A 54,181-nucleotide genomic window follows, 5' to 3' on the forward strand; every position below is an offset into this window, starting at 1 on the left:
AACTGGTAAAACGAAAGAAGAATTTTTGGATGATGAAGTGACAGAATTTCCAGTCGTTAATAATGAGATTGTAGGGAAGAAATATCGATACAGTTATAATTCAACATTTGATAACTCAAAAGCTTGGTGGCTAAGTGGTTTGAAAAAATATGATCTACTTGATGGTACATCCCAACGTTATGAGTATGGTGAAGGGCGTGTTGGTAGCGAACCTCAATTTGCACTGAGAGATAATGCTAAAGAGGAAGACGATGGTTATTTAATAACACTAGTAACGGATATGAATGAAAATCGCTCTGAATGTCTCATTTTAGATGCACAGGATTTTTCAAGAGGTCCAGTAGCACGAATCATTTTACCAGAACGAATCCCTGTAGGGGCACATGCTTGTTGGGTAGCAGCTGACCGAATTAAGGGAGAAAGAGTTTAATAGATTCCTAAAAGAAGCTGGGAAAAAAGCGAGTTTCCACTCATGTCCCAGCCTGTAGTTGAATTGAAAATCAATTGAAAGTCTGCTTCTTAAAAAACTATGGATGGAGAGATAGAAATGGAAAAACTAATTATTACAGTTGCGCCAACTGGAACAAATACAACTCGAAAGGATACACCTTACGTACCTCTAACACCAAAAGAAATTGCGGATGAAGTTTACCTAGCATGGAAGGCGGGTGCAGCAATCGCACACTTGCATGTTCGGGAAGCTGATGGATCTCCTTCAATGGATGTGAATTTATACCGTGAAACCGTTGAGAGAGTGAAAGATAAATGTGGTGACGAACTCATTATCAGTTTAACATCAGCTGGTAAGCATGGTTTGTCTGATGAAGAAAGATTAGCATTTTGTGAGTTGTCTCCAGACTTTGCATCATTAGATACAGGCTCATTGAATCTACGGAATATCGTTTTTATGAACTCCCCACAGTTTTTAAGGAAATTAGCTTCAGAAATGCAAAAATACAATATTAAACCAGAAATTGAAGTTTTCCATCCAGGAATGATTACAAATGCTATGAAACTTGTTAACGAAGGATTAATTACAGGGGATTTACATTTCCAAATCGTCCTTGGTGCTGATGGCGGAATGCCTGCAACACCTAAAAGTCTTCTTTATTTCTTAGATGCATTACCACCGGGAGCAAGTTGGGGTTGCGTAGCATTTGAAAATCAATTTTCAATGAACACTTTAACGATTGGACTTGGTGGAGATGTTCGAGTAGGTATGGAAGATCACGTTTATATTCGTCCAGGTGTACTTGCGAAAACAAATGCTGAATTTGTCGAACGTATTAAAAACGTTTCTTATGAGTTCGGACGTGATGTTGCGACAGCAGCTGAAGCGAGAAAAATTATGAAACTTGAGCAAAAACAAGGATCGATTATTTAGTAATATCAGTTTAGAGGAAGTAATAACACGGTAAAAAAATATACGAAAAGAACTTATGTGGAAATAGAATTTCAAAATTGGAAATGAAATGAGGTTATCCTTATTGACAATTGATGTAAATAACCTGGTACTAATTCCTGGCTTGAACAATACGAAAGAAATTTGGGACGCAGTAATTGAGGAATTACCAACATCTTATAACTATTATCCAATCACTGTGCCAGCGATTAGCAATATGGATGAATTAACAGATACAGTATTAAATGAACTTCCTGAAAAATTCCATCTGGTAGGTTTTTCTTTCGGTGGCTTTTTAGCACTTTCAATGCTTGAAAAAGCACCTGAACGAATTACAGGACTGTGTTTAATCGGTACAAGTGCGGAAGGTGAATCCGAGGAAGGTAGAAAACTCAGAAAACAATCGATTTCTCGAGCATTATTGGAATATGAAGAAATGGTATCTGCTGGGGTAGGGCGTACTTTTCACCCTAATAGTTTAGAAAATCTTGATATTCAAGAAGTAAGAAAACAAATGGTGAAAGACTATGGTGCAGAACGATATATTGCACACACAACAGCGTTAATGGAACGTGTAGACCGTCATCATGTCATTAAACAAAATGATATTCCTTATTTGTTTGTGGCGAGTGAAAGAGACGTTGTGATACCATTGGAAAAAACGAAAGAAATGACTAAATTTGCTAACAACGCACGTTTTGAAACAGTAGACCAAAGTGGTCATTTAATTCCACTTGAACAACCTAAGGAATTAGCAAAAATAATTACTTCTTGGCTAGAATAAGTGGAAGATTGATTACGTGTAAACTGCACAAATTATAGCCGGAGTCGAGGATCATTTTATTTCTTTCTCGTCACGGCTTTTTCTCTATAGAAAGTGTACAAATGCATTTTAGCAGATTGGTAACAGTTTATTAAGAAGGAGCTTTGAACAATCTGCTTACATAGAATTTGATTTTACTTTTATAAAACTTTGCTATTCTAAAAATCATAGTGAGTAAGAATATGAGTTTGGAATATATTTTCCTATAACTGTATTTAATTAACCAGTTTGTATATAATTCAATTATTATTCTAATTCAATTTATTGGTAAGGTTAAATTAATTGAAATATGGAAAGAGGTGCACCAAATGGTAATTCGGAATACAGAAAAGAAAGCAAGCTTAGTACCCGCATTGGATTCTTCTTTGAAAATATTGGAATTATTAGCAAAGCAAGAATATCATTCAGCTACTCTTACGGAAATTTCAAGTGCTACTTCGATTAATACAAGTACTTGCTTACGAATTTTGAGAACGTTGGAAGAAAAAAGCTATGTTGTATTTGAGCCGGGGGCGAAAACTTATTCGCTAGGAGCTCCGCTAATTGCACTTGGCAATAGAGCGAAAGAAGTAAATGATTATATTCAAGTTGCAAGCGTTTATTTAAAGGAACTTGTGAAAACGGGATTTACTTTTGTTCTAGTGAAGCGAATCCGTGAAACGAGTTTAATGTATGTGGCAAAAGAAGAACCATCATTAAAAGTACGATTGACGGTTTCAATGGGAGACTCTTTCCCAATAACAGCGGGAGCTCTTGGGAAATGTTTTTATGCATTTTTACCTGATAAGGAAGCGGAAGAAGTACTTAAAAAACTAATTGTAGATAATCAACTACCTCAATACACAAAAAATTCACTTTTGACATTGGAAGAGTTGAAGAATCAAACTCAAAAAATTCGTGGAGAACTTATTGCAGAAAGTCACGAAGAATATTCTCTTGGAATTTCAGCATTTGCATGTCCAATTTTTGATAGCAATGGTGAAATTGTGTTAGGCCTTGGTACATATATACCAAAGTCTATAATCGGAGAGATCAACGTAGAAGATCTTAAAAGTATTATGAAAAAAGTTGCTCAAGAAATTACAGAAGCCATTTCTACACTTGTATAACCAAATATTAGATAGAAAGTTTTGCCCAGTGCCGGGGTAGAACTTTTTTTAATAATAACGAGATTACCAAATACAGTCTGTTATTTTTGTATCAAAAAACTGGAAGTAAATTAGTTATTTCTGTATATAAAAATGGATTTCATATATGAAATTGTGGTAAACTGAATGTAAAGAAATCTCAACTTCATTTCTCAAATTACTAGTAACAGGACATTTACTGAATTGCCTTAATCAAACAAAAGATTTATATGCATAAGAATATTTGCAAGCAATTATAGAGTAATAAAGGAGCGAAGTATTATGAAAGAAACAGAGAAGAAAGAATGTGAGCTTGTAGAAGGGAAATATATTCGAAGAAATATTGAATTTAATGCAGAGGGGACGATTCTTCGTGGATGGTTCTATTTACCAAATACGAATGAATTGAGATTTCCTACTATAATAATGGCACATGGATTCGGTTCTTTGAAGGAGATGCACTTGGATCGTTTTGCGCAAACTTTTGCAGTAAATGGCTTTGCTTCAATTTTATTTGATTATAGTAATTTTGGAGATAGTGATGGGCAACCTCGAGGGGAAATTAATCCTTGGAGACAAATAGAAGAATACAAACATGCCATTACATTTGCCACGACATTAGCTGAAGTTGATACAGAAAAAATTGGGGTTTGGGGAACGAGCTACAGTGGAGGACATGTGCTTGTTGTTGGTGCATCAGATCATCGTGTGAAGTGTGTGGTATCACAAGTTCCGACTATCAGTGGTAGTGAAAGTTCTTTACGCAGAGTTCCTGCTGAAAAAGTCGAAACTCTTTACGAGGAATTTAGACAGGATCGAGTTAATCGAATGCTTGGGAAGCAACCGATAAAAAGGACTCTAGTCTCAAATAATATTGAGGATAATCCAGTATATGGAACCGCTGAAGCATTAGAATGGTATTTGACATCTGGGGAAAAATCTCCAAATTGGACAAATGAAGTGACGTTACGTTCCATTGAATATTCGCGAACTTACAATCCAGGTACATTTATTTCCCTTGTAAGTCCGAAACCACTGTTATTATTGGTGGGAACTGATGATAACGTAACACCAACGGATCTCGCTTTAAATGCCTATGAAGCAGCTCTGGAACCGAAGAAGTTAGTACTAATTCAGGGTGGTCATTTTGATCCGTATATAAAGAAATTCGATATTGCCAGCAAGGAAGCGATTGAGTGGTTTACAAAGCACTTACAGTAAAATAATATTGATTTGACATTAGTGAAACAATTAGTATTTAAATTTACAAGGGCATTATATCCAAGATGGATTAATGCTCTTTTTGATTGAAGTTATTAAAATAATAATCTTCTTTTTATGGATTTCCATTATGAATAGCAAGTATTAATAATGTAATTAAGGTTTTATAAAGGTGAACAATAGAACCTAGGAAATGTGCACGATAATCCACTTAGTCATTGTGTAATTAGATATTAAGCTTAGCTTCGGGACCATCAACTGTTTGGTTAAACCTTTTTCTCTTACGTGGCTTCTTAAGGTTTAACTGAGCAGTTAAGATACCTACTAGGATAAGAATTGCTCCTAAATCCCCTTTGACTGGGGGGGCGGCTACGAAAATATAAGCAAATAATGCTGCAAAAACTGATTCTAATGGGGAAATTAGACTTGTGTGCGTTGGAGTGGTACGTTTTTGTGCTGTTTTCTTAATTTGTAACTGTCTCTGTTTCACCAAACCTATTTTTTCTAAAAAATATTGAAATTAATACAACACTGCAAACTTTTCGAACACGTATAGAATATAGCTTCAATTTAAAAATAACTAACAATCTTTTAGGATAAAAAAATCAAATAATCGAATACTACCAATTGAGTTTATATTTCGGAGGTGTGCGAGTAAGAGAGGATTTAGTTTTTTCAGAAGTTCAATATAAATACAAAATAGGAGGTTTTTATTTATGGAAAAGAAAAGGTTTGCGGTGTGTTTGTTAGTGTTCATGATGATGCTATCGATCCCTACAGGAGTTTTTGCTTCAAAGAATATGGGAGCAAAAAAGGACATTGTCGAAACAGCGGTAGAAGCAGGGGAATTCAAAACGTTGGCTGCTGCTCTAGAGAAAGCAGGTTTGGTTGAAACGCTGAAAGGCGAAGGGCCTTTTACTGTATTCGCTCCGACCGATGCAGCGTTTGATAAACTTTTAAATGACTTAGGCGTCACAGCTGAAGAATTATTAGCTCGAAAAGACTTAAAGGATATTTTGTTGTACCATGTTGTACCGGGGAAGGTACTGTCTAGTGATTTGAAAGATGGGATGAAGGTGAAAACGTTGGCTGGGAAAGAAGTAACTATTTCGCTAAACCCTGTTCAGGTCAATGAATCAAATGTTGTTAAGCCAGACATCGAAGCTACAAATGGTGTGATCCACGTCATTGATGCAGTGTTAGTGCCATAAGTAATTGGTGCAATTCCCCACTGGAGTAGCGCTTTAACTTAATGAAGAAGTCAGTATAATTATTACAGGACTTTATTTTAGAAACACTCCTAAATGTTGATATCAATGTTTAGGAGTGTTTATTTGTATGAATTTTTAAATTGATGAGTTTGCATAACAAAACAAAGTACTTTCTGTCGAAGGTCAAATTGACAAAAACATGTGGGAAAGGCTGAATCATCTCCTTACTCACATGTTTTTAATAATACGTAAACATTGTTTCCTTGTTATAATACATAGTGTATATGTCTTGTGATAATAGATAGGAGGTACGAGCCATGTCAAAATTGTTGAAGTTTGTAAAACTACTGAATAATCCCACAGTGAAAAAGGCGATTATAGAAAAAGGTGTACCGATCATCAAAAAGGAAATTGAAAAGAGAAAAAATAAAACGAAGTAAAGGAATGCAGGTTGTCTTTTTGTTCGATGGAAAGTTAACCAATCAGAAACTTTCTGGAAAATATTATTGAAACGCAAACTTAAATTAACATATCTCAACTTGAAAAATGGATTGTCCTATAATGGGACAATCCACTTTCTTTTTAATCATTCAATTTAATTCAAGCGTTTCATTAATGTCTATCGATTGAGAACTTTGCCCGGTCATACGTTTATAGAAATAGGCAATCTTCTTTACTAGATTTCCTGATTCCCAATATTCTGCTGCTTCTACTTTTACTTTTATTAAGATCACGTTAGGATCATCATATGAAGTTTGCATAATTTTATCATATACTTTGCTCCATAATTCCTTTTTCTTGCCCAAATCTTCAACGATTTCTGCTTTTCCACGGACGGAAACATAAGATTTCCCTGCATATGCTACATTGACATGTTGATCGTGTAGTATTTCATCATATTTATCCGTATCTTTTTTAGTGAAGAACCATAAGTCACCATCAAACTCTACTTCTTGTGTTTTCATAGGACGAGAAACAAGGCCTTCTTCAGTAGCAGTAGTCAACATAGCTATGTCTATATCTTTAATTAATTCTCTTAATGTTTCAATTTCCTCTTGATTCATCATGTTAGACAAATTATCACCTCTTTTAAATTTATAATTCCCTCTATAAAACCATTTATTCAGGTGTATCGGATTACTAAATTTAATCAAAATTGGAATTCCAAAAAATAACTAGAAAGGCAATCAACTGCGATTTAAATATTTTTTCATTATAACTTTTTAGACTCTTATAAAAGAGGTAACACTGATAAAAAGTATTACTGGTTATGAAAAATATTTAAGAGGAGTTAGAGGATTCAGATGCTGCTCACAAACACTAATGTATTACAAAAAGAGATGACTGCTAACCAATTAAAATATATCGCGATTATTCTAATGTTTTTTGATCACCTTTTTGCAATTTTTCTTGATCAGAGTAGTTTAGAAGGTGCGCTTTCACGTATACCTGGAAGAATTGTAGCGCCAATCATGTGTTATTTAATTGCTGAGGGATATTTTTATACATCGAATGTGAACAAGTACATTAAGAGGTTATTGATTTTTTCAGCTATTTCCCATTTTCCATACGTCATCTACTTTGGTATACCATGGTGGAAAGGAACGAGTGTCTTTTGGTCATTAGCTTTAGGGTTAATCGCATTAGCGGTGGCGAAGAACAACAAATATCCACTTTACGTAAAAGTTCTTGCCGTGATTGCATGTTGCATACTAGCTGTTCCTGCTGATTGGTATTATATTGGGGTCTTATGGATTCTGTTCTTTGGACTATTTAGGGGAGATATACGAAAGCAGTTGATAAGCTTTGCAATTATAGGTATCTTCCTTCATGTTATCCATTCGATCTATGATTATGGTTGGTTATGGGTAAATCAATTAGGAATGTTTTTAGCTGTACCATTACTATTAATGTATAAAGGAAAACAAGGTAGAAAATCCAAAATTTTAAAATGGGGATTCTATATCTTTTATCCGTTACATCTATTAATATTATATTATATCTATATAATAATTACTGGTTGACGGAGGAGGATATATGACAAGAATATTTAGTCGAAAAGATACTATATTGTTTCCACTTCTGTTGGCATTGTTTTTACTACTATCAGCCTGTTCAACTTCTAATGACAAAGTAGATCTAGAGGAAGATTTAAAAAGTGTTTCTGCAAGTCCTCAAGAAACGATCCCGACGATTGATCAAAATTCCACTCCAATACCTAAACCTTACGTAGGAGATTTGGAATTGCCAGTCATCGGTGCAACAGGATTTACTTCCGTTCAGTTAGAGTTAAAGGACGCTGCCAGTCAAGATTCTGAAACAGTTCAACTACTTGAAGCAGGAACTGGTTTCGAAATTTTACAAGAGGATGGCGACTGGTGGTTAATACAAAATGAAAATTCAATTGGATGGGTATTGCATAAGTATTGCTTTATCAATTTACCTGATGTAATCCCATCCATCATTTATGATAATACAAATACTTATTCTGCCAAATATGTGTCTTCAGCAAAATCAATTCCAAATATTACAGGGGAAACACTTTACCAAGGTAAAACTTTCAATAATAGACTCGGAAAAGAAGAATTTATTGTCCCTGTTTTATATTCAATGTCTAAAAAAATCAATCTTGCTCAAGAATACGCATTAGCAGATGGGAACTCTTTGCTTATCTACGAAGGATATCGCCCCTATTCGGCACAACAAGCTATAGTAAATGAATTAACTAAATTAGCTACGGTTGACTTTGAGGTTGGTGCTGGGATAAGTACGTCTCCTTGGTCGATCAATTGGTTTATTGCAACTAGCGTGTCTAATCATCAGGTTGGATATGCAATTGATGTAAGTTTAGCAAAAGTCAACTCAAAAGAGGAGATTGTAATTGGAGATTATGCTAGCATCGAAATCACAGATTATATAGAGTATACGATGCCTACACCAATTCACGAACTGAGCTTGGCATCAGCAACATTCCAAACACCTGTGTCTGCAATGTCGCCAACAGCTTGGAAAAATGTTAAATTAGCTGACAAAATGAACGAAGCAGCCATCAATTTACAAACTTACAATACAAAAGCAGGACTCACACCTTTAGCTTCAGAGTGGTGGCATTTTAATGATTTAGATGCGTTGAATGAAGTGAAGGACAATAGTAGTGATGGAGGGTATATTTTATCGGAAATCTATAGTGTAATACCTCCTTCCAATAACAAATATTAAGAATAAATCAAGTAACGAATGAGGCTGGGACAAAAGATAACTTTTAACCAAAAGCCAGTATTAAGTATGATAAAAATCTGCTATTTCTATATTAGAAAGTCGGTCGTTGGAGAGGCATGCGAAGACTCCTGCAGGACGTAGAAGCAGTCATGAGACCCCGGAGAGCTTTAGCTCCCGGAGGCTCATGGCTTCCCTGCGGAAAGCGAAGCATGCATCGGAAACGAACGTCACTATATCAAAAAGGTACAATCCAAATTGAATGATGGATTGTATCTTTTCACTTATGACCCAGCCTCTGTTAATAATAATTATAAAATCAAAAACTAATTAAGACGTAAAGCATAAAATTCTTTTTGGAATTTTTATGCTTTATTTTATTTTAGGAAACTCAATTCTAGTTGGAGTATCTACTAATTAGATTCCAAAGGTTAAGTGCAGTTTTTTTGAGTGAAATTTAACAGATAGAATTTAGGATTTCGTGTTGTCGTTTAACATTACAAGGAAGTGTGTGGCTGTTTTCTATAATATAAAAACGAATAAAAAAAATAAAGTAGTTAATATTAATTAATAGATGATATCTATGACAACCCAATAGAGTTGGTCATATGTAGTAAATTATATTATCAACTATCAGATACTAATAAGAAGTTAAAAGAGAGAGAAACTATGTGGTTTTTAAAGAAAAAAAATCCCTACACTTCATTACCAAGTCAACCGGTCGAATCAAAACAAAAAGATGTTTTAAAAACTAGTCTTCAACAAAATATACAAACACTAAAAGATACCCTTGGAAAAAGTTCAGATATAATCATTCGTGAAATTAGAATTGGAAAAGAAGGTACCATTAAAGCCGGTATTATATATACTGATGGATTAACCGATACACCTTCACTTCAAAACTTTATTTTGGAAACTCTCATGCTAGATATCAAGGAGATTGATTTACAGAAAAAAATTTCTCCTGAGCAAAACCTTATTAGTGTATTAAAAGATGTTGCTTTGACAGTTGGAGAAATTAAAGAAGTAAGTACTTTTGACGTTATTCTAACTAGTCTATTGTCTGGAGATACGATTATTTTAATCGACGGATATGCTCAAGGTTTAATTATTTCTAATAGACAATGGGCCGAGCGAGGGGTAACTGAACCAACTGCTCAAACCGTAGTTAGAGGACCACGAGAAGGTTTTACCGAAAATTTGCGTGTAAATACTGCTCTAATCCGGCGAAAACTGAAGGATCCGAATCTTTGGATTGAATCAAAAATTATTGGAACACGTACGAAAACCAACGTTGCCATAGTTTATATTAATGACATTGCAAATGACAAAATAGTGAAAGAAGTCATATTACGTTTGGATAAAATAAACATTGATGGAATTCTCGAAAGTGGGAATATAGAGGAGTTAATCCAAGATTCGACATATACACCCTTTTCTACTATTTATAACACGGAACGTCCAGATGTAGTAGCTGCAGCACTTCTTGAGGGACGTATAGCTATATTAGTAGATGGAACACCGTTTGTATTACTCGTTCCAGCATTATTTGTTCAGTTTTTCCAATCACCTGAAGACTACTATGAGCGTACGATTGTTGGGAGCCTTATTCGAATACTTCGGTTTATAGCATTCTCAATCTCTTTACTTGCACCAGCATTATTTATTGCAATTACAACATTTCATCAATCAATGCTACCACCAGCACTACTCATTAGTCTGGCAGCCCAGCGAGAAGGAGTTCCATTTCCAGCATTTGTTGAAGCGCTCATAATGGAAGTCACCTTTGAAATTTTAAGGGAAGCGGGTATAAGAATGCCACGTTCCATTGGAACTGCTATTTCAATTGTAGGTGCATTTGTTATAGGCACGGCAGCAGTAGAAGCAGGATTAATTTCAGCTATGATAGTAATCATCGTTTCAATAACCGCCATCACTAGTTTTGTATCTCCTTCTTACGAAATGGCAATTGCAGTTAGGGTACTTCGCTTTGTATTTATGGCGTTAGCTGCTTCGTTTGGATTATTTGGAATTATGGTTGGTATAATTGCCCTTGTTTTACATTTATGTAGTTTACGTTCTTTTGGCATACCTTATATGTCCCCTATAGCTCCATTTAATATTTCTGATCAAAAGGATACGTTTATTGTTCTACCTATAAGGAAAATGTTAACTCGACCTCACTTCTTTAATCATAAAAATGCGACTAGGCAGCAAGATTCAACTGTAAAAAATAAGAAGGGGAGTTAGTGATGAAAAAGTGCATGTTTGCTATCCTAATTCTCAGTCTTTTTCTTACTGGATGTTGGGACCGACGAGAATTGAATCAACTCGCCATTACGCTAGCGATGGGAATTGAGAAAATTGAAGATAACTACCAAGTATCAGCTCAAGTGGTTGTACCTTCAGAAATGTCCATGAAAGGAAGTACAGGGAGTGCAAAGGTCACACTTTATACGGCCAGAGGGGACACAGTCTATGAAGCTGTGCGAAAAATGACAATGGACTCGCCTCGAAAAATATATCCTGGACATCTTCAAATGCTTGTGATTAGTGAAGATTTAGCTAAAGAAGGGATAGGTGAATCCTTAGATTTACTGTCAAGAGATTGGGAACTTCGACCGGATTTCTATGTCGTAGTGACAAAGAATACATCCCCTGCAGAAATACTGAATGTCTCGACAAATTTAGAAAGCATACCAGCCAATAAAATGTTTAACAGTCTTAATATGTCAGAAGTGGCATGGGCTGGGGCAAAAAGTATTACTTTAGATGAGCTTATAGCTGATCTTATAAGTGATGGGAAAGAAGCTGTAATTACAGGTGTTCAATTAATAGGAGACCCTAAAATAGGGTCAAGTAAAAACAATGTAGAAAAGATTTCACCTGCAGCTTCTATTCAATATGATAATTTAGCTGTGTTCAAAGGAGATAAAATGGTAGGCTGGTTAACTAAAGATGAAACCATAGGCTATAGTTATGTCACAAACTCAGTAAAAACAACTGTTAGACCAATCTCTTGTCCTAAGGACGGGAAAGTTAGTATAGAGGTCTTTAAGTCCAATTCAGTTATAAAGGGTTTTATAAATAAAGGGAACCCAGAAGTGAATATCAATATTAACTTGGAGGGAAACGTAGGATCTGTAGAATGTCATATTAATCTTAGCGAATTGGGAACAATTAGTGAGCTTGAAAAAATTTACGAAAAAGAATTGAAAGAAAACATTAACAACACTATAGTCACGTTACAAGAACAATATAAATCTGACGTATTTGGTTTTGGTGAGGCCATCCATCGGTCTAATCCAAAAGAGTGGAATAAGATTAAAGATAATTGGGATGAGGAATTCTCTAAGCTAAAATTTAATGTAAAAGTAGATTTGAAAATTGTTCGTACGGGTACGAAAAATAATTCCTTCTTAGAAAAGATAGAGGACTAAAATTATGATGAAAGTTATAGGAATACTTTTGATTGCAACTATTATTCTGATGATTGAGGTTCCACAACTAATGGAGAAAAAACACAAAAAAGAGTTGTTAGTTTTTTCAATCATACTTGCAATTGGAGTAGGATTAAGTATTGCACAAGCGTTGGGAAAAACTATTCCTAACCCAATGGACTTATTAAATTTGGTGTATAAACCGATTAATGACTTTTTTGTTGGTTGAAATAAATGATCTCTAAAGGAAGGGACGTCATGATATGAAATGATGCAAAATGTAAAAATAAATTCATATCAATTTCTAATTTTAGTCGTGTTATTTACGATTGGTACGAGTATCTTAATTGTCCCATCAGTTTTAGCTGCTGGAGCGAAACAAGATGCTTGGATTGTCGCAATATTAGGAACCTTAATGGGACTATTTGTTATTTGGCTACTTAGTATAATAGCACAATGGTTTCCTCATCTTACCATTATACAAATTAACGAAAAGATATTAGGGAAATGGTTAGGTAAAGCTGTATCTTTTTTGTTTGTATTCATGTCCTTTATCTATACTTCAAGTCTTTTGTCTTATTCAGGAACATTCCTCAACACACATATAATGCCAAATACTCCAATGGTAGCTCTTAATGTTCTTATGGCAATCATCATCGTAATGGGAGTCCATCTTGGATTAGAGACGATTGCTCGTTCTGCTGAAATATTTATCCTTTTTTTCTTCGTTCTTTTTTTCTTACTAGTACTACTTATTTCACCTGAAATCAAGTTTGAGAACGTACAACCAGTCTTTGAGGCAGGGACAAAAACAATTTTTCAATCGACTTTTCCTTTTATAGAAGTAACTTCAGTTAATGCTATCGTCTTATTAATGATTTTTCCTGTATTTGTTAACAATATTAAACAAGCTAAAAAATCTTTTTTTATTGGATACTTAATAGGCGGACTTGTTATCATTATCATTACTTTTTTGAGTGTTTCTGTATTAGGTTTTTATAATACTTCAACAAGGCTTTATCCAAGCTATGAATTGGCGAAACGAATAAATATTGGTAATTTTATACAACGTATTGAGGAGTTTATGGCTGGATTATGGATTATCACCCTTTATTTTAAGGCAACGATTTATTTTTATGCTTCCGTTTTTGGGCTTGCTCAGATATTAAATTTGAAAGGCTATCGCCCATTGATAATACCCTTAGGAATAATTTGCTTAGTACTTTCTCTTGTGGTTTATCCTAATGTCGTTTACCAACAAAATTGGAACCGGACAACAGGTATATACTTTTCGTTTACAATTGGAGTATTTTTACCACTTTTGCTGGTAATTGTATATGCTATTCGAAAAAAACAATTAAAAAAAGTACCTTAAGGTTGGGTCTTTCGAACTTCATAATCGTTACCTAGATGACTGTGGTTCGACTCCGGTCATCTTCATAGATTGCAACGAACATTGGCATTCATTCGTCCCCTAAAACCCCTTACTCAACATGTAAAAAGCAAGGGGAGTTGTTCATTTGATTTCATCCAACTGTAATATTCACCTTCACAGTCGATTGGTTACGCTCTATTTCATGGATTTGCCAATTATCAGATAGGAATTGTTTTATGCCAGCTAACTGATCCTCATTAATGTCTAAGTCGAGAAGTCCATTTTCGATTTGATGATATTTACTTTCATCAATTTGGAATTTTAATTTTAGAAGGTTTTTAAGTCCATTCATTGTAACGAATTTGATTTTATAACCATCTTCAATAATGGATTTAAATAGTTCCTCATCTTCAGCAATTTCTACTAGTCTTTCAAAATTTAGTTTTGGTAAAATTTCCTTCCAAGCATTCTGATCTTTATTGAGCGTTTTTTGTATTAATTCATCATTTGAAATCCCATTACTACGAACTGTTTCAATTAAATATGCATCCATTAAACTGATACGATTTAATGTCACGTAAATTCCCCCTGTCAGATTCTATTGTTAATTAATAGTAGGTTACTAGGATTTTAACAGAATAATTAGGAAGGGTAAATTTAAAAATATTATGATTAAATAATTTAATTTCGAATTACATATTCTGTTTGGAATAGAAATACCCAGTTATAGTAAATTGAGATTTAATAAATAAAAAAGAGGTGACTACTATTTTGGTAGTCATCTCTTTTTGTTTAAACTTCAGTAATGGATGGTGAATCTAACACGAAAATTATTTAATAACATTAAACTCTTCTAAAATTATTTCCTCTGTTTGTGGCATGGTTATACCTAAGTGCCAACAGCCCATTCCACCTAAACCATACTCATGGACTAGCCGGAATTTAGCAAGAAGACTGCGCGGATCTTCAAACCACACTTCATGTAATGTGCCTTCTTCGTCAACATAACGAAACCAAGGTGTAGCTGCTATTTCATCATAATGTATTTCACTTTCATAACGAGTATATAAATCGATTGCATGCTGTGTTGAATAAGCTGTACCCACTCTATCTTTTTCTTTTATTGTCCAATCGTAGGCGTACTGAGGGATCCCGAGCATTAGTTTCGATCTTGGAACAACAGAAACTGCATAATCTAAAGTCGCTCTCACTTTATCGATAGGTGAAATCGGACCCGATGGACCACCTGGCCAATGCCAATTATAAGTCATTAAAAATATTCGATCTACGTATTGACCGAGGGTTTTATAATCATAGGCGCTTGAGTAATCGGGTACATAATCTCCTTCCTTAGGAGGTACAGCGATCATTACTTCCATCCCTTTTGGGTGAAGTCTTTGGGTTAATTCTTTAACAAATTGGTTTAGATTTTCTCTATCTTCTGTTTGGACTAGTTCAAAATCGACGACGACTCCTTTGTAATCATGACTATCAAGAAGGAAATAAATATTTTCGATAAGTTTTTTCCTGATAGTTGAATTGCTGATTACTTGGTGCGTTAACTCTGTATCAAATCCTTTTTCGCTTAAATTAGTTAACGTAGCATAAGGAGGTAGATCCTTCTTCCAAGCCAAAGTATGTGCTTCATTCTCATTTACTTGAATAATGTTTCCTTGTGAATCAGGACGATATTCAAACACGAAAATACTTGAAAGTGAATTCTGAAAGTGATCTAACATCCAAGCGTTTCGGTCCTTGTCCTTTGGAACAAAATAAGTACCAGCCCAAATGTTTGTTTTTGCATGTCGGGGAATATCTAATTTCTGCCCAGGTATGATGATTCGACTTTTTAAATTATTGTGACTCATTAATTTTTGTTCACTTATTACATGTCGGTTCGCTATTTCCCAAATACTATCCTTCGGTTGAACTATATAAGTCGAACCAGGAATTAAAATAGCTTGACCAAGGACGAGTTGAGAGTTGTCCTTTAATCCATTTAATGTGGCAAGTTCAGCAAGATTAAGTCCATACTGGTCTGAAATTTTTGAGAGACTGTCACCATATTTAACCTTATGAATTACCTGTGCGTATGAAATCGCTGGGGTCGGAATTGCTATTAGCAATGTAAAACTGAAAACCAATAAGAACAAACACTTTTTAAACATTTGAACCACCTCACATATTACTCAACGATAGTATGAGTAGTTTTTTGCCTATAAACCTGAATTAACTTTATTTCATATACTATTTATTCAAGAGGTGATGAGATTTTAGGAGGATTGGATATGGATTTTTCAAAGCAATTCGACAAAATAAAAGACTCAGTGGTAAATATCTGTGTTCTCAATAATGCAGAAGAAAAGAAAATAATTTCATCCGGATCAGGTGTACTTATTGGAGACGGTACTAAAATAATAACTTGTTCCCACTGTATTAAGCCTAATCTTTTAAACATTGTCCGATTTTCAGGACAAAATAACGCTCAAAAATGCAAAATAATATTTAATGATTCCAAAATAGATATTGCAATTTTAGAAGTTGAAAAGTCACTAGGTAAAGGGGTTAGCATAAGAGATTCTTCTTCAGTAATGATTGGGCAGGAGGCATTTGTCGTTGGATTCCCATTAAATATTAAAAAAATAACTGCCCTTTCAGCAAATATCGCTGGATTTGAACCGTTGAATAATTTTCAGTTAATTAGAATTGATGCATCGATTAACCACGGTAATTCAGGTGGTCCGTTATTTAATGAGGATGGTGATTTAATAGGCATAGTGAATGCAAAACATGGACCGCTATCTTATATTTTGACAGAACTTCAACACGCTAAGGAAAAAGATATTGAATTAATGGGTAATGATAATCTTGTTAAACTTATTCTATTTTTGATTAGACAGATGCAAAGAAATTTAAATCTTGGCATTGGATATGCTATTCCTATGAATGCTGTAGGGGACAGTGTAGAATTTGTTAAATCGTTAATACAAAAGTAAATACACTTTCTTACACTCCGTCACCAATTATAAAAAAGATTTTTTTATATTAAAGAGTTGCTACCATTTTGGATGCCAACTCTTTTTGTTTTGTTATTATTCTAATTCTTAAATATTTCAACAATTACAAAAAGAATAAATTATGATGAATTCGATGATACTTTACGCTTCCTTCATATAGAATTAAACTGTATATTGTTTAAAGATGGCATTAATTGGGGTGGGAATATGAGGGGAATTATTATACTTATGATAGCTTTTTTAGGGATTAACTCATTCATAACTTTAGAAACATCAGCCGAAGAAAAAACATCTCCACCAGATTTGGTTAGTGAAGCAGCAATTGTTTTAGAATCTAATAGTGGACAAGTATTATATGAAAAAAATGCGAATCATGTAATGTATCCAGCGAGCTTAACGAAAATCGCAACGGCAATCTATGCGATTGAAAAGGGAAAATTAAATGATATTGTAACCATTAGTGCAGATGCAAGAAATGTAGATGGGACTAGGGTCTATTTAGAGGAAGGCGAAAAAGTTCCGTTAGAGAAGTTAATTCAAGGTTTATTAATTAACTCTGGGAATGACGCAGGTGTTGCTATTGCGGAACATTTAAGTGGTAGCATTGAACAATTTTCATTCGATATAAACAACTATTTAAGAAAAGTAGTCGGTGTGAGAGACACTCATTTTGTAAATCCACATGGTCTTTTTGATGCCGAACATACTACAACAGCAGAAGATTTAGCAAAAATTACGCAATATGCTATGAAGAATGAAACATTCCGAAATATTTTTGGAACGAAAGAATTTGAATGGCACGGAGAGGCTTGGGATACGACGCTAATTACACATCACAAGATCCTTAAAGGCGAATTTCCCTATGACAGCGTTACTGGCGGGAAAACGGGTTACGTAAATGAATCAGGATTTACATTAGCGACAACAGCTGAAAAAGAGAACTTAAGCTTAATCGTCATAACTTTGAATAGTACGTATGAAGTACAAACCTATAATGATACCCTCAAGCTTTTAGACTATAGTTTTGAGAATTATACAAACTCATACATAGAGAAAGGGACTACATTTACTGTTGGTGATGAAGAATATAAAAATCCTAAAACCCTAATTACTACAACCTCTATAAACGATAATATAGTTAGAAAAATTAATAAGGATGGAACATTAAACCTTGTCAATCAAGACGGAATGTTAATAGCTTCTTATCAGTTAGAGAAAATAAGTATCGGGGAAATCAACCATCCTGTTGAATTAGCGAATTCATCAAGCAATGAAGTTAATATGATGAAAATCGATACAAAAGTGATTAGTTTGATTATCGTATTGCTAGCATCCATTGCAATTGTGTTTCATTTGAATCGAAGATATGGAGTTTAATATGACTAAGAGACCAATTCAAGGTCTCTTTTTTATGCAAAAAAATTGTTGACACTCAACTTCATTGGCAGTAGAATAGCATTACAGATAATGATAATCATTATCAATTAGAAAAAAGGAGTACATAATTATTATGAAATTATCAAGTATATTTAAACCTATATTATTAAGTGCTACTCTAGCAATCGGTTTAGCTGGATGTGGCGCTACAAATCAAAATATATCAGCGACTGAGGATGGAAAAGCAGATGTAAAAGCTGGTAATCAAGAAGTTAATATTTACACTGCAAGACATTACGAAGCAGATGATGCAATCTATCAGAAATTTACAGAAGAAACAGGAATTAAAGTAAATGTAGTTAAAGGAGAAGCCGAAGAACTAATCGAAAGATTAAAACGCGAAGGTGAAAGTACACAAGCAGATTTATTTATTGCAGTAGATGGTGGTGTACTAGCAAATGCAAAACAAAATGATATCTTACAACCAGTTACATCGGATGTAATTAATGAAAATGTCCCTGAAAACTTACGTGATGTAGATAACAATTGGATTGGAATGGCAACACGTGCTCGAATTATTGCTTATTCAAAAGAAAAAGTATCTCCTGAAGAACTATCAACGTATGAAGATTTAACGAATGAAAAATGGAGAAATAGATTGTTAGTTCGTTCTTCAACAAGTTTATATAATCAATCTTTACTTGCCTCTTTTATTGAATTAAATGGTGAAGAACAAGCGGAACAATGGTCGGAAGGGATTGTTAATAATTTTGCTCGCCAACCTGATGGAGGGGACCGCGATCAAGCGAAAGCAATTGCAGCAGGTATCGGTGATGTTGCAATAATGAACACATATTATGTGGGCCTTCTAGCAAACTCTGAAGATCCAGAAGAAGTAAAAGTTGCTGAAAACATCGGAGTCTTTTTCCCGAACCAAGAAACAACAGGTACACATGTCAATATTAGTGGAATTGGTTTAACAAAACATAGTAAAAATAAAGATAATGCAATCAAGCTAATTGAGTACTTAACAAGTGTAGAAGCACAGGAATTTTTATCAGCTAATAATTATGAGTTCCCTGTAAATTCTAATGCTCAAAAACCAGAATTGTTAGAGAGCTGGGGAGAATTTAAAATGCAAGAATTGAATTTTGATACTTTAGGGGAGCATAATAAGAAAGCGATTGAAATTTTTAATAAAACAGGTTGGAAGTAATGAAAGTGAATTTGATGAAACGAAATCTAAAAAAAGAAATTAATAGTTGGTGGGTCATCAGTATAGTGGGGGCAGTAGTTATTCTACTGCCTATCCTTTTTATTTTCACGACAATCTTTCAAGAGCCTAATGAAAATTGGTTTCATATTCGTGAGTTCTTGCTAAAGAATTATGTATTAAATACTATTATACTAGTTGTACTTACAGGGTTCTTCACGGCTATTCTTGGTGTGAGCTTAGCTTGGCTTGTTTCAGCTTATGATTTTCCACTAAAAAAGTTTTTTCGCTGGGGTTTATTATTACCCCTATCAATCCCAACTTTTATCGCTACCTATACGTATCGAACAATGCTCGATTATACTGGAATCATTCAATCGACTTTAAGGAATGAATTCAACTATCAAATGAATCCAGAATTATTAACGGTTACTGGGATTAAGGGAGCAGTTTTTATCTTTACACTGTTTTTATTCCCTTATGTGTATTTGATAACAAGAGCCTTTTTGGATAGCCAAAGTTCATCATATATAGAGAATGCTAGATTGTTAGGACAAAAACCAGTTATAATTTTTTTCAAAGTAGTGCTACCACTAGCAAGACCAGCTATCATGGGCGGTACAATTTTAGTAATCTATGAAGTCATCGGTGATTATGGAGTTACAAGTCTGTTAGGAATTCATACTATTTCAACAGCAATCTTTCAGACATGGTTTGGTATGTATGATGTAAATTCTGCTATGCGACTTGCGGCTTGGCTCATGGTTGCAATTGTTGGCTTATTCTTTGTAGAAAGATTAATTAGACAGCGACGCCGTTATCATGTAAATAGTAAATCTAGACCGCTTGTTCCAATAAAACTGAATGGATTTGCTGGGATTATTGCCTTTTTATATTGTGGGGTTGTGTTCCTTTTAGGTTTCTTGATACCGTTTATACAGTTAATTGCTTGGGCGAAGTTGACGTTTCATAAAGTATGGGACTCCTCATTCTTTACATTGATTTATCAAACGTTCTATGTTGCTGTTATCTCTACAATTCTAATTATTAGCCTATCTGTAATAGTAGCCAATGTAAATCGGTCACATTCTAAATTTTCATTTTTGCTTTCGAAAATTGTTACTGCGGGTTACTCAATTCCTGGGCCCATTATTGCCATAGGTGTACTAGCTATCTTTATTACAATTGATCAATGGCTTGCACCTATATACTCTAGTATGGGGCTAGGTGAAGCGCCTCTTATCCTCAGCTTATCTTTAGTGATGTTAATTGTAGGATATTTTATTCGTTTTATGTCAACCGGATATAATGCAATCGAAGCTGGTTTTGAGAAAATTGGTACGAAATACACGGAAGCTTCAAAATTACTAGGGCATGGAATGACGAAGACGTTTATGAAAGTAGATTTCCCTTTAATAAAAGGGTCACTCTTTAGTGGCTTTATTTTAACATTTGTTGAAATATGTAAGGAGTTGCCATTGGCTTTGTTATTAAGACCTTTTAATTTTGAAACACTTGCAACGAAGACATATCAATATGCAAACGATGAGCAAATTCATGAGGCTTCCATTTCCTCACTATTAATTATTGGAATTAGTATTTTATCTGTAGTTATTATTCAAGGGTTAGGTAAGAAGGTGAAGTAATGAGTATTTTAGAGATTGAAGGACTTACGTTTTCATATTCCAAAAAAGAAGAACCAGTCTTGAATGATTTCTCAATGTCGATAGAAAAAGGTGAAGTTGTAGGTATCTTAGGACGTAGTGGTAGTGGTAAAAGTACATTGCTTCGCTTAATATCAGGCTTAGAAATGCCATCAAAAGGTACTATAAAGGTTGCAGGAACAACTGTTGTAAGTGACCGTATTTATCTTCACCCAGAGAATCGAGGAGTGGGGATGGTATTTCAAGACTATGCTCTTTTTCCACATATGACAGTTAAGAATAATATACTTTTCGGCTTATCCCGTTTGCCTCGTAACGAAAGAAATCAGCGTGTGGGTGAGATGTTGGAGCTTGTAAAATTAGAGAGCTTTGAGAATCGATATCCACACGAATTAAGTGGAGGACAACAGCAGAGGGTTGCGCTAGCAAGAGCACTTGCACCTAAGCCCAGCATATTGTTAATGGATGAACCTTTTAGCAACTTAGATGCTGATTTAAAAGAATCTATACGCGAAGAACTTGGGGTAATTCTAAATAAAGCCAACATGACATGTATTTTAGTTACTCATGATCGAAATGATGCGGAAGCAATATGTGATCGTAGTTTGATGCTTGGGTTAAATATAATAAATGAATAATAGAATATTGTCATTAATGAATTTCACAATTCTTTCATCATAGGAAAACATCTAATTAATAGTTAGGTGTTTTTTTGTACAGAACTATATTTCTCAGTTTAATTTATTCTAGTAACATATAAGTGGTGATTGGGATATTAGACAAAAAAACACCTCAAACATTGTTTATACAAATGTTGAGGTGTTTTTGGCTTTACTAGTGTCTTATCAAATATTTTTGCAAAGAGGTACAAGAATGGGCTATCTTGAGGTGGTGGATCAAGATAAGTTAAAGAAAATTAATTAGTAGCGATCTTTCATGAAAGATGCACCAACAATAATCAACAAAATGAATAGTACAACTAATAAAACAAATTCTTTTTTGTTGTCTCTGCGATCGAAACTACCGCCTACATTATCATAACCAGAATATCCAGACATAAATTCACCCCCTTGGTAATTAATAATTTATGTTGTTCTACTCTACCCAAAAGGTATAAGCGCGGATTTGTTAATAAATTTAATTAGCTAGTCGAAAAAAGTATGTAGTCACATACAATGCAAGCATGTAATAAAACGATAGAAAAAACCCCTTAGGATCCTAGGGGTTCAATAAGGCAAAATTCTGAGAAACACTTAATTTTAACAATTAGGTGTCTGAAATTACAAAAAAGCTTAGAATAAATAATTTTCTAAGCTCCTTTTATTTATAAATAAATAATTCACCTGTCAAGCAGTAAGAGGCTCTATGAATGGGCAAGAAATAGGGGACTCTTAAATAAACAGAAAGGAATCCATCATATAGACTTAAATTTTATGATGGTTTTTAAATTCTAATGGTTTAGTAGTAATCTTTCATAAATGAAGCCCCAACAATAATTAACAAGATGAATAGGACTACAATTAAAGCGAACTTGTTGTCATCTTTTCTGTCAAAATTACTTCCTTGATAGCCACTCATACCCATTACCTCCTTTCGATTTAGGTCTATAGTATTCAAAACTAAAAAATTTAACTGTGCGTTTTCCCATAGACTATTAGTTGAATATTCGCTTTTATTAATATTAATTAATCTAAAAAATCTCATTGGTGCCGTAGCATTTTTGGATAAGTTTCGCCGGAAACATTTTCTAATTAGCATTAAATAGATTTTGGTTTAGGTGGTCGATAATTTAACTATCTGCATAAATTCTTCATAATTATTATTTATACTATTTAAATGAGAGGGGAGAGCTCTAAGTTGAATAAAATCTCCACAAAATTAGCCGCTTGCTTTTTTATTGTTGTGTTTGTAATGGAAATATTTCTAATGACTTACCTCCATCAAAATATCATTCAAACAAGAGTAGAGGAAGAATTTTCAAGATTGCTATCTAACGGGGCTAATCACAGAGATGTACTCATTGAAAATTATTCAGATTCGACCATTGAACATATTGTCATGATGGAGAAAAATCAAGATCGAGAAGTGATTATTACTAATAACAAAGGTGAAATTATTAGAAGAACGTCGGGGAGTGTTTTAGAAGAATTTCATAATTTGATCATGAATTTGAATAACACAAATGACAGTATCGTTGTTTCAGATTGGAGAAATTCGTCCTATGTTGTAAGTGCACATCCCTATCGAGTGAATGATTATCTAATTGGTTATGTCGTCATGTTTCAAAGTACTAGCTCTATCAACCAAATGGTACATAATTTAAATATGCATTTTGCTATTACTGGTGCTACTGGTTTTATCGTTCTACTAATTTTATATGCAATAATATCTAAATTACTTACGAGACCATTAGTGAGAATGAAAGAAGCTACCGAAAAAATTAGTACTGGAGACTTTAACGTAAGCTTACCCTATTTAGGAAAAGATGAGCTTGGTGATCTATCTAGTTCTATTCAAAAGTTAGCGAAGGATTTAGAACACTTAAAAAATGAACGAAATGAATTCCTTGCATCTATTGCACACGAGTTAAGTACACCACTTACTTACTTAATAGGATATTCGAAAATTGCAATGAGAGAAGATTTATCAGACGATGATCGAGTTCATTACATTAAGATTATTGGTGAAGAATCGGAACGAATGAAAGAATTAGTGAAAAACTTACTCGATTTAGCGAAAATGGATGAAACAACATTCACTGTCTCAAAGGAGCACTTTTCTGTACGGCCATTTTTTGATAATGTATGTAAACTCGTTCAACCCTCATATGAAATGAAAAAAATTAATTTACACTTAAAATGTAATGAAGATTTCCAAGTGTATGCAGACCCAGTACGATTAGAGCAAATCATCTTAAACCTGTTAGACAATGCTCTCAAATATTCCGATGAACATTCAGAAGTGACTTTAGAAGTCCAGAAATTTGAAAATAAAACGATTATTTCAGTTATAGATAAAGGCATTGGAATTCCCTCAGATGAAATTGAATTGATTTTTGAAAAGTTATATAGAGTAGAAAAGTCACGCTCGCGGCAATTTGGAGGCTCTGGGATTGGACTTGCTGTTGTTCAAGAGCTAGTAGAAGCACATGGTGGAACGATTGAAGTGAAAAGTAAATTAGGCGAAGGCAGCGTATTTAAAGTAACAATATAAAGGTTGGATTAAATGACTACGATTCTTTTAGTTGACGACGAACATCGAATGTTAGATTTGATTGAATTATTTTTATCACCCTTAGGGATGAAGTGTATTAAAGAAACTAGTGGTAGAAATGCAATTGAAATAATTGAGGATGAAAAAGTGGATCTTGTTCTTTTAGATGTTATGATGCCTGAAATGGATGGATGGGAAGTTTGTAAAGCGATTCGAGAATTTTCAAATGTACCAATTGTCATGTTAACGGCGAGATCAGACAAAAGTGATTTGGTTAAGGGTTTAAACATCGGTGCAGATGATTATATTACTAAACCATTTGATGAAAAGGAATTAGTGGCTAGAGTAAATGCGATATTAAGACGTACTTCTAATGGTAAAGATCAATCTACGATTACTTACTTAGATTTTACTTTAAACTGTGAAACCTATTCCTTAAACTATCAGGATTCAACCTCACCACTGACTTTAAAAGAGTTCAATATTATTAAAGCATTGATCTCAAGACCAACGAAAACCTATACAAGAGAAGAATTATTAGAAATTGCATGGGATTTCGAAACAGATACCGATATTCGTACTGTTGACTCACACATACGGAATTTAAGAGAGAAACTTAGAAAAGCGAATTTTCCTACAGAAGAATTTTTAAAAACAGCTTGGGGAATTGGCTATAAGTGGAATTAAAACAAATACTAGACGAGGTGTTTAGAAATGAAATTAAAAATGTTAATGGTAACTTTATTTGCTGCAATATTTTTAGTAGCTTGTAATGGAGAAAACACAAATGAAGGAAGTAGTCCAAAAATAGAAGAATCAGTGGATATTAAGGAATTAGTTCAGGAATTCAGTGCGCGGAATATCACTGCGAAATCAGCTTCCATTTCATCTGAAAAATTAGTAGTGACAGAAAATGACGGTAAAGAAGTAACTTATGAATTACCAGAAGATGAGTTTTTTGTTTCAATTGCACCGTTTATTAACCAAACGCATCCATGTCAAATACATAGTTTAACTAGCTGCCAAGGTGAATTGGTAAACGAACAATTCGATGTATATATTGAAGATGCTGACGGTAATGTTGTGTTAGATAAAACAATACAAACGCAAGTTAATGGATTTATTGATTTGTGGTTACCACGCGATCAAACTTACAGCATTACAATTGAGCAAGATGGAAAAAAGGCAGAGTCTGAGTTTTCAACTTTTAAGAATGATGGTACATGCATTACAACAATACAATTGATATAAAAGCAAAAGAACCTTTATAGGTTCTTTTCTTGCACAAGCAATTATTGGTAAATTTTAGGTGTGTGATGAATGTATAGTATATTATCAGATATTAGTATAGCCATTACTGAACCAATTAAAATTTTCGTAAATTCATATGAGCATTCAGCTTTAATAGTAGCGATCCTCTTGGGGTTGATCGGAGCGTTTGCACCATACCACTTGACAGGACCCATTGTTTCTCAAACTTTTTAAATTATTTATAAAGAAGAACTTTAGATACACATACCACCTAAGGGTATACAGTATACTTTAATAGATAATTATAAACCTACATAAAAAGGAGAGTTGGATGGGTTATTACCAACTATTTATTTTAGGATCACTTTTGGTATTAACAATAATTGTGCTCATACAATCAAGAATGGCTAAACGAAATTTGTCTCCCATGGAAGGGATGATGATTTCGATGTATTTTAGTATGAATGTAAGTTTAACAGTTGGGGTCCTTTTTGGTTTTACCTATAAAGGGGATCTATATCTTTCTACATTATTATCGATATTTATTGGCATATTTGTAGGACTAGTGTGTGGAAGTAATTTTGGTATTCTAGCAGTCTTAGACGGTGTAATGGCTGGAATCATGGGTGGTATGATGGGAGCAATGTTAGGTGAGATGATCAAAAGCCAAGATCAAATTGTACCTTTAGTTAGAATTTTTATGTTTCTTTCCATTTCAACGATATACTTATTTGCGATACTTTCTAAGAGGACGAAATGTAAGGAAACAAAAAAAAAGTCTTGGTTTGTAAAGCCTCTCGTTCTCACAATTTTGATTTCTTTTTATTTTATTGGATGGGTTTCGTATGCAGAAAAACAATTCAACCCAGTATCAAATGATTCACATCATCACATTGGACAAAACTTCTAACAAATAATATGACCATCTATAAGGCTAGAAAGATTCTAAAAACAGCATAGAATAGTTAAAGTGCATACTATCAATACAAATTAGAAATGTAGGGTGAGAACTTGTGTATTAATAACGATTTTATCGAAAATCAGTCCTACCGAATTTATGAGGAAATAAGGAAAAGTTCATTGTTCAAAGTCGCGAGAGTTGAATTTCAAGAGGGATACTGTTGGGAACCTCAATTCGAACCAATCCAATTTAATAATAACGATCTAATTACAAAAATAATTTTAAAAGATGATAATAATAACTCCTTTACTATTAATCCCGATGACATCGGTTTAAAATTTGCAAAAGGAGAAATAAGTTATAAAGATTATCTACGATTCCAAAAAATAGACAACTTTAAATGGATAGGTTTTTCAATTCTCGGAGTTGGGATTTTGATTACTATGATGTTGACATTTTATATGTATTTCTTAAATTATTGATAGACGATTTTGAATTAGGGTATTGGTCCGCAAATGGAGGATCAATACTCTTTTTTATTTTCGAATTATTATCTCTGAATAATGAATAAATAGATTTATAAAAATTAATATTCTTATAAATTATCAGAAAATACCCTCGTAATTTGGTAAAATAAAGTAGAAAGTAGAATTCTAGTCTTAGGTTAATCATACTAAAAATCTACCTATAAGTACTGAAAAGGGTGTATACATATGACATTAAGACTAACTAACCCAAAAGCAAAAATCTGTGCGATGTGTCGCCATTGGAATGGGCAGGTTGGTGGCTTGACTGTGAAACCACGCAAAAATTCGCCAAATTTCTTTGAGCACGACCCTGAAGAAGCACAAACATGCTACAAAAATCACTTTGTAAAAAAGGCATGGAATTCCTGTTCAGAGTGGATGGGGAGATACTAGTAATAATTTGTAAAATACATAGTAAGGGAGAATAGTAAATGACATTACAACAAAACTTTATAGAAATAGAGAAACTGTTTGGCAAATATAATTTATCTACACAAGATGTACAAAAAGATATACAGCATATGAATGATTTCAAAGTAACAACGCCAATCATTGGTGGATTTAGTACAGGGAAATCATCCATGATTAATGCTTTTTTGGATCAAAGATTATTGCGAACAAATATTACTGCTGAAACGGCAGTACCTGCAGAAATAACGTATGGTGAACCAATCGTAAAAATAGTAAAAGACAATCAACAACAACTCATAACTTTGGAAGATTTATTGAATCAAGAATACTCAATCCATGATACTGATTTTATTCAGATTCAATTATTGAACAATGAGTTAGCAAAACTACCAACTATTCAGTTAGTAGATATGCCGGGTTTTGACTCAGGTATAAAAGCACATAACACTGCGATCGACCAATACTTGCCAAAGAGTTTAGCATATATATTAACTTTCGCAGCTGATGAACCAGTGGTGAAAGAAAGTATTGCAGATTTTTTAAAGGAACTGAAATTGTTTGAAGTACCGGTATATGTATGTATTACAAAAGCAGATAAGGTTTCTGAAGATGTCCTTGCGACAAATATCCAATCGATTCGCACAAGTATCGAAAAACTTTTAGGCGTGGCACCAAAAAAAGTGGTAGCTATTTGGTCAAAGAAAAACAAAAATACTGATGGGCTACAAGAAATTTTAGCTGATATTGAAGCAAACAGTCGAGAAATATTCCACAAGAAGTTTACTGCATTGCAACAGCAACATGCGAAAACAATCGAACAGTATATTACTGAAATGCTCAAGGGAACAGAGCTGTCTGTATCTGAACTAGATGAAAAAGAAGCAAAGCTTTTAAAAGATATAGAACATGTCCAAGTGAAAATTGAACGTGAACAAGAGCGATTTGAAAAGCAATTAGATGGCGCTATCTCAGCAATCCAAATGAAAATTGAACAAGAACTTCATAACAATAAAGAAGCATTGCAAACCCAATTAATGCGCGGTGGAGATATTCAATCCAAGCTCAATATTATTCTTCGTACTGCTGTTACAGCGGGTATTAAGGAAGAATTTGAGCCGAAATTGCAGCAACATATTCAAAAACTGACTCATGCAATTCAACTGGATATCCCAATTGATACATCAATTCAACTTGATGATTTTAAAATTCAAACAGATCACTTAATGAAAGAATTAGCTATTAAAGCATTGCCACTTATACTAGGTGCAATTGGGGTTGCACTGACGGGACCAATTGGGGGATTACTACTTGGAATAGGGACATTATTAGCAGAGTTGTTCTTCAAAAAGAAACGTGAGGACGAATTGAAGGCTGAGGCAGAACGTAAAGTGACAGGTGAAATTATTCCGTTTGTAGTACAAGAAGCTGGCGGGCTTGTCGGGCGAGAACTACAGCAATATACAACTACTATTCACGAAGCGATTCAAGAAGAAGTAGGAAAGCAACGAGATTTATTGCAAAAAGCATTGCAAGATGTAAGAAAACAAAAAGAAAATGAGCAATCGCAACAAGAGGATCTTAAAAAACAACTAAATGCTGATTTACAACGAGTAAGGGGGCTTCTGTATGACACTGTTGGCTCCGTATGACAGTCAATTAGCTAGTGATTTTCAGCTGTTAAAAAATATTACACGTGCAAATACAGATACGACACTTTCAGTAGACCTAACAAAACTCGAAAAAATGATTCAGGAAGAACTGCCTGAAAAAATCGAGCAGCTTGCACCACCAAACTTTCCTGAGTTGTACTTTGATTTTAAGGCGGAGTTTGAAAAACTGCGTGATTTTATTTTGTACGAGCCATTGATTGGAAAACATGTTGTAGCTCTTGGTGGTGGATTTAGTAGCGGGAAATCAACGTTTCTAAATACTTTACTTGGCACTAAGATTTTACCAGCTAAAATTGACCCTTCAACATCTGTTCCGACTTATATTGTTCATCATGAAAAAACAGCTGTACAAGGAATTAATGTATTTGATGCGAAGATGGATTTACAAGTAGATGATTTGAAAGCTATTGCACATGGCTTTGGTCGAATTGAAGACGATGATGAGACTATCCTTGAAGATGAAATTACACTTGGACACATTTTAAAAAATCTATTTTTACAGATTCCTGAGCAAACATTTCAAAATATTGCATTCTTAGATACACCGGGGTATTCGAAATCAGATATGACATCTTATTCAGCCAAAACGGATGAAAAAATCGCTCGCTCTCAATTGAACACGGCAGATTATATATTATGGTTTGTCCCTGCAGATGGAGGAACAATCACAGAGCAGGATATCGCCTTCATTAAAACGTTGTATGCTGAAATTCCGATTTGTTTTATCGTCAATAAGGCAGATAAAAAGACAGATGAGGATCTAGCTGAAATTATCGACAAAATTAAAAAACTACTAGATTTAAAGGGAATCCGTTACATAGATGTTCTTGCCTTCTCTCGTAGTAAAAAGCAGGAATACGATAAAGAGAAGATTATCAATCAATTAAACTCATGGAATGAAGCGGTTTACGAAGAATCGTTCGCCTATCATTTTAAAAAGTTATTTGTTGGCTGTAGAGAGTATTATGATGAGCAGATTACTGAAGAAAATCGTCGATTAAATCGCTTAAATAAAGCGCTAACACTTGCAACAGATGATATTCAAGATTATTTAACTTCACTTGTTGCTGAAATTAAAAATCGTCTACAAGTATTAAAAGATACTGGGCAAAAGCTTAAAAAACTTCAAGATGATTTCTTTAGTGAACTAAAACGTGTGGCCGATTATTTCGGAATTCAAATACCAGAGCCAGAAGAAATAGATCTACTCCAAGATAAAATTCAAGATGCGATGAAAATCATTAAAGAGTACAAAGAACAACACCAATTAAAACCAAAATACGATGTGGAAAGCATCCTACGCTCCACATTCACAAACGTAAAACCAGTCTTCTTCAACCAAAAAGGACAAGGGCGCTATAAGCAAGTATTGCAGAAGGTGTTGGAGGAACAGTTAGATATATCACCAGAAGAAGTAAAGTTTCATAGTTATTTTGATCGTAAAGCAAAATTGATAGATAAAGTGAAATCACTACAGCAAACAGACAAGCGGTTTTATAAAGACAACAAACAAAGTATGAAAGATAAAGCAATACATTTACTAGAGGAGAGTAACTAATGGTAACAACAACTGTCGAAAGGATCCGTGCTTTTTACGAAGATGATATAGCAACACGCGTTCCATTTCAAACGCATCCACTGAAGGAATCCGATGAGTATACAAAAAACTTATACTGTACAATGCTCACACTTATTTTGCAGTATGAAAACGAACCGATGCGTGAACAAATTGTTTTCTTAGAACGAATCATCACGGGCATAGAGCTTAATGTGCCGGTACATACATTAATAAAACAAGCAAAAACAGCGGACGTAGAATTTGCGAAAGAATTTTACGACCAGTTTGCTGACACTACACTTGCAAGGAACTTCATTGTTGATGCACTTGTAATGATTTACTGCCGACAAAAAGTAGCAGAAAAACAATTGGAATTTTTAGTTGAAGTTGTAGATGTGTTAGGTGTAGATGAGGGAGAATTTGAGGTACTTGTACAAGGTGCAAAGGTAATTTTAAGTACACCACCTGAAAAAGCCATATCACTTTATAATGAAAAAGTAGTAGCAGTTTATGAGTTATTATACTACCTTCCAAAAGATGATAGTGAAAGAAATATTATTCGTCTGTTTAACGTTACCCTTGAAAGTTTGCAAAAAGTATTAAAAGAACAAGGAAAGACGAATACAGTATATGTTTATAATTCAAAGTTTAAATTGGAAGAACAATTTTATATTGAAGAAACCCATGATGTATATTTCATTAATTGTGAGTTTACTGGAAATTATAATGTTCATATAAAAACTAATTTCAACGTAACATTTGAACGCTGTTATTTTTACCATATGCATGAGCGTTGTATTCGTGTTAGTAGAATAAAGGCATTGTATATCATTTCTTGTAAATTTGAACATTGTGGGTATTTGTATAATGGTAATGGATCGGCAGAAGGTGGAATTATTTGGTCGGATCCGTGGAATATCGACATTGAATTATACTTAATCGATAATGAATTTAATGAATGCTATACAAAAACAACTAGTACAAGTTCTAGCTATTTTGCTTCGGGAGCCATTTTTTTCGGAAGAGTTTGTAATTTCATAGCAATTGATAACAAATTTATAGATTGTCGTTGTTATTCCGCTCATACTCAAAAACAATTATTCCGTTTTAATAATTATAGCGAACATCAACAAAATCCTGCATTATTGGAACGTTTTAAAGAGCAATTAACCGATAAAAAGAATTATCGATCAAATAGTCTACAATATAATACATTTATCGGAAATAATTCTCCATTTTACTAGGAGGTAACGAATGACAACCTTACAACAACAAATCCAACAATTAGCTCTTCAATTAGAACAACTGGCCTCTCAAGTGGAAGAACCAGTTGTCCCAAAAAATGAGATAGATATAGAGAGAATTTTATTAGAAGCACAGCAATTTCCATTTGAATACCATCTAGCTGAAAATCAAGACGACTATGTCAAATCAATTTATTTACAAACGCTACTAACAGTGATGAATTATGTAGAAAGTGAAATGGAAGAAAGATATCGATTAGTTGCTCAAATTCATTATGCATTTAAATTACCAGAAGATTTTACTAAGTTTATTCAAAAAAGTAAGATGATCACACTTCATGACATGCAACAATTTTATCAAGTAATGAAAGAAAACGATTTAACTGATGTGTTTCTAATAGACTTGTTAATGTTATTAGGCATTAAACAAGAACAGGAAACAGTAAATTATGTGACGGAATTAATAGCAAGCCTTGATATATCAGAACAGCATTTTTTAAAAGCTTGTAAAGTAGTAAGCGGCTTATTAAAAGTAGATCATCATCAATTAAAAACTATTTTCCTACAAGATAATACATTCCAATCAAGCTGTGGACATTATTTAATGGTAATCGATTCTTATTTTGCGCCTAGAGTATACATCGAGGGTGATGGTGAAACAGAAGTAAACCTTCTAGATTTACATACAGATAGATTGTTGCTAAAAAATGTTTGCTTAGTAATACCTGAGGCTATCACCCTATCAGATCTTAAAGAATTAACACTAGATCATTGTGACATTAAAAGCGAAAGATTAAATTTAACAATTGAAAAAGTGGAATCAGTATCTTTAAGCAATTTACGATTTAATCAATGTGAAGTTATTGAGTTCATTAATATAAAAAACAGCAATACTGTGAAGGTTTCAAACTTAGGATTAAATTATAAAAAAATATATACTGATTACCTATTTGATATTCAAGATGTAAATGAATTGACCGTTCAAAACACGGAATTTGAGTACGTTGATGTATATTCAAACCAAAATAATATTTTTGGTGATGGAAGACAGTTTTTCCAGAAAGAAGCTGCATTTTTTAAAGTAAAAGAAGTAAAGAAAATTACTGAAAGTAATAATAAAATAACAGATTGTAAAATACATTCTAATTTTATGGGCTTTTATAATGAATTCTATCAATTAACTAATCTAATTTACCAAAAATAGAGGTGCCACATATCATGCAATTCTTTGAAAAAACCGCAGCAGAGCAAGAAAAGTTTCAGCAGCATATTCAGAAACTGGAACAAGTTGTAGATCAAATCTCATTTTTGTCAAAGGAAGATACTTCTGCAATCCGCCAGTTAAAGGAGAGTTTTCAGCATAAAATTCATGATTTCTATCGTGAAGATCGAAAGTTAAATATCGGGATTATTGGACAGGTAAAGGCAGGCAAGTCATCGTTTTTAAATACGATGATTTTTAATGGACAAGATGTATTGCCACGTGCCTCAACACCGAAAACAGCGACTTTGACGAAGATTGAGTATGCAGACGAAAATAGTATTGAAATCGTATATTATTCGCCAGAAGAATGGCAGCAAATTGAAGAACGTGCGAAAGTGCAATCCGAGTTAGAAGAATATCGAGTTGCTCGTGACATTTTACAACTAGCTCAGTCACATTACATAGATGTAGAAACGTATTTGAACAAAGGGAAAGAAACCGTAACATTTTCAACAGAAACAGATTTAATGCGTGAGTTAAACGAATATGTTGGCGAAAATGGGAAGTTAACGGCCCTTGTAAAATACGTAACGTTAAAAATCAATAATCCACACATAAAAGAAATTTCAATTGTCGATACTCCCGGGTTAAATGACCCGATTGCTTCACGTACGGATAAAACGAAACAGTTTATGGAAGTGTGTGATGTTGTCTTTTTCTTAAGTCGTGCAAGCAACTTCCTCGACCAAACGGATATGGATTTATTAACTTCACAGTTGCCGCAAAAAGGTGTAAAACGATTAGTGCTTATCGCCAGTCGCTACGATGAAGGTTTACAAGATACGATTTATGATTTTGACTCGTTGGAAGAAGCGGATGCAGATACGAAAAAAAGTTTGCGTCGGGTAGCGATGAAAAATATCAACTCTTATATAGAAATGATGGAAAAGAGAAACGCCTCTCAAACACTACTAAATGTCTTGAAGGAATGTGCTACACCAATCTTTGTGTCATCGATGGCACATAACATGAGTTTGAAAACAGAGAGCAATTATTCAAAGGACGAGCAAATTGTTTATAACAATTTAAATGAGCACGATGACTTGGATGAAGAAATGCTTCAGTATATTGGTAATATTGCAGAAGTACAGCAAGTATTTCATGAAGTTATTGAACAAAAGGAACAGACGTTACTTGAAAAAGCGAAGGCATTTTTACCTTTAGCCCAGCAACAACTTGCAACTGAAATTTCTAATATTGCTACACTTCAAAAAAGACGTTTAACGATGCTAATCGAAAACGATCAAGAATCCCTTGAGAAGCAAAAGAATGCAATTAAAACACAAATTCAACAGATCCAAGCTGCAACAACAAGTATTTTTACAGATTTGTTTGCAAAGCTTGAGGCTTGTAAGACAGAAGGGACAATGTCTTTACGTCAAGCGAGCAAGGACTATGCGAGTCTTAATGAACGTACGGGCGTTGAAACAGAAACACGTTCTTATACGGTATCAACTTCGAAATGGTATAAGCCTTGGACTTGGGGATCAAGCAGCACAGAATATTATACGGTGGAAACACGTTACTATTATTTAGATGTCTCTGACGCACTTGAAAATTTACGTAACTTCGGTCATGATGCTGTTTCTACAGTCGAGCAAGCCTTTTTAGACGCAGTCGATTTCCATCAATTAAAACGTAGATTACTAACAACAGTTGTAGAAAATTTTGACACAAGCTCGGAATATTATGAACCTGCCTATTTTAAATTGCTGACTGAAAAAACGATTCAAGCTATTGAAATACCTGTAGTGAAAATTGATATTAGCGGCTACTTAACAAAGATGGCAAATAGCTTTTCCGGAGAAGTTCGCGATGCAAGCTCCAAAACCGAAATGCGCAACAAACTAGCTTCCTATATTAGCGATTTATTTGATGAAATATCAAACCAGTTCGTTCAAGAAATGAAATCATTCAAAGAGAAAATGGCAATCATTGATACTACCTTTACAGAACAATTATTAAAAACCATTACAGACGAATACGAAACGGTTCTTGCACAATTTAAAGATAAAGAACAAGAGATACATAGACTTCGCGAAGGATTGAATGTGCTGGAGAGTTTAATGTAGTGGTGGAAGATGCACCTGAATCGAACTTAGTACTGAAAAAATGAAAAGCGCGTGCTGAAATGTCAATCTTCATCGACTTCTCGGACGCGCTTATTTTAGTTACTAGAAACTATTACTAAGCACCCATGCCGCCATCAGGTATTTTGCCCCTGTAATGAAGGAACTTTTATCGCTTGCTAGGACTTGTTTGTAAAGTTATCATACATATATGTTTATACTTGCAATCGTTACATTATCTTTAATAAGAATGTATTGAGTATAATAACGAAATAATTTAGTGAATCGATAGGACAAATTTTATAGTTTGAAATATACAATGTTTAAATATTCATGTATTTCTTCTAATTCCAAATAATTTAATTTATCATTTTCCCATAAGTTCTTAATATTAGTTAATAATTCGTCCATTGTGAATCCATTTGTAATTTCTTTTTTAACTTTAGGAGAATAATTATTTGAGCTACGGATTTTTTTAACTAAGGAAAATTTATCATCTGCAACAATTAGTTCATAGTCAATATATTGTTTTGGTAAATTGATGTAATTTGCAATTGATATAGATATAAGTGTAACACTAGTAATAATTTGCAATAAATGAGTAATTTCAATTAGACTTCTGATACTAAAGAACAAATTTTCTACTGAATATTCGTAGGAAATATTGAAAAGTGCAATTGCAGTAGCTTTGAAAAACGAATCTATTGAAAGACTTGTAAATTCATAGAAATTGAGATGAATATCATCTGAACTTCGAATTAACAACTCGCCAATAAGATAAAGTGTAGTTGATAATATAATTACCTCAAAAATGCTTTTTAAAGCTAAGGTTATTCTCTCAGAACCCAATAAATTTGTTCTTTTAATACTTATAGAAGGTTTTATATCGTTATAAAATGCAAAACAAATTTCTATTGAACGTAAAAGTAAACGTATAAAAATGAATATAAATGATATTGTTAAGAACAATTTTGTAAAATTAACATCGAATAAAGAGTTAGAGATTATAAATAAAATGAATAAAATTGATAATATTCCAAGAGAGATTAACAAATTATTATTATTTCTAAATCTTACGTTTTCAGTTTTACTTATTTTTATCTGTTCATATGGTAAGGGTGTGACACTGTAAAATTGCATTATTTTACTAGTCTTATCAGAAGGTAAATTAATTTTCATTAAAAACTCTGAAAATGATCTTTTCTTATCTAATTCAAAGTTACTCGAATTTAATATATCATCAATTTTTTTAGATGGAATATCTTCGAATGATTTACAATTTTCCGTTAAGAAATGTAAAATTGCTTTATTTGTTCTATTTTGTTTTGCAAAACTAGCTGCAGTATATTCAGCAATAGGAAGTTTTCTTAAATATTTAAATGAGATTTTTAAAAGATACGAAAATAGCAAGATGAAGAGCGTTAATTGCAAAGTTAAAATGATTGTTAGTAAAAGTAAGTTAATAATAGCTAAAGTATTTACAGATAAATGATATTTGGAGACAAAAATGAAAAAACTGATCAAAAAAGAAATTGAAAATATTACAAAATACAAAATTTTATTATTCTTTTTAAAGTCTTTATAAATCCAAACATTGAAGGTTATCAAAATAAATAAATATATAAATATATAATAAATTGAGTATTCGATTAAAAATAAGTAAGAAAGGCTACCAGAAATTAAATAATAATAACCCTTATTAGATAATAAGCTAAATCTAATTGTTAATAAGATTAATATAATGTTTAATATTACTAAAACTATTACTAGATTATTGAAAAATAAAAATATTAAATTAATTAAAGTTATAATAGAGTATTTCTTTAAAAAATATTTAAGTTCACTATACGACTTCTTTAAATCATTATGTAAAATTGTCTTGAAATCTTCCAATGAATTTGAGGAAAAGTGATAATATATTGCACCAATAAATAACAGTAAAATTAAACCTATAAAATCGCTTATAAACGGAAGTATTACTTCATTATGGTTAAACTGGTTAAATTCATTCGATTCTTGAATGAATTTAATTGTATTAAATGGTTTTAAAAACAAACCTGCGGATATAAAAATTATTATTGACCAAAAGATTGCTTGAAAGAAAAGATTAACAGATAAATTTTTATTAGAAAAAAATTTTTTTTTCATATTATCCCTCTTAAATTATTGATTTACTATATTTAATTTTATAGAAATAGTTTATTTAATTTAATTTTACAGGCTCTAATGATTTGGTTTAATAATACCATATCGACTTATTTATCTTTTCTATTTGTTTTGTTTTCTGATTGAATTATATATTTAATAGTGATAATAATTATCTATCTTGATGATTTATTTTGATAAAATTAGATGGTAGGCCTAGTGGCACAATTTATAGTTTCAATTTAATATTACCATTACTACAGAATTTAAAAGAGATTAATATGAGAATATCTTCTATAGAAGACGTATTCTGTTATATTGTAAATGTGAAAATAAAAATGTTCAACTTTGCTTGTATATGGATGTACAACTTTGATTTTAGAGCAGATCTGGTTAATTATTTCAACTTGACATGGAGCCTATGCGGGCATGGCTATACCAGCCAGAACCCAGCCTTATCAAGAGCTGGTTAGTCCACCGAGGCTACCATACCCGCCACTCCAGATAATAATGCTAAGTGGAAATATTTTGAATCACTTAAACAAGCGTTTTGTACATTTTAAAAATCATTTCTATTATATAAAATGCTTACTCAAACCACACAAGGTTTGAGTATTTTTTATTCCCTATAAATTCACATTCCTGCAAATGGTTTGTACGAGTATGTCTCTATTTTCGTTCCAAAAAGCTATATCAAGATTGAAAGAATATTTCAAAAAGGGGAATAATGAACAATGAAAGACAAACTATTTATTCTCGTTTTATTGCATCTTATTAACAGCACATGTATTGATACTGCACCAGCAACTACAAGTTCGTATGTTGAACTTGCCAACAATAGAAATAGCTATGAATGGCATAGACTTACATACTAGAACTAATATATACAACTTCCTTAATATTCAGAGAAAACGTTTGAACAATTTTAAACATTGCTTATAACAATAAATGAAGAAAAGGTTGGAAATTGACGTTTCCAACCTTAAAAATAATTTTCTCTGGTTATTGAGGATTACGATTTAGTACTTCTTTCCATTGCATCTTCCCAACTTGGGAAATAAAATAGTGCATTTCTCATTAACTCTGGATTTGTCTTCTTTATTTGTTTCTTACGCAGTGGCTGTCCTTCTTTTTTCATTAGCTCTGCAATTTTACTCACAACTTCATCAACACTCATATTGGCTTCCATTTTTCTTCCTCCTTTATAAGTATTCATTACTACCTTCTCCAAGTTACTAACTGAAGATACCCTTTTGTTGCATTTATTTAATTAAAATTGATGAAATTGTAAAATATTGAATCCGAATCACTCCAAAGGGGCACATTCAAGTCAAAATGCAGCTTGAACTAGACGTTGCTTGTGAATTATTGAAAAATGTCTTGAAAGTAGATACTTGCTCAAAAGATATTAGAAAAAATCGACTAGTTATTAGAAAAAACTCGAGAGTTATTAGAAAAAATCAGTATGATATTAGAATTTGTCCTTAAAGTTAATCCTTTAACAAAAGATATTAGAAAAAATCGATCAGTTATTAGAAAAAACTCGAGAATATTAGAAAAAATCCGGATGTTATTAGAAATTATCCTTAAAGTTGATCCATGTGCAGAAGTAATTAGAAAGACTCGAGGCATTATTAGAAATTGTTCTAAAATTGATTCGAGTCCAAAAACCTCATCAAGAATTCAACCTTAAAACCATCAAAACTGGGCGTAAAATTCAATTTTAAGGTTAAACTTCAAAATAGATATTATTTCGAATAAACTGTTTATTTGATTTTGATAAATGTATACAAATTGTCCATTGCAATTGTACTCAAAAGAGGTTACTATTCGAAAGCGGTAGGATAGTGGTAACTTCCATTGTAAGCGCACACATATTCATTTAAATTCAACAGGAGGTTACATATGCAATATGTTATTTCAATTATAGGTATTTTTGTTGTACTATTTTTAGCTTGGATTGCAAGTTCTGATCGAAAAAAGATAAAGATTAAACCAGTTATTACAATGATTGTCATTCAAATCCTTTTTTCTTTGTTATTGTTAAATACACAATTTGGTTTAATTATTACTAAGGGAATCGCTACTGTGTTTACTAAGCTGCTTGAATTAGCAAATGAAGGGATAGCTTTCGTATTTGGCGGCTTGGCTAATGAGGGGGAATCTCCATTCTTTTTAAATGTCTTGCTTCCAATTGTCTTTATATCTGCATTAATTGGAATTCTACAATATATAAAAGTACTTCCGTTCCTTATGAAGTGGATTGGTTTTGTTTTAAGTAAAGTTAATGGGATGGGGAAACTTGAATCCTATAATGCGGTTGCATCTTTAATGGTCGGTCAATCTGAGGTATTCATTACGTTAAAGAAACAACTCGGTCTACTTTCGAAGCAACGATTGTATACGCTTTGTGCTTCTGCGATGTCGACTGTTTCGATGTCGATCGTTGGTGCTTACATGACGATGCTAGAACCAAAATATATTGTGACAGCATTAGTGTTAAATTTATTTGGCGGTTTTATCATCGCTACACTTATTAATCCGTACGATGTAAACCCTAAAGAAGACTTACTTGAAATTGAAGATCATGAAAAGCAATCCTTTTTCGAGATGCTAGGTGAGTACATCTTAGATGGTTTTAAGGTTGCAGTTGTTGTTGGAGCTATGTTAATTGGTTACACTGCTTTAATTGCAGGATTCAATTATGTATTCCAGCTGTTGTTTAGTATTTCTTTCCAAGAGCTTTTAGGTTATATTTTCTCTCCAATTGCGTTTATTATGGGAATCCCATTTTCAGAGGCAGTTAGTGCAGGTAGTTTAATGGCCACTAAACTCGTGACGAATGAATTCGTTGCAATGTTGGATCTATCTGGAGGGAATTATCAGTTTAGTGAACGTACAATGGGAATCCTTTCTGTATTCTTAGTATCCTTTGCGAACTTCGCATCGATCGGTATTATTGCTGGGGCGGTTAAAGGGCTCAATGAAAAACAAGGGAATACTGTTGCACGTTTTGGATTAAAGCTTTTATATGGTGCTACGCTTGTAAGTGTACTTTCATCAATCATTGTTAGTTTAGTTATATAAGCAATTCGCTAAAAGCCCACTAAAATTAGTGGGCTTTTTTACGGTCTCATTTGTGTCGATATCGATCTCATTTGTGGTAGAAATCGATCTGTTGAGCCATTTTCGATCTACTTTATGAAATTATTGCTCCCCTTTGTGGCGGTATCGATCTACTTTATGACAGTATCGGTCTACTTTGTGAATTTATCGATCTCTTTGGCCATTTTCGATCTACTTTGTGAAATTATCGCTCCCCTATGTGGCGTTATCGCTCTCTTTTATGAATTTATCGGAAAATTCTCAAGCAACTTTTTAGCGACACTTTCAAACTAGAAAATGGAAGTTCCAAAAATAACAAATAGTAATTATTTATTAGTAATAAATAAATTATGATAATGTTAAAGTATTAGGGATTCAATAGGAGGACAATTATGATTACAGGTGAGATTAAAAATAAAGTTGACCATATTTGGACGACTCTTTGGACTGAAGGCTTAACAAACCCATTATCTGCAATTGAGCAGTTAACATATTTGCTTTTCATTAAAGGTTTGGACGAAATGGAAACAACAAAAGAACAAGAAGCTGAATTTTTAGGACTTGAGCATGAAAGTATTTTCCCCAAGGACAAGCAATACCTGCGTTGGCATCAATTCAAACAGCTAGGTAGTCCAGAAGAAATGTACCGGGTTGTTTCGCAAGAAGTGTTTCCATTCATTAAAGGGTTGCAAGGAAAAGAAGAATCTGCCTTTTCTACTTACATGAAAGATGCAATGTTCCAGATTCAAAAACCAAGTACACTAGCAAAAGTAGTAGATAGTTTAGACAATATCCCCATGTCTGACCGAGATACGCAAGGGGATTTATATGAGTATTTACTTTCAAAACTTTCTACATCAGGTACAAATGGACAATTCCGTACGCCGCGACACATTATTAATATGATGGTTGAGCTAATGAAGCCAACACCTGAGGATAAAATCATTGATCCAGCCATGGGTTCTGCTGGTTTCTTAGTTGAGGCGAGCGAATATTTACGTAATAAACATAGTGACTTATTCCTTGTACAAGGTTTAAAAGATCATTTCCATAACAATATGTTCTTCGGAAATGATATGGATATTACGATGCTACGCATTGGGGCAATGAATATGATGCTTCACGGAGTAGACAATCCAAATATTTCATATCGCGATTCCTTATCAGAGGAAAACAAAGATAAAGAATTATACACATTAATTTTAGCGAACCCACCGTTTAAAGGGTCATTAGACTATGAAGCAGTTTCAAATGATCTACTAACGGTAACAAAAACGAAAAAAACGGAGTTGCTTTTCCTTTCGCTTTTCTTACGCATTTTAAAACCTGGTGGACGTGCAGCAATTATCGTACCCGATGGCGTTTTATTTGGTAGTTCCAATGCACATAAAGCAATCCGTAAAGAAATCATTGATAACAATAAATTAGAAGCAATCATCTCTATGCCAAGTGGTGTCTTCAAACCATACGCAGGTGTATCTACTGCAATTATGATTTTCACTAAAACTGGTGCAGGCGGTACAGACAATGTTTGGTTCTATGACATGCAAGCAGATGGGTACTCACTCGATGATAAACGAATTGAAATCAAAGACAATGACATTCCAGATATTATTGAACGTTTTGAAAATTTAGAAGCTGAAAAAGAGCGCAAACGTACAGAACAATCTTTCTTTGTCCCAGTTAGTGAAATACTAGAAAATGACTACGATTTATCGATTAATAAATATAAAGAAATTGTATATGAGAGAGTCACTTATGAGGAACCAACAGTTATATTAGCTAAAATAAAACAATTGGAAGATGACATCCAGAAAGGGATTAATAATCTGGAGGAAATTCTAAAATGAAGTCGTACAAATTATTTGAAATATGTAATCCAAAACAATGGAAAACAATCTCTGAAAAGGATTTATTAGATGATGGGTATCCTGTCTATGGAGCAAATGGAATTATCGGATTCTACTCCGAATATAACCATGAAAAAGAGACAATCTTAGTAACTTGTCGTGGAGCAACTTGTGGAACAGTCAATATCTCTAAACCGTATTCATATGTAAATGGGAATGCAATGGCTTTAGATGATTTAAATGAAGAACTCATTCATATTGATTATTTATATTACTTTTTGAAATTTAGAGGGTTCAATGATGTAATCTCTGGTAGTGCGCAACCTCAAATTGTTCGAAATGCAATTGGGAAAATACAAATTCCTGTTTGTGATATGGAGACCCAAATTCAAATCGTCAAAACTCTAAAAATGGCTGAAGAATTAATAAGTAATCGTGAAGCTCAAATTAGTGCTTTGGACGAATTAACGAGAAGTTTGTTTTTAGATATGTTCGGTGATCCTTCAAGCAATGAAAAATGGGATGTGAATAATCTAGATGCTTTAACACTTAAAATTACAGACGGAGAGCATAATAATCCCGAGTTTCTAAGTAGTGGAGAATATATGATCAAAGCGAAAGATGTGCTAGAAAGCGGAATTTCATTAGACGATCCTAGTTATATTTCTACTGAAGATTTAAATAAGTTTCGAAAAAAATGTAATCCCGACCTTGGAGACTTATTATTAGTAAGTAGAGGAGCAACAATTGGTAGAACAACAGTTGTTGATACAGAGATTCCTTTTGCATTGATGGGATCAGTAATCCTCATTAAATTAGATACGTCTCTGATTAATAACTATTATCTAGTAAATTTATTAAAAAGCTCCTTTGTTAAATCTAAGCTAGTAAGTGCTTCAAGTGCTAGTGCACAACAAGCAATCTACCTAAAGGATTTGAAAAAGCTACAAATCATGTTACCGCCATTACAACTACAAGAAAGTTATGCAAATAAAGTGATTGAAATAGAAAAACAGAAAAACGTACTTCTTGAGAGTTTAAAAGAATTTGAGAATTTCTTTAATGGACTTCTTCAAAAGGCCTTCAGTGGGGAACTCTTTCAAGAACAAGCGTAATGTGTAAATACTAAGCAAGGTGGTTATGCCAATGACGAACTTTAGCTTTTTACGTTCTAAAGAATCATATAAAAGCTTCTCCAATGCTTGTATAGAAGCAGAAAAAGCAATGCTTGTAAGTCCGGCGACATGCGCAATTTTGACTCGTCGGGCGCTAGAGCTTGCTGTTAAATGGGTATACCAATTTGATAGTGAATTGGAAATGCCATATCAGGATAATTTATCGAGTTTAATCCATGACCGAAACTTTATAGGCATTATTGATGAAGAATTGTTTCCAATGATGAAGTACATTATCAAGCTAGGAAATACAGCGGTTCATACGAATGCCTCGATCACACAAGATGAAGCGGTACTATCATTGCATCATTTGTATCAATTTGTTTCATGGATCGACTATTGTTATTCCGATAATTACGAAGCAACAAAGTTTGAGGAATCTCTTTTACATATTAATCCAGAAACGAATCGCGAAAGACCAGAAGAACTTCAGGATTTATATGAACAGTTGAGTGCAAAAGATAGTAACCTTGCAGAACTAATGAAGGAAAATCAAGCACTACGTGAAAAACTTTCAGAAAAACGTAAACAACATATAGAGCAAGACGAGTTTAAAGTCGATGAACTTTCTGAATTTGATACACGACAAAAATATATTGACTTAGATTTAAAACTTGCTGGTTGGGAATTTGATAAGGATGTCATTCGCGAAGTACAAGTAAGTGGAATGCCAAACAATGCTGGCACAGGTTTCGTAGATTATGTTTTGTATAGCGATAATGGGAAACCATTAGCAGTTGTAGAGGCGAAGCGCACAACAAAAAGCCCTCAAGCTGGACGCCAACAAGCAAACCTTTATGCTGATTGTTTAGAACAAATGACAGGACAAAGACCAATTGTGTTCTATACAAATGGCTATGAAACTTATATAGAACATGACAATTACCCAGCCCGTAGAACTTCAGGCTTTTATGATAAGGAAGAACTGCAGCTATTAGTAGATCGACGTCATCTTAAAATACCGCTCGTAAATGTTGAAATCAATGAAGACATATCAAATCGATATTATCAGAAAAAATCTATCTTAGCTGTATGTGATGCGTTATCACGCAATCAGAGAAAAACATTACTCGTAATGGCAACGGGAAGTGGAAAAACAAGAACTGCCATTTCCATTGTCGATGTACTTGCACGTCATAACTGGGTAAAAAACATCTTATTTTTGGCAGACCGCACAACACTTTTAAAACAAGCATATCGCAATTTTAATACACTAATGCCAAATTTAACTTTGTGTAATTTACTGAACAATAAAGACAATCCAGAAGAAAGTCGTATGGTGTTTTCTACCTATCCAACGATGATGAACGCAATAGATGAAGCAAAACGAAAAGATGGCCGCAAGTTATTTACCGTTGGACATTTTGACTTAATAATCGTGGATGAATCTCACCGAAGCATTTATAAAAAGTATCGTAGTATTTTTGAGTATTTTGATAGCATGTTACTAGGTTTAACAGCTACTCCAAAGGATGAGATTGATAAAAATACGTACGAAATTTTTGACCTTGAAAATGGCGTTCCAACATACGCCTATGAATTAGAAACAGCAGTAGATGATGGCTATCTTGTTGATTATCGTACGATTGAAACAAAAATGAAATTCCTTGAAGAAGGTATTCATTATGATGATTTATCAGAAGAAGAAAAAGATGAGTTTGAAGAAACCTTTGAAGATGAACCAGATTTAAAGGATATCGATAGTCATGCATTAAATGATTGGTTATTTAATGCGAATACCATTGATCAAGTGTTAAAGGATTTAATGGAAAAGGGAATTCGTGTTGAAGGTGGAGATAAGATTGGTAAAACGATTATTTTTGCTAAATCCCATCGTCATGCCGAAGCAATTAAACTACGATTTAATGCGTTATTTCCTGAATTAGGAAGTAAATATGCGGATGTTATTGACTACAGTATTAATTATTATCAAACGTTAATTGATGATTTCTCAAATGTTAAGAAGCTCCCACAAATAGCTATTTCAGTAGACATGCTTGATACAGGTGTGGATATTCCAGAAGTAGTCAATTTAGTGTTCTTTAAGAAGGTTCGTTCAAAAACGAAGTTCTGGCAAATGATTGGCCGTGGTACAAGACTTTGCCCTGATTTATTTGGACTTGGACAAGATAAAGAGAATTTCTTGATTTTTGATTACTGTGGGAACTTTGAATTTTTCCGTGAAAATCCAAAGGGAATGGAAGGAAAAGCGACAACAACTTTAACTGAGCGTATTTTCAATGCAAAAGTGGACATTATTCGTGAACTTCAAGGATTTGATTATCAAACAGAGGATTACATGAAGCATCGATTAGAAATATTAAATAGTGTGCTGCAAGATGTTCAAACTCTAAATGATGAAAACTTCCGAGTACGACAACATATACAATACGTTCATAAATTTAAAGAGAAGAACAAATGGCAAGCACTCTCTGCTGTTGATACGAGTGAAATCAAGGAGCATGTCTCGCCATTAATTTCACCAATTAGTGGTGACGAGCTTGCGAAACGATTTGACTTAGTTATGTACACAATTGTGTTAGCAAAATTACAATCAAATAATGCGACAAAACCAATTCGCAGTGTAGTTTCAACTGCAGAAGCACTTTCGAAACTAGGAACGATTCCGCAAGTGTTAGAGAAAAAACCTATCATTGATAAACTACTAACAGAAGAATTTTGGGAAAGTGCAGACATCTTTGACTTGGAAGAAGTGCGTTCTGCATTACGCGATTTAGTTAAGTTTATTGAAAAAGAAACACAGAAGATCTACTTTACGAACTTCCAAGATGAAGTGCTTGAAGTGAATGAAAACACATCTATGTATAATGTGAATGATCTAAAAAGCTATCGCAAAAAAGTTCACCACTACTTAAAAGAACATCAAGATCAATTAGCAATTTATAAATTACGAAACAACAAACCGTTAACGAAGCAAGATGTGGAGATGTTAGAGGGCATCTTATGGAATGAATTAGGCTCAAAAGCAGAGTACGAAAATGATTTTGGCGATACACCAATTACCAAACTTGTGCGAAATATTGTTGGCTTAGATCGACAAGCAGCAAATGAAGCCTTCTCTGAATTTCTTTCTGAACAACGACTAAATCTTCAACAAGCCAAGTTTGTGGAATTGATCATCGACTATGTTGTGAAGAATGGTACGCTAGATAAAAAAGTGTTACAACAAGAGCCATTTAAGACAGTCGGTAGCATCATTGAAATTTTTAAGGATAATTTGGTAGATGCGAAGAAGATTATTGGGATTATTGATGAAATTAATAGTAATTCTGAGCTTATTATTTCTTAAAAGTTTCGTACAATTAGAAAGACCACTCAAAACGTTATTAGCGTTTCTAGTGGTCTTTCTATAATTACTTAAAATATTGATACTTATCTACTCTTACCCTTCTATACGCAGGTAAAGTATTACTATTATTTAATAAAATAATAAAAGTATTTAATAGAGTTGATAGTGTTTCAAGTTCTTTTTCTTCGATAATAAACTTTATGCCGTATTCAACTAAATCCTCGTTTATTTCTTCTTTCCAAACGATGCTCCCATTTAGGGTCACGGGTTCGTCTAGGAGTTCTGTTTTAAACTGGTAAACTACATCTCCTCTAATAGGTAACTTAAGATTTGAAACAAATCTTAGACCACCCATACTAATATCCTCAACTAGTATTTTTGAAACGCCTAATTCCATACTTCTACCTGCAATTGAAACTAATTTTATGTCAGCCTCGAGGGAATAAGGGAAATTAATGCGATTATGTTTTCTTTTACTTTCTTTTGCTTTTTGTTCAGGGTCAACCGGCAATAGAGTTTTTTTTTGTAAAAGTGATTCAAATTCATTATTCGGTACGGGATGACTAAATAAGTATCCTTGAATTTCAAAACAATGTTCTTGTTGAAGCATTTTTAACTGTTTAAGTGTTTCTACGCCTTCTGCCACAACCCTTAAGTTTAAACCTTTTGCCATATAAATAATAGATTTAATAAGATGCTTATCTTGGTTACTATAGAACATGTTTCGAATAAATGATTTATCGATTTTAATCACATCAAATGGAAATTGCGTTAAATAGGAAAGGGAAGAATAACCTGTACCAAAATCATCTAGATTAATCTTAATTCCTAATCCTTTCAACTCACCAATAGTATTTTTAACTACATCAGAATTATTTAATATTGTACTTTCAGTAACTTCAAATTCTATATCGCTTGGCAGAATGCCTGCATCCTGAATTATTTGAACAACTTCACTTGGCCAATTTGGCTTCATAAAATGGATAGCAGAAATATTAATTGAAACGGGTACAACTTGTAGACCCTGTTTCTTCCATTTCATAATTTGAGAACATACCTCTTTTAAAACCCAATCATCAATCGCAGTAATTAAACCATTTTCTTCAGCAACGCTTAGGAATTCATGTGGAGAAATCAATCCCCATTCGTGATGGTTCCAACGGATTAGGGCTTCAGCGCCAATAATTTGGTTCGTTTTGGAGTCAACTCTAGGTTGGAAATATAAAACCATTTCCTTGTCCTCAATCGCTTTTTTTAGGTCTCTACCAATACTAAAATTTTTGAAAGATTGTATACTACTAGAATGAGAAAGAATAATATAATTATTTCTACCTCTTATTTCAGCTTGCTTTAAAGCGAAATTTGCGTTTCTCATTAATTCTAAACTTGTATTTCCGTTTTCGGGATAAGTACTAATACCAATACTTGCAGTGACATATAATTCATATCCATTAATATAAAATGGTACATTAATACACTCATTAATCTTTTGTACTATTTTTTTCAATTCTTCAATTGATTTTATATTTTCAATTAGCATCAAAAATTCATCAGATCCTCGACGGGCAAGGGTATCGTTTAATTTAATATGTTCTTTAAGGCGATTAGAAAATAGTTTTAACAGTTCATCTCCAGAAGCATTTCCAAGTGTGTGGTTAATATACTTAAATCCATCAATGTCCAATTTAATGACTGCAAATTTGTCATCACTGTCAGTGTACCTCGATATAACTTCTTCTAACTTTTCTATGAACTGATAACGGTTTGGTAGCTTTGTTAAAACATCATAATTGGCTAAAAACTGTACCTTTTCTTCCAGCATCTTCTGTTCAGTAATATCAGATACTAATCCATCTAGTTGTATAATATCCCCGGATTCACTCAAAGTAGGAATTGTATAATCTAGTATCCATTTAATACTTCCATCCTTATGTATAATTCGATATTGATGTTTGAGGATTTTCCCACTCGCTAAGATTTGCTGATTACCCAAGTATTGTTCCAAATCTTCATGATAGACAACAGAATTCCAAGAAAGGGATTTAAAATCCTCCTGACTATAGCCTGTGATTTTTTCAATTCCTTTTGAAACTTCCCCATATACCCCGTTTTGTAAGTCCATCGTCCAAATACCGACATCTGGATTGTCATAAAACATTTTAATATGAGTTTCTTTTTCTACTAAATCATTGGAAATTTTATGGTCTGTAATATCTTGAATAAATCCAACCAAACCTTCAAGGTTTCCTTTTTTATCTAGCAGAATTCCTGATTGTTCCCGAACGAAACATATCGATTGATCTTGTCTTATTAGACGATAATCAATTACAAAACCAACCTTTTCCTTCAAAGAATTTTGCACAGTATTTAGTAGTCGTTGCTGATCTTCTGGATGAACATATCGTAAAAAATGCTTCAGTGTCGGGGTAAATGGCTTTTCGTGGTTAATATTAAGCATTTCAGTAAATTGCTTCGAAAAATAAAGTAAATCATTTATGGCATCGTAGTAAAAATTACAAATATATTCTACCTGGTCAAAGGCTTCACGCATTTTTATATAGTGATTTAGTTGTTGTTCTTGTTTTTGACGATCCGAAATATTCTTTAAAATTACATAAACTATTATGTTAGCTTTTTGTTTTATTGGAATAAGTGTAAAGTTATAGTCTATTGGTTTTCCTTGATTGGTAACTACAATAGCATCAAAACTTTGTGTTTTTCCGGTTAGTGCAATTTCAAAGTGTTTTCTTATATTAGATGAGTAATCCTTTAGAAATATTTCGAAAAAAGGGTTATGTAAATCCTGCTCAGTATATCCAAATTGTTCTACAAACACTTCATCATAAGAAATTACTTTCCCATCTTTATCTAATTTAACGATAGGATTTAGATAGTCAAAAACTTCTGGATCTAGTTGGACGTTGTATTTTAGTAAACTTTCACCATGGTCAGTTGTCTTCTTAAAAAAATTTCTCAACATTATGAATAACCACTCCTAAAGTATTTTCATATTATAGTTATTTTATAGTATTAAATACTTGTGTTTAAGATTCCGTTATAGTAAATACGAATTGTATATAACACAACATAATATACATCTTTTGTAACGAGTTGAATAAGTAAAAGGACTTATTTTAAGTAAAATTTTGTTAACTTATGAAATACTTAATATAAATTTACAATGCCCAATTGTTGTAATATATTAATGAGTAAACTTTTGTATATAAAAAAATATAAATGTTTAAATCATATTTTTATTATAATAGAGGTTCAATAAAAAAGAGATACTTAGAAATTGGTAATAAGGGGGATAAAATGGAATTACAAAAATATAGTAAACATTTGATTCAAAATATTAAAAATACATAATCTTAGTGGTTTAACTATGAATAGACAGATTTAATATCTTTTCAGGAAGTTTATCGTTTCTTACACTCTTTTAAAGGGATTTCGAGAACACTAAAATGGGTGGGGATTCTAGAATACATTAAAATCATACTACCCAAGTCAACTTACAAAATTAATTAAGAACACTTCACTAACAAAAGAGAAAAACGGCCAGGTACTGGTTCCAAGAAAAAAATGATGACCAATACATTAAAGATCATTGCTAATAACAGCAACGTTCTTTTTTGTGTGATTAAAGCTTAGCCTTAAACCATTCAACCTCTCTACGCTCGTGTAAAAACTTCATTAAAAATCTTGATGAATTTCAATCTATAATGAAATACCAAGTAATTACAAAAATACATATTAATGGTATTATATAAAAAACATCATATGAATTGACTCTCATGAATGATTAATATGCTAAAAGAGAGGGATTGTGATGAAAGAAAAAGGGATGGGATTAACATTAGGGGTAATGTTATTATTTAACACGGCTTTTGTAGGAGCTGCATCAGCTAGTAAGGTTAGTAATGAAGAAGAAATAGAGGACGATGTACAATTGCAATCATTAAATCGGGAAGCAGCCGATACAATCAAAACCGTACATGAAAGAGAACTAGCAAAACGGACAGTAGTACCTTATGAAACATGGTTAAATCGAAAGGCAGCCAATTCAATCAAATCGATCTATGAAAAGGAATTGTCAGAACGAACAGGAATACCTAGTGGAAAATGAATGTCGGCTGAAAAGGTAACGAGGTGTTTCGCGTTACTTTTTTGGCGAATAGCAAAGTATTAGTATCTGTAATCCGCATAAGAAAAGACACCAACTCGACCTATTTGGGTCGGGTTGTGTTTTTCTCATGAACAAATTCATTAATCATCTAATAGAAAAATACCCCGTCTAATCAAGTTTAACGGGGTACTTACTAATGGATTTATATGCTTATTTTATTTATCTTCTAAACTTTCATAAGTTCTAATCACTGTTCTTGCAAGAATTTCAACTCCGGTAATGATCCTATCATGGTTGAACTTCATTTTCGGGTGGTGAAGGCCAGGTGCTAAATCACATCCCAAACCTAACATTGTTGCTTTGACAGAAGGACGTTTTAATGTGTAATAGTGGAAATCCTCGCCACCTGGACTAACTATTGCCGGTATTAAAAATTCTTCTCCAACTGTATCAGAAATTGCTTGGGCCATTAAGTTAACTGCTTTTTCATCCACTTTTGCAGCCGCAATTTCAGAAGTAATGTCAAATGTAATCTCTACATTTAAGAATTTAGCTACATAGTCAATCGAATTCGTTACTTGCTCTAGTAATGTGTCCATCAGTTCATTTGTTTGAGCACGTAAGTCAATACTGAATATCCCGTTTCCTGGTATAATATTAGCTGATTCGCCACCAGCTTTAAACATTGTTACTTTGGCAGAATGTGGAGTCAAAGGATCTAGTTTAATCGATTGAATTGCATGTACGAGAAGAGACATTACTTCAATGGCATTTTGACCTTGATTTGGCCTAGATCCATGTGCATCATTTCCTCGAATCGAACCCTTCAATACTTTTGCGCTACCATGCATAATTGCTGGAGCCGCATAGCCATCGCCCATTTCCTGTATTGAGCGCAAGTGCACACCATATAAGTAATCTATGTCGTCTAAAAGACCTTTATCTATAAAAGCTAGTGCGCCTTTACCGACTTCTTCTGCAGGTTGGAAAAACACTTTTAACTTTACGTAATTAGGTATCCCAAGTTTTTTCAAGGCTATTAAAGCACCGAAAGCCATTGTCGCATGTGCATCGTGCCCACATGAGTGATTCGCTTGAAACACACCATCAACTTCTTGCCAAAGTGCATCGATATCACCTCGAAGACCAATACATAAATCACCTGAACCATAGGTAACAACGAGACCAGTTATATCATCGAACGTCTGAACTTCAAAACCATAATTTTCCAATTTCTCTTTTAAATATTGAGTAGTTTTTACTTCTTTCCAACTAATCTCTGGATTTGCATGTAAATGTTGAAATACCCTTTCAACTTCGGGTTTTATTTCTTCGACAATTGTTTTTATTTCACTTTGCACTGAATGCATTTGAACCTCACTCCTGTTTCAAAGTAAGAACTCCATTCTTGCAACTTTAGCTGGAATGGTTTCTATTAAACTTGTAATTAAAAAGTGCTTTTGAGGAAAATCTAAAATAAATGAATGTAACAAAAAATATTACAAACAAGCTGGAACTTTGTATTCACTGATAACTTTAGTTTCTAATATTATACAAAATTCAGAAAATTTAAACTCGTCTAACATTATAATGAAGGCTAAACTTTATTGCAATGTGAAATGTTTGTAAACTATGAAAATAAAATTAAAAGTGAGTAATATTAATACCTACTATCGGTTCTCATTTTAATGGAAAGCTTATATAAAGAATTTTGCTCATCATTGAGTATAGTCCTTTATTTTATTTACTCTCGAGTATTAATCTAGTAATTTATTTTGATAATTCTCAAAATTAAACTATATTAATAATAATGGGATTTTCTGATACATAGTTGTTCGATAAGGGGGAATGGAACATGGCAATTTTGGATTTAAGGAATGAGTTAATTGAAGAAGTAAGCGCGAAAAAAGACTTTCTAGTAGATCTCTGTTCTAAGTTAGTAAGAATTCCTAGTGAATCACCAACTTCTGATACACGTGAAATTGTGCAAATGATTGTTGAGTTTTTACAAGGAATTGAAGGGGCAGAGGTATCGGTACATACGTTGGAAGAACCAATTCAAAATATTGTCGCTCGCATTAAAGGGAATGGTCAGGGGAAACGATTAATCTTCAATGGCCATTTGGATACGTATCCTGTTGGTGATTTATCTTTTTGGACAGTAGACCCTTTTGGTGAGTTGAAAGATGGTAAGTTATACGGGCGAGGATCCTCGGATATGAAGGGGGGCATTGCATCCTATTTACTTGCCTTTATGATACTAGCAAACTATCGAAGTGAATGGTCTGGTGAAATTGTGTTAACCCTTGCTGGAGACGAAGAAACGATGGGTGTGAAAGGAACAAAATTTCTGCTGGATACTGTGGAGGAAGCGACTGGAGATGCGATGATTTGCGGTGATGTCGGCTCACCATTGGTATTACGTTTTGGGGAGAAAGGATTGTTTTGGCTTGAACTGAATGCAGTGGGTAAACCAGGGCATGGTGCCCATGTTCATAAAGGGGTAAACGCAATTGACCGACTAATTGAAGGTATTTCGAAAATTAATGAAACCCTTAGAAATCTGCCAGTTCAGCATGATGAGGCGGTAAGGAAAGCGATTTTGACAGCTAGTGTGGAGTCTGAAGAAATTTCGGGTAAGGGTGAAACAGAAGTTTTAGAGTCAGTTACAGTGAATTTTGGAGAGATCGAAGGCGGAACTTCTCCAAATCTCATACCTGCTAAAGCTAGTGCTAGAGCGGACATTCGATTGCCAGTTGGAACAACGATTGCACAAGTGGATGAGAAAGTTAAGGCAATCGTGGACTCAATCGAAGGACTTTCTTATAAGGTTTTGCGTCAATATGAACCGAACTTTTCGGATGTGAATCATGAAATCTTTTCATTAACAGCAGGAAACGTTCGTGAAATAATGGGGCAGAATCCTGTGATTACAATGCGGGTTGGCGCATCAGATGCTCGTCACTATAGACTTTCTAAGCAAGTTCCAACGGTTGTTTGTGGACTCACACCCTATAACCTCGGTGGACCTGATGAGTATATAGAATTGGATGAATTACTTGATGTTGCAAAGATTCATCTGTTGACGGCTTTTGATTATTTGAGGAAGGAATAAGGTTAATCTGTCTTCGAAACCAAATATTGTAGATGAGAAAAACCTGGAATTTCAAGAAAATCTAACTTGAAATCGTTTCTCGAGGACAAAACAACTGAAAATCTCGGAAAAGTGTTCTCGAGACCGTCTCTCGAGGACAAAAAACCTGAAAATCTCGGAAA

General features: G+C 33.5%; 45 protein-coding genes (1 of these 45 cut by a window edge). 35 read left to right on the top strand and 10 right to left on the bottom strand.

Features of this window, described 5'->3' with window-relative positions; genetic code table 11:
- The 5 genes from CD29_RS03525 to CD29_RS03545 all read left to right on the top strand — a co-directional run.
- A protein-coding gene (locus CD29_RS03525) for a carotenoid oxygenase family protein (RefSeq protein ID WP_036182899.1) crosses the window boundary here: on the top strand, positions 1–430 show its 3' end. The gene continues 1,058 nt to the left of window position 1, outside the view; 430 of the gene's 1,488 nt are visible here — the last part of the coding sequence; the start codon falls outside the window, past its left edge; its stop codon occupies positions 428–430.
- A 117-nt stretch (positions 431–547) separates the two neighbouring features.
- On the top strand, positions 548–1,384 hold the full coding sequence (locus CD29_RS03530) for a BKACE family enzyme (RefSeq protein ID WP_036182901.1): 837 nt from the start codon (positions 548–550) through the stop codon (positions 1,382–1,384).
- A 103-nt stretch (positions 1,385–1,487) separates the two neighbouring features.
- Complete coding sequence (locus CD29_RS03535) at positions 1,488–2,186, top strand: alpha/beta fold hydrolase (RefSeq protein ID WP_036182903.1); 699 nt, start codon at positions 1,488–1,490, stop codon at positions 2,184–2,186.
- A gap of 347 nt (positions 2,187–2,533) precedes the next feature.
- Complete coding sequence (locus CD29_RS19550; protein ID WP_052123981.1) at positions 2,534–3,334, top strand: IclR family transcriptional regulator; 801 nt, start codon at positions 2,534–2,536, stop codon at positions 3,332–3,334.
- Positions 3,335–3,634: 300 nt separating this feature from the next.
- A complete protein-coding gene (locus CD29_RS03545; protein ID WP_081976130.1) occupies positions 3,635–4,573 on the top strand; it encodes an alpha/beta hydrolase in 939 nt (312 codons plus the stop codon).
- 226 nt (positions 4,574–4,799) lie between these two features.
- On the opposite strand, the gene CD29_RS03550 is transcribed toward CD29_RS03545, so the two are convergent.
- The gene (locus CD29_RS03550) at positions 4,800–5,063 is read right to left on the bottom strand and encodes a DMT family transporter (RefSeq protein ID WP_211277445.1); all 264 of its coding nucleotides are present in this window, start codon (positions 5,061–5,063) and stop codon (positions 4,800–4,802) included.
- A gap of 265 nt (positions 5,064–5,328) precedes the next feature.
- Here CD29_RS03550 and CD29_RS03555 point away from each other — a divergent pair, with 265 nt between their 5' ends.
- Both CD29_RS03555 and CD29_RS20770 read left to right on the top strand, forming a co-directional pair.
- Positions 5,329–5,784 (top strand): fasciclin domain-containing protein, encoded by a 456-nt coding sequence (locus CD29_RS03555; protein WP_235801766.1) that lies wholly within the window; start codon positions 5,329–5,331, stop codon positions 5,782–5,784.
- Positions 5,785–6,101: 317 nt separating this feature from the next.
- Entirely contained in the window at positions 6,102–6,224 is a 123-nt protein-coding gene (locus CD29_RS20770) for a hypothetical protein (RefSeq protein ID WP_268870970.1), read from the top strand.
- Between the two features lie 150 nt (positions 6,225–6,374).
- Here CD29_RS20770 and CD29_RS03560 read toward each other — a convergent pair whose 3' ends face one another.
- Positions 6,375–6,860 (bottom strand): pyridoxamine 5'-phosphate oxidase family protein, encoded by a 486-nt coding sequence (locus tag CD29_RS03560; protein ID WP_036182909.1) that lies wholly within the window; start codon positions 6,858–6,860, stop codon positions 6,375–6,377.
- A 228-nt stretch (positions 6,861–7,088) separates the two neighbouring features.
- On the opposite strand from CD29_RS03560, the gene CD29_RS03565 reads away from it, so the two are divergent.
- From CD29_RS03565 to CD29_RS03590, 6 genes are all read left to right on the top strand, one after another.
- Positions 7,089–7,808, top strand: coding sequence for a TraX family protein (locus CD29_RS03565; protein ID WP_036182911.1), 720 nt, complete (start codon positions 7,089–7,091; stop codon positions 7,806–7,808).
- Between the two features lie 13 nt (positions 7,809–7,821).
- Entirely contained in the window at positions 7,822–9,003 is a 1,182-nt protein-coding gene (locus CD29_RS03570; RefSeq protein ID WP_052123982.1) for an SH3 domain-containing protein, read from the top strand.
- A gap of 666 nt (positions 9,004–9,669) precedes the next feature.
- On the top strand, positions 9,670–11,250 hold the full coding sequence (locus tag CD29_RS03575) for a spore germination protein (protein WP_036182913.1): 1,581 nt from the start codon (positions 9,670–9,672) through the stop codon (positions 11,248–11,250).
- Positions 11,251–11,252: 2 nt separating this feature from the next.
- Positions 11,253–12,440 carry a Ger(x)C family spore germination protein gene (locus CD29_RS03580; protein ID WP_036182915.1) on the top strand — a complete coding sequence of 396 codons (1,188 nt, stop codon included), beginning with the start codon at positions 11,253–11,255 and terminating at the stop codon, positions 12,438–12,440.
- A 4-nt stretch (positions 12,441–12,444) separates the two neighbouring features.
- Positions 12,445–12,669: a hypothetical protein gene (locus CD29_RS03585; protein WP_036182919.1), complete on the top strand. Its 225-nt coding sequence runs from the start codon at positions 12,445–12,447 to the stop codon at positions 12,667–12,669.
- A 42-nt stretch (positions 12,670–12,711) separates the two neighbouring features.
- Positions 12,712–13,815 carry a GerAB/ArcD/ProY family transporter gene (locus CD29_RS03590; protein WP_235801767.1) on the top strand — a complete coding sequence of 368 codons (1,104 nt, stop codon included), beginning with the start codon at positions 12,712–12,714 and terminating at the stop codon, positions 13,813–13,815.
- Positions 13,816–13,966: 151 nt separating this feature from the next.
- Here the strand turns inward: CD29_RS03590 and CD29_RS03595 are convergent, their stop codons facing one another.
- Positions 13,967–14,392: a hypothetical protein gene (locus tag CD29_RS03595; RefSeq protein ID WP_036182923.1), complete on the bottom strand. Its 426-nt coding sequence runs from the start codon at positions 14,390–14,392 to the stop codon at positions 13,967–13,969.
- Between the two features lie 253 nt (positions 14,393–14,645).
- Positions 14,646–15,983, bottom strand: a complete 1,338-nt coding sequence (locus CD29_RS03600; protein WP_036182924.1) for a glycosyl hydrolase family 18 protein — start codon at positions 15,981–15,983, stop codon at positions 14,646–14,648.
- A 120-nt stretch (positions 15,984–16,103) separates the two neighbouring features.
- Between CD29_RS03600 and CD29_RS03605 the strand changes: the two genes are divergently transcribed.
- From CD29_RS03605 to CD29_RS03625, 5 genes are all read left to right on the top strand, one after another.
- The gene (locus CD29_RS03605) at positions 16,104–16,811 is read left to right on the top strand and encodes a S1 family peptidase (protein WP_036182926.1); all 708 of its coding nucleotides are present in this window, start codon (positions 16,104–16,106) and stop codon (positions 16,809–16,811) included.
- A gap of 249 nt (positions 16,812–17,060) precedes the next feature.
- On the top strand, positions 17,061–18,209 hold the full coding sequence (locus CD29_RS03610; RefSeq protein WP_235801768.1) for a D-alanyl-D-alanine carboxypeptidase family protein: 1,149 nt from the start codon (positions 17,061–17,063) through the stop codon (positions 18,207–18,209).
- A 133-nt stretch (positions 18,210–18,342) separates the two neighbouring features.
- Positions 18,343–19,425, top strand: a complete 1,083-nt coding sequence (locus CD29_RS03615) for a Fe(3+) ABC transporter substrate-binding protein (RefSeq protein ID WP_036182930.1) — start codon at positions 18,343–18,345, stop codon at positions 19,423–19,425.
- A complete protein-coding gene (locus CD29_RS03620) occupies positions 19,425–21,068 on the top strand; it encodes an ABC transporter permease (protein WP_036182932.1) in 1,644 nt (547 codons plus the stop codon). The genes CD29_RS03615 and CD29_RS03620 overlap by 1 nt, the downstream gene beginning before the upstream one ends.
- A complete protein-coding gene (locus CD29_RS03625) occupies positions 21,068–21,724 on the top strand; it encodes an ABC transporter ATP-binding protein (RefSeq protein ID WP_036182934.1) in 657 nt (218 codons plus the stop codon). Before CD29_RS03620 ends, CD29_RS03625 begins: the two co-directional genes overlap by 1 nt.
- Positions 21,725–22,006: 282 nt before the next feature.
- Here CD29_RS03625 and CD29_RS19900 read toward each other — a convergent pair whose 3' ends face one another.
- Entirely contained in the window at positions 22,007–22,144 is a 138-nt protein-coding gene (locus CD29_RS19900) for a YjcZ family sporulation protein (protein WP_081976131.1), read from the bottom strand.
- Between the two features lie 400 nt (positions 22,145–22,544).
- Positions 22,545–22,670 carry a YjcZ family sporulation protein gene (locus CD29_RS20155; protein WP_169716149.1) on the bottom strand — a complete coding sequence of 42 codons (126 nt, stop codon included), beginning with the start codon at positions 22,668–22,670 and terminating at the stop codon, positions 22,545–22,547.
- Positions 22,671–22,943: 273 nt separating this feature from the next.
- Here CD29_RS20155 and CD29_RS03630 point away from each other — a divergent pair, with 273 nt between their 5' ends.
- The 10 genes from CD29_RS03630 to CD29_RS03680 all read left to right on the top strand — a co-directional run bounded on the left by CD29_RS03630 (position 22,944) and on the right by CD29_RS03680 (position 35,197).
- Entirely contained in the window at positions 22,944–24,299 is a 1,356-nt protein-coding gene (locus CD29_RS03630; protein WP_036182936.1) for a sensor histidine kinase, read from the top strand.
- 12 nt (positions 24,300–24,311) lie between these two features.
- Positions 24,312–24,986 carry a response regulator transcription factor gene (locus CD29_RS03635; protein ID WP_036182938.1) on the top strand — a complete coding sequence of 225 codons (675 nt, stop codon included), beginning with the start codon at positions 24,312–24,314 and terminating at the stop codon, positions 24,984–24,986.
- A 27-nt stretch (positions 24,987–25,013) separates the two neighbouring features.
- Positions 25,014–25,550, top strand: a complete 537-nt coding sequence (locus CD29_RS03640) for a CueP family metal-binding protein (RefSeq protein WP_036182940.1) — start codon at positions 25,014–25,016, stop codon at positions 25,548–25,550.
- A gap of 331 nt (positions 25,551–25,881) precedes the next feature.
- The gene (locus CD29_RS03645) at positions 25,882–26,460 is read left to right on the top strand and encodes a hypothetical protein (protein WP_052123983.1); all 579 of its coding nucleotides are present in this window, start codon (positions 25,882–25,884) and stop codon (positions 26,458–26,460) included.
- Between the two features lie 704 nt (positions 26,461–27,164).
- Positions 27,165–27,371: a hypothetical protein gene (locus CD29_RS03655; protein WP_036182944.1), complete on the top strand. Its 207-nt coding sequence runs from the start codon at positions 27,165–27,167 to the stop codon at positions 27,369–27,371.
- Positions 27,372–27,409: 38 nt separating this feature from the next.
- Positions 27,410–29,038 carry a dynamin family protein gene (locus tag CD29_RS03660; protein ID WP_036182946.1) on the top strand — a complete coding sequence of 543 codons (1,629 nt, stop codon included), beginning with the start codon at positions 27,410–27,412 and terminating at the stop codon, positions 29,036–29,038.
- Positions 29,016–30,617, top strand: coding sequence for a dynamin family protein (locus tag CD29_RS03665; protein ID WP_081976133.1), 1,602 nt, complete (start codon positions 29,016–29,018; stop codon positions 30,615–30,617). The genes CD29_RS03660 and CD29_RS03665 overlap by 23 nt, the downstream gene beginning before the upstream one ends.
- Positions 30,617–31,861 (top strand): right-handed parallel beta-helix repeat-containing protein, encoded by a 1,245-nt coding sequence (locus CD29_RS03670; protein WP_036182948.1) that lies wholly within the window; start codon positions 30,617–30,619, stop codon positions 31,859–31,861. The genes CD29_RS03665 and CD29_RS03670 overlap by 1 nt, the downstream gene beginning before the upstream one ends.
- Before the next feature lie 10 nt (positions 31,862–31,871).
- Positions 31,872–33,065 carry a hypothetical protein gene (locus CD29_RS03675; RefSeq protein ID WP_036182950.1) on the top strand — a complete coding sequence of 398 codons (1,194 nt, stop codon included), beginning with the start codon at positions 31,872–31,874 and terminating at the stop codon, positions 33,063–33,065.
- Positions 33,066–33,079: 14 nt separating this feature from the next.
- The gene (locus tag CD29_RS03680) at positions 33,080–35,197 is read left to right on the top strand and encodes a dynamin family protein (protein ID WP_036182952.1); all 2,118 of its coding nucleotides are present in this window, start codon (positions 33,080–33,082) and stop codon (positions 35,195–35,197) included.
- A 297-nt stretch (positions 35,198–35,494) separates the two neighbouring features.
- Here CD29_RS03680 and CD29_RS03685 read toward each other — a convergent pair whose 3' ends face one another.
- Positions 35,495–37,342 carry a hypothetical protein gene (locus tag CD29_RS03685; RefSeq protein WP_036182955.1) on the bottom strand — a complete coding sequence of 616 codons (1,848 nt, stop codon included), beginning with the start codon at positions 37,340–37,342 and terminating at the stop codon, positions 35,495–35,497.
- A gap of 731 nt (positions 37,343–38,073) precedes the next feature.
- Between CD29_RS03685 and CD29_RS20160 the strand changes: the two genes are divergently transcribed.
- Positions 38,074–38,214 (top strand): hypothetical protein, encoded by a 141-nt coding sequence (locus CD29_RS20160; protein ID WP_156111872.1) that lies wholly within the window; start codon positions 38,074–38,076, stop codon positions 38,212–38,214.
- Between the two features lie 137 nt (positions 38,215–38,351).
- Here the strand turns inward: CD29_RS20160 and CD29_RS20425 are convergent, their stop codons facing one another.
- Positions 38,352–38,528, bottom strand: a complete 177-nt coding sequence (locus CD29_RS20425) for a hypothetical protein (protein WP_169716148.1) — start codon at positions 38,526–38,528, stop codon at positions 38,352–38,354.
- 716 nt (positions 38,529–39,244) lie between these two features.
- Here CD29_RS20425 and CD29_RS03695 point away from each other — a divergent pair.
- The 4 genes from CD29_RS03695 to CD29_RS03710 all read left to right on the top strand — a co-directional run bounded on the left by CD29_RS03695 (position 39,245) and on the right by CD29_RS03710 (position 46,779).
- Positions 39,245–40,426, top strand: a complete 1,182-nt coding sequence (locus CD29_RS03695) for a NupC/NupG family nucleoside CNT transporter (RefSeq protein ID WP_036182959.1) — start codon at positions 39,245–39,247, stop codon at positions 40,424–40,426.
- A 410-nt stretch (positions 40,427–40,836) separates the two neighbouring features.
- Positions 40,837–42,294 (top strand): type I restriction-modification system subunit M, encoded by a 1,458-nt coding sequence (locus tag CD29_RS03700; protein ID WP_036182961.1) that lies wholly within the window; start codon positions 40,837–40,839, stop codon positions 42,292–42,294.
- Positions 42,291–43,409 (top strand): restriction endonuclease subunit S, encoded by a 1,119-nt coding sequence (locus CD29_RS03705; RefSeq protein WP_036182963.1) that lies wholly within the window; start codon positions 42,291–42,293, stop codon positions 43,407–43,409. Before CD29_RS03700 ends, CD29_RS03705 begins: the two co-directional genes overlap by 4 nt.
- Before the next feature lie 25 nt (positions 43,410–43,434).
- Complete coding sequence (locus CD29_RS03710) at positions 43,435–46,779, top strand: DEAD/DEAH box helicase family protein (RefSeq protein WP_036182965.1); 3,345 nt, start codon at positions 43,435–43,437, stop codon at positions 46,777–46,779.
- 64 nt (positions 46,780–46,843) lie between these two features.
- Here CD29_RS03710 and CD29_RS03715 read toward each other — a convergent pair whose 3' ends face one another.
- Complete coding sequence (locus CD29_RS03715; RefSeq protein ID WP_052123985.1) at positions 46,844–49,759, bottom strand: EAL domain-containing protein; 2,916 nt, start codon at positions 49,757–49,759, stop codon at positions 46,844–46,846.
- An 864-nt stretch (positions 49,760–50,623) separates the two neighbouring features.
- Here CD29_RS03715 and CD29_RS03720 point away from each other — a divergent pair.
- A complete protein-coding gene (locus CD29_RS03720) occupies positions 50,624–50,905 on the top strand; it encodes a hypothetical protein (protein WP_211277446.1) in 282 nt (93 codons plus the stop codon).
- A gap of 215 nt (positions 50,906–51,120) precedes the next feature.
- On the opposite strand, the gene CD29_RS03725 is transcribed toward CD29_RS03720, so the two are convergent.
- The gene (locus CD29_RS03725) at positions 51,121–52,275 is read right to left on the bottom strand and encodes a M20 peptidase aminoacylase family protein (protein WP_235801769.1); all 1,155 of its coding nucleotides are present in this window, start codon (positions 52,273–52,275) and stop codon (positions 51,121–51,123) included.
- A gap of 485 nt (positions 52,276–52,760) precedes the next feature.
- On the opposite strand from CD29_RS03725, the gene CD29_RS03730 reads away from it, so the two are divergent.
- Entirely contained in the window at positions 52,761–54,020 is a 1,260-nt protein-coding gene (locus CD29_RS03730; RefSeq protein ID WP_052123986.1) for a M20/M25/M40 family metallo-hydrolase, read from the top strand.
- The last annotated feature ends 161 nt before the right edge of the window (positions 54,021–54,181 follow it).

This window comes from Ureibacillus manganicus DSM 26584, assembly GCF_000772945.1.
In the GTDB taxonomy this organism is placed as follows: Bacteria; Bacillota; Bacilli; order Bacillales_A; family Planococcaceae; genus Ureibacillus; species Ureibacillus manganicus.

Excerpts from the sequence above, each read along its gene's own strand:
- CD29_RS03700 (WP_036182961.1), top strand. The coding sequence starts at position 40,837 with ATGATTACAGGTGAGATTAAAAATAAAGTTGACCATATTTGGACGACT.
- CD29_RS03625 (WP_036182934.1), top strand. The coding sequence starts at position 21,068 with ATGAGTATTTTAGAGATTGAAGGACTTACGTTTTCATATTCCAAAAAA.
- CD29_RS03645 (WP_052123983.1), top strand. The coding sequence starts at position 25,882 with ATGGGTTATTACCAACTATTTATTTTAGGATCACTTTTGGTATTAACA.
- CD29_RS03680 (WP_036182952.1), top strand. The coding sequence starts at position 33,080 with ATGCAATTCTTTGAAAAAACCGCAGCAGAGCAAGAAAAGTTTCAGCAG.
- CD29_RS03685 (WP_036182955.1), bottom strand. The coding sequence starts at position 37,342 with ATGAAAAAAAAATTTTTTTCTAATAAAAATTTATCTGTTAATCTTTTC.
- CD29_RS03590 (WP_235801767.1), top strand. The coding sequence starts at position 12,712 with ATGCAAAATGTAAAAATAAATTCATATCAATTTCTAATTTTAGTCGTG.
- CD29_RS03670 (WP_036182948.1), top strand. The coding sequence starts at position 30,617 with ATGGTAACAACAACTGTCGAAAGGATCCGTGCTTTTTACGAAGATGAT.
- CD29_RS03730 (WP_052123986.1), top strand. The coding sequence starts at position 52,761 with ATGGCAATTTTGGATTTAAGGAATGAGTTAATTGAAGAAGTAAGCGCG.
- CD29_RS03545 (WP_081976130.1), top strand. The coding sequence starts at position 3,635 with ATGAAAGAAACAGAGAAGAAAGAATGTGAGCTTGTAGAAGGGAAATAT.
- CD29_RS03580 (WP_036182915.1), top strand. The coding sequence starts at position 11,253 with ATGAAAAAGTGCATGTTTGCTATCCTAATTCTCAGTCTTTTTCTTACT.
- CD29_RS03695 (WP_036182959.1), top strand. The coding sequence starts at position 39,245 with ATGCAATATGTTATTTCAATTATAGGTATTTTTGTTGTACTATTTTTA.
- CD29_RS03705 (WP_036182963.1), top strand. The coding sequence starts at position 42,291 with ATGAAGTCGTACAAATTATTTGAAATATGTAATCCAAAACAATGGAAA.
- CD29_RS03610 (WP_235801768.1), top strand. The coding sequence starts at position 17,061 with ATGATAGCTTTTTTAGGGATTAACTCATTCATAACTTTAGAAACATCA.
- CD29_RS20770 (WP_268870970.1), top strand. The coding sequence starts at position 6,102 with ATGTCAAAATTGTTGAAGTTTGTAAAACTACTGAATAATCCCACAGTG.
- CD29_RS20425 (WP_169716148.1), bottom strand. The coding sequence starts at position 38,528 with ATGGAAGCCAATATGAGTGTTGATGAAGTTGTGAGTAAAATTGCAGAG.
- CD29_RS03530 (WP_036182901.1), top strand. The coding sequence starts at position 548 with ATGGAAAAACTAATTATTACAGTTGCGCCAACTGGAACAAATACAACT.
- CD29_RS03635 (WP_036182938.1), top strand. The coding sequence starts at position 24,312 with ATGACTACGATTCTTTTAGTTGACGACGAACATCGAATGTTAGATTTG.
- CD29_RS03655 (WP_036182944.1), top strand. The coding sequence starts at position 27,165 with ATGACATTAAGACTAACTAACCCAAAAGCAAAAATCTGTGCGATGTGT.
- CD29_RS03665 (WP_081976133.1), top strand. The coding sequence starts at position 29,016 with ATGACACTGTTGGCTCCGTATGACAGTCAATTAGCTAGTGATTTTCAG.
- CD29_RS03585 (WP_036182919.1), top strand. The coding sequence starts at position 12,445 with ATGATGAAAGTTATAGGAATACTTTTGATTGCAACTATTATTCTGATG.
- CD29_RS20160 (WP_156111872.1), top strand. The coding sequence starts at position 38,074 with ATGAAAGACAAACTATTTATTCTCGTTTTATTGCATCTTATTAACAGC.
- CD29_RS03570 (WP_052123982.1), top strand. The coding sequence starts at position 7,822 with ATGACAAGAATATTTAGTCGAAAAGATACTATATTGTTTCCACTTCTG.
- CD29_RS03615 (WP_036182930.1), top strand. The coding sequence starts at position 18,343 with ATGAAATTATCAAGTATATTTAAACCTATATTATTAAGTGCTACTCTA.
- CD29_RS03675 (WP_036182950.1), top strand. The coding sequence starts at position 31,872 with ATGACAACCTTACAACAACAAATCCAACAATTAGCTCTTCAATTAGAA.
- CD29_RS03575 (WP_036182913.1), top strand. The coding sequence starts at position 9,670 with ATGTGGTTTTTAAAGAAAAAAAATCCCTACACTTCATTACCAAGTCAA.
- CD29_RS03660 (WP_036182946.1), top strand. The coding sequence starts at position 27,410 with ATGACATTACAACAAAACTTTATAGAAATAGAGAAACTGTTTGGCAAA.
- CD29_RS03720 (WP_211277446.1), top strand. The coding sequence starts at position 50,624 with ATGGGATTAACATTAGGGGTAATGTTATTATTTAACACGGCTTTTGTA.
- CD29_RS19900 (WP_081976131.1), bottom strand. The coding sequence starts at position 22,144 with ATGTCTGGATATTCTGGTTATGATAATGTAGGCGGTAGTTTCGATCGC.
- CD29_RS20155 (WP_169716149.1), bottom strand. The coding sequence starts at position 22,670 with ATGGGTATGAGTGGCTATCAAGGAAGTAATTTTGACAGAAAAGATGAC.
- CD29_RS03725 (WP_235801769.1), bottom strand. The coding sequence starts at position 52,275 with ATGCATTCAGTGCAAAGTGAAATAAAAACAATTGTCGAAGAAATAAAA.
- CD29_RS03565 (WP_036182911.1), top strand. The coding sequence starts at position 7,089 with ATGCTGCTCACAAACACTAATGTATTACAAAAAGAGATGACTGCTAAC.
- CD29_RS19550 (WP_052123981.1), top strand. The coding sequence starts at position 2,534 with ATGGTAATTCGGAATACAGAAAAGAAAGCAAGCTTAGTACCCGCATTG.
- CD29_RS03710 (WP_036182965.1), top strand. The coding sequence starts at position 43,435 with ATGCCAATGACGAACTTTAGCTTTTTACGTTCTAAAGAATCATATAAA.
- CD29_RS03605 (WP_036182926.1), top strand. The coding sequence starts at position 16,104 with ATGGATTTTTCAAAGCAATTCGACAAAATAAAAGACTCAGTGGTAAAT.
- CD29_RS03620 (WP_036182932.1), top strand. The coding sequence starts at position 19,425 with ATGAAAGTGAATTTGATGAAACGAAATCTAAAAAAAGAAATTAATAGT.
- CD29_RS03715 (WP_052123985.1), bottom strand. The coding sequence starts at position 49,759 with ATGTTGAGAAATTTTTTTAAGAAGACAACTGACCATGGTGAAAGTTTA.
- CD29_RS03640 (WP_036182940.1), top strand. The coding sequence starts at position 25,014 with ATGAAATTAAAAATGTTAATGGTAACTTTATTTGCTGCAATATTTTTA.
- CD29_RS03600 (WP_036182924.1), bottom strand. The coding sequence starts at position 15,983 with ATGTTTAAAAAGTGTTTGTTCTTATTGGTTTTCAGTTTTACATTGCTA.
- CD29_RS03555 (WP_235801766.1), top strand. The coding sequence starts at position 5,329 with ATGATGATGCTATCGATCCCTACAGGAGTTTTTGCTTCAAAGAATATG.